Source organism: uncultured Algibacter sp. (genome assembly GCF_947490405.1).
In the GTDB taxonomy this organism is placed as follows: domain Bacteria; phylum Bacteroidota; class Bacteroidia; order Flavobacteriales; family Flavobacteriaceae; genus Algibacter_B.
Genome location: NZ_CANLGU010000009.1, coordinates 1 through 57671 on the forward strand (window position 1 = coordinate 1; position 57671 = coordinate 57671).

Below are 57671 nucleotides of genomic sequence, written 5' to 3' on the forward strand. Positions count from 1 at the left end.
TGCGGATTTTCCTCTGGTTCGTTCCATTTTTGTTAAGTTAGTTGCTTAACCACGCAACTATCCTTACACGAACCGTTAGCCATAATTAAGAATGACCAGAACTTACATAATATTTTTTCTTCTATTAATCGGATGTAAGTCTGATAAAAAAGAGGACTATTATTCTGAAGAGAAAAACGAAATTGAACGTATCGAATTTAATCTTCCGAATTTTGAAAAATGGACTGAATCCTACTCAGATGAATCAGTAAAATTATATTTTGATGATTTATCAGTTTCTGATAAAATGAAAACTGTTGGAGTTTTTTTAAATAATTACACGTTTGCAAAAAAGGATAGTCTAGATGTTCTCGATTTTGAAGATTATGCAGTATTCATGATTAACAAAAATGAGCAAAAATGGAAATTGACTGGAAACGATTTAGAAAGATTATTTAGAGTTCAAAAAAAGAAAACTGGAACTATTAATGTTGACAGATTGGAAGCTCTAAAAAAAGTGTATTCTGACACAACTTTTTTACATTCTGAAAAGCCGATAGTTATTGAGGAATACAGACCCAATGAAAACATATTATCTGCTTTAAAATTAATAAAGCCTTACTATGATGACCACGAAATTATAGTGGTGTATGTATACAATTTGATTCTTATAAATAACCATCTTGTTTATGGTGGATATTATTTAGACTTAAATGGAAATGAATCACTTGAAAAGGCAAAAGAAATGAATGACATAATAATGACTGAATTTCTTGAATCGAATAAATAACTATGGCTAACAATGTATAAAAATAATTGCGGTTTAGTACTTAATCAAAGGTCGTTGCGTGTTTGCTACGTCTGAATTTCCTTCGGAAATTCCTCGCACACAAACCCCCAACTATTTTTATACGAGACCGTTACCCATAATTTAAAAAAATCGAACAAATATGAAAAAGACACTTTTGATTGTAGTAATTTTTATAATCAATTTCCAACTACATAGTCAAGAATATATAACTGCTGACAATTTTAAATTTAAATTTATTAAAGCTAAAAAAGCTGTTGGTGGAAATTATGTCTATACTATAAAGACAACAAAGGATGTAAAGAAAGTACAAGTTAGGTATAAAATGAAATCTGTATCTGGAGAAAAAGACGATTTTGATCCAAATAAGTTTTATTTAGTTTCTGATGAATACAAAAAGAGAATTAGACCATTAGATGTTAGGCATAATTATGCTGCAGGATGGATATATATTGGATTTGGACATTTAGTTAATTTCCAACCTAAAGATAAGAAATTAAAAGAATGGCTTTCATACAAACCTGAAGTAAAGAATACATTTAATGATTATAAAATTGAAGGTTATCAAGATGTTTGTCCTAACATTAATTTTGGAACTAAAAGAAAACCGAAAATGGCATCACCTTATTTAGACCATAAGGAATTGAAATCTTGTAAAGTCGACCTGTACTTTTCTTTACCGAAAGAATTAAAAAAATTCCGAATTTATTATGGAACTGAATTAATTTCTGACAATAAAATAAAATAAAACTATGGGCAACACCGTATATAATTTATTGCTACTTCTAGCGTACTTACGAAAGTTCTCACGGACTTTCTATTCGGTTTGTATTTGCTAAATTAGGTGCTTAAAACACGCAACAAACCATATACAAAAACGTTACCCAACATTTGAGAAAAAAGATATGAAAAGAATAATTCTGACTTTAACTTTAACACTTCCTCTTTTTATCTTTTCGCAGGAATTTAAGAAATCAGATTTGATTGGGAATTGGAAATTTAAATCAGCAGAAAAAAACACTAAAATTAGTAATGACTCATTAAGCAAACTACTAACAAAAGAATACGGAATTGAAGTAATAATAACTGATGAAGAAGTTATTCGAACTGATTTAAAAATAGCAATCGATTTATATAAATACGATGAGTTTGAATCAGACTTATGGACTATTTCAAATAACGAAATTATTGTTAATTCACCAGTTCGTTCTGACAAATTAGAATATTTTAAAAAAAAACACGGTTGGAGTAATAGAAAAACTTGAAAACGGAAAATATTATTTTATCGGACAACAAATTCGAGTGAAAATTTTATCATTAAAAGAAAATGAATTAGTAATAGAAGATTTTCCTTATGATTTAACATATACTAAAAGATAAAAAACGTTGGGTAACAATGTATATAAAAAATTGCTATTTTGTGCTTTACCAATGTGAGTTGCTTTGTTTGCTAGCTTCTGATTTTCCTTCGGAAAATCCTCGCACACAAACACGCAACATTTCATATACGTAACCGTTGTGCCTCATTTAAGAAACACCATCAAATGAAAGAAAAATCACTGAAAATATTGATACTTTTTCTGTTGACAATCTCATTTACGAGCTGTCACTCACAGAAGAAAATTAAAAACCTTGTAGGATTTGAAGTTTCAACCGATTCTATAAATACTTTTCTTAAATCGAGAATGGACTCGTTAAATATCCCTGGACTTTCAATTGCTATTATAAATGAAAGCGAAGTAGTTTATCGCCAAACATTTGGATTTGCAAATCTAGAAGAACAATTACCAGTAACTGACAAAACGATTTTTGAAGGTGCTTCAATGTCCAAATCAGTATTTGCTCTTTTCGTAATGAAATTCGTTGAAGAAGGAAAATTAGATTTAGACAAACCATTATACGAATATTTACCATATCAAGATATAGCATATGATAAAAGATATAAAAAAATAACAGCAAGAATGGTTTTAAGTCATAGAACTGGTTTTCCTAATTGGAGAGAAAACGAACAAGATAAAAAATTAAAGATAAAATTTGAGCCTGATACAGATTATGAGTATTCAGGAGAAGGATATCAATATTTGGCAATGGTTTTAAAACAAATAGAGGGTACAGATTGGAATGGTTTAGAATCGATTTTTCAAGAAAAGATTGCAAATCCATTAAAAATGGAACATACAGTTTTCATCCCGACACCCTACACGAATGAACATAAAGCAGAACCTTATAACAATCAACGTGAATGGATTGATTTGAAAAACAACTATTGGTTTAAAAAAGATAAAGGTGTATTTGTTTCATCTTCATCTATTCATTCTGAACCATTAGACTTTTCAAAATGGATGATTGCGGTAATGAACAAAAAACTGTTATCTAAAGAAAGTTACAATGAATTATTTAAACATCATTCAACAATATCAACATCTTCGACTGGTATGAATGTCTATTACACTTTAGGATTTATAACTGCCGATAAACCATATAATACGACATACTTTCACGGAGGAAGTAATGACGGTTTTACCTGCTATTATTTGATGGATATTACAAAAAAATGGGGTTACGTACTTTTTACAAATTCAGAAAATGGAGAAAAGCTTGGAAACGACGTATGGAATTATTTAGAAAAGGAAAATTGAAAAACCAAACGAAAAAAACGAGGCACAACAACGTATAAAATTAATTGCTAGTTCTAGCCTGTTTACGAAATTCCTTACAGACTTTCTATCAGTGATTTATTTGCTAACTTTAGTGTTTAAAACACACAACTAATCTTATACAAAACCGTTGGCAAACATTTGAGAAACGAGAAAAAAAATGAACATTAATGCTACCATTTGAATTTATAGTTGAAGGACCACCAGTTTCTCTTCAAACGAAAAACAGAGCACGATTACAAGCTTGGAAAGCAAAAGTAAACGCTGCTGCAACTAATGCGTTGACAAATGGAGCTGTTGCAATAACTGATGAAGTTACTTTTAAGGTAACCTATTATTACGAAGGAGATAGTCCAGATGCGGATAATATAATTAAACCTATGCAAGATGCTTTAGTAGGTGTCGTTTACGTAGATGATGACCAAGTAGTAGAAACTTCAGCGAGAAAAAGAAATATAAATGGTGCATATAAAATTAAAGGTGCTTCACCAGTAATTATTGAGGGCTTCTTAAATGGAGTTGATTTTTTACATATCAAAGTAGAGGAATTTCAACACAATCAAGAACTTGACTAATGGAAAGAACAAATAACATACAAAGGGAACAAAGAAGAATCAAGGAACTTGCTCGTGAATATGAAGAAAAGGGATTTCAAGTATTTATCGAACCAGAAAAAGATTTACTACCTGAATTTTTAAAAGATTATCGACCTGACCTTATCCTTAAAAAAGGAGAAATGAATGTGGTGGTTGAAGTTAAAACAAGTGAGACAATTAAAAATTCTGAATACCTAAAAGAATTATCTGCAAGAATTAATTCTCTTGAGAATTGGAAGTTTGAGTTAGTAATTACTAACCCAAGAGTAAAAGACAATTTAAGAAATAACAGATATCAAGAATACAGTCTTATAGAACTTGAGAATAGACTAAATAAAGTTTCAAACTCAATCGATAAAAACTTTTTAGAGCCTCATTTTTTATATGCTTGGTCTTTATTTGAGGCTTCATCAAGAGCAATTTTGAAAGCTGACCAACCAAAGTCTGAAAGAAAACTTAATCCAACAGCTAATATTAAACAATTATACAGTTACGGAATAATTGGACGAATTGACTACGAATGGCTGAATAAAATTTCACACATTAGAAATCATATTGTTCACGGTCATCCTATTCAAAAGAGTGAGATAAAAGAAAAGGATTTGAATAAATTAATCAGAATGACAGAAGACTTCTTAAAGGAAATAAAAACGTTTGCCAACAACGTGTATAAAACATAGCTAGTGAAGGCTTTCCGAATGGTTAGTATTTATTTACAAAGACCGCCAAATTTTTAATTTGGCTTTTAAAATTGACAAGTTAAAAACAAAATATAAAAATTCGGCTCTGTGTTAATCCGAAAAGTTAGTGTCTTTTTGCATGCTACGTTTCATACATAAGTCCGTTAGGCAACATTAGATGAAAACCATTCACCAAAAACAAAACTGGATAGGATTTTTTACATATCTGGAAGGGTATGATACTATTGAACAATATAAAAAAGTTGAGTTCGCAATGGAAATCACTCTCACGGAAAACTCATTTGTTGGAATATCTACTGACTCTGAATCAAAAAATGCGTTTGAAAGACCTGCATCAGTAAAAGGCTTTATTGAAGATGGAAAAATGAGTTTTGTAATGAAATATCCTTGCTATTATTTTAAAGACCAAAACGGAAAAATCATTTTAGATCATTCAGCTGAACATCCTGATATACATTATCTTGGATTTCTAGATGACGAAAAAGATAAAGTAAGCGGGAATTGGGAAATGACTGTGTATGAGGAAAAATATTCCGACGGTTATCTTGAAGAAATTATAAACGGAGAATTCGAAATGCAGAAAACGAATTAGAAACGTTGCCTAACACCGTGTATAATTAATTGCTTTGGCAAGTGCTTATTTGGAAAATTCCTTCGGAATTTTCTCTGGCAAGTTTTTGTTTACTAAATTAATTGCTTAACCACGCAACTAACCATACACGAACACGTTGTGTACAATTATGAAAAACTTCCTGCTTATCATTTTAATTTCGATTTCTACTTCGAGTTTTTCGCAAGTCAAAATTGACACATCTGAAATTAAATCAATAAGATATGAATGGAAACTTAATAAAGAAAAAAACGACTCGACTCTGAATCAAATACTGACTGAATATAAGAGCGGAATTTACAAAGAGGAATTTCCAAGCTTTAAAAAGGAACATCACGAATACCCTTTTATAAATATTTTTGAATCAAAAACTAATTACTTAAACCGAAAAGTAAAACAAACTTTAAAAGTTCATTATTATTCTGCTTTAGGTGGAGAAAGTAAATTTTATTACGATAAATACGGAAATTTAGACAGTATTTACCAAAACTATTATAAGGATTCTTTGAAAGAATGGAAATATAATATAAAGAAAGAATATCGAAGAAAAGGAAAACTAAAGTATTTGATTAATAAATTCGATGAGAAAGAAGTCTATCACTATAACTTTTTCGGTAATTTAAAAAAGATTGAACTTTACAAAGATTCTGTCCTTTATGAAATAAGCAACTACAAAAAAGGGTTGCTTATTAGTAAGGTTTACCCAACCAGAAAAAAATATAGAAAAAAGTTCACTTATGAATACGACAAAAAAGGACGGATTATAAAAAGAGATGATAATGATTACGATTTATATCTTTACGAATACAACAAATTTGGATTAAGTAAAATAGAAAAGATATTTAAAAGTAAAAATATGGTAGTTGAATACACATTGTTCATTTACGATAAAAACGGAATACTTAAAAGAAAAAAAGAATTCGCTCGAAATGATAAATTGAGAGAGGAATTTGTTTATGAATATAAATAACTGTACACAACACCGTATAAAATTAATTGCTTGATACGAGCCTGCTTACGAAAATCCTCGCGGATTTTCTATTCGGTTTGTATTTGCTAAATTCGTTGCTAAACCACGCAACTAATCTTATACAAATCCGTTACCAACAAGCAAAACCAACTCTCGTGGAGACAAGAATATATTCCGAAAATTTTCTAATTGGAACAACTGAATTAATCGTTGGAGATTTGTCTATGGGAAATTTATTCGGAGAATTTAGACCAACAGAATTATATTTTGAAAAAGTTCAAAAAAAAGTTTGGGAATTTTGGAAAAATAACAAACCGAATTATGATAAATGGAATTCTTTGAGATTCAATGCACAATTGGAAAATGGTGTTTTTCTGTTTCCAGAAGGTGGTTATACTTTTAGTGACATAAAAGAATTAACTAATGAACCTATAAGAATTGATTTAACTGGAATAGACTCTAAAATTATAGAAGATTATTTTCTGACTAAACCGCAAAAATCATTTGTTGAAAAACCTTGGAATGAAATTGGAATAGAACAGAAAATAGCATTTGAAAATGAGTTAAATAAAGAATTAGGAAACTATGAAAAATCCTTATTGAAATTTTTTGAAAGAAAACCCAAGAAGCACTTATTGTCTAAAATGGAGTTTTCAGCATTATGTCACGATCAAAGAAATGATGACGTTCTATTTGAAATAAGACAAGAGAATGGAAATGAAAAATTTGTAATCTCTCACCTTACTTGGTCTGGAAAAAAAGAACAGGAAGGATATCCAAAAACTGAATTTTTTAAAGATTTTAACGAATTTAAAATAATGAGAATGAACCCAGATAAAATTGATTACGAATATTGAAATGAAAGATAGCCAGTTGGTAACACCGTATATAATTTATTGCTGGCTTCTTGCCTACTTACGAAAGTCCTCGCGGACTTTCTTTACCTGTAATTATTTACTAAATTAGTTGCTTAAAACACGCAACAAATCATATACATAAACGTTGGCAATAATTTGAGAAAACCGAAATCTTAATGAACTTTTACGAATTAATTTATCTGAATATTTATTTATCACTTTCAAGAACGAACAAATCTATTCCTGAATGGTCAACTTTGTTTTGTCTTTCTATTATATTTTTTTTCAATTTGCTTTCTACATTGCGCTTGTTGAATATTGACATAAAAGGGATTGAAAAAAATCTATTTTATGTTATTCTTGGTGGAATTTTTGGAATTCACTACTTATATTTTCAAATGGGAAATCGGATTATAAAAAAAATAACGGACTTAAAACCAAAACTAAATCTGATAAGCAGAATTTTGACAATATTTTATCTTTTCGGAACTATTTCTTTATTTTGCTATTTAGGGAACGTTGGACTTAATAATTCTCTGATTTTGATAATTGGATTAGGCGCAATGGTTATTTTCAGCCAAGTTTTTGGAAAAAAAAACAAACAATTTGAATAAAAAAACTATTGCCAACACCGTATATAAAAAATTGCTGGTGTTGTGCTAAAACAAAGGTCGTTGCACGTTTGCTACGTCTGATTTTCCTTCGGAAAATCCTCGCACGCAAACCCGCAACTTTCCATATACATAAACGTTAGCGATAATTAAAAGAACAATAGATAAAATTAAACCAAATGGATGATAATATTAATGATGAAATAGGAAATGACATTCCTTCGTCTGAATCCGATAGTCAATCTGAGGATACAGTTAGAAGTTCATCTGAACAAGCCTATTCTATTTTTGATAGTGGAATAAAGCGAGCTCAGAATTTATTGGAAATCGACATAGATTCCTCTGGTAATTCTTTAGGAATATCGGAAAATAAATTGCTTGATTCTTATCGTGCTGTTGTTGTTCTTTCCATTTCCGCGTTAGATTCATATATAAAGACTTTTCTAATTGTAGAGATAAAGAAAAATCTTAATGAAAGAAGTTTATCAAGTGACCTTAAGAAATACATAAAAGAAGAACTTTTTAGTAAGGAAGAACTGCATCAAGTAGTATTGGAAAACAACTTTTATGACAAAGTCGTACAAAAATTTGATGCTGATTTTGAAAAACGCTCATTTCAAGGTCAAAAATCAATTGATAAGTTTATGAAGTTAGCAGGAATGAATCAAATATTTAAACAAATATCTATTAGTGCAGATAAAAGTATAGATAACATTTTAAGTTCAATCGAAAACTTCACTCAAAGAAGACACTTAATAGTACATTGTGGAGACCACGATTTAACGCAAACGGAACTAACCGAAATAGACATTGATAAAGATTCTGCATCAAAATGCGTTGAATTGGTAAAACTTATTGCAAGTGAAATCCATAAAATAAGCCAAGAGAAATGAATCAGTTAATAATAGTATTTGAATTCAAGAATCCTACTCTCGAAAAAAAGAATGCTCTGAAAAACGAGATTCGAGCATATAAGAAATTTGCTTTTCTGATGGATAATGCCTGCATAATTTGGACGGAGGACACACCAGCTAACGTTAGAGATAATCTAAAAAAGAACTTGCTAACAGGGGATAAAATTTATGTTGGAACAACAAGCGCACCATCTGCTTGGTTAACGTCATTTAGTCAAGGTGTAACTGATTATTTAAAGAAAAATCTAAAATAATAACTATCGCTAACAATGACTATAAGTAATTGCTTGTTCTCGCCTACTTCTGAAAATCCGTGAGGATTTTCAGTTTGGTGTGTACTTGCAAAGTCAATCGCTAAACCGCGCAACTACTCATAGCCCAACCGTTGGCAACGATATGACAAAACGCAGAAATAACAGTAAACGAAGTCGATTTTCGATTTTATTTCCAATATTAACAATAATCGGAATTGGAGTTATAACTGCTATTGTGTCAAATTATGAACCGAATTGGAGTTATAATTGGAATGGAATAAGAAAAGAAATAAAAGATTCTTTACAAATTGCGGAATTACGTGGAATTACTAGTGGAATTGGTGGAATGGGGGCTTCCACAAAGAACGAAGTTGACAGAAGAAGATGGATTATGAAAACCGCAACCGAATCGGAGCTCCTTAAACTGACTGAATACCCAAACGGAATCGTAAAAGGAATTGCTTATGAGGGACTTTTAAGAAAAAAAGGCTTTTCCAACAAAACAGAATTGACTTTAAAAGCTATTCGTGACACGACTTACCAAATAGATTATCAATCAGGTTGTTTAGGTTGGAATATGGGCATTGGTGAATATCTTGTGCAAAACGTTTTGTTAATTGATGACGAAATTCCACCACCTGAAAGATTACCAGATTTTGGTTTAACCGAAATGGATAAAGAAAAGATTCTGACTGAATTTAGAAAATTACAAGTTAAAAAAGAATAAAATACTGTTGCCAACAATGTATAAAAATAATTGCTTGTTTAGTTCTTAACCAAGGGTAGTTGCAAGTTTACTACGTCTGATTTTCCTTCGGAAAATCCTCGCACACAAACACGCAGCTTTTCTCATACATAAACGTTGGCAATAATTTTGACCCGTCCTGAAATAAAGCTGGTTCTATTTTCGTTTTTTTTTGAATTTTAATAAAGATAATTCAGAAAAACTATTTTTTCGAAAATTGCAAATTTTAAGGAATTCTAACTCAAAATAGGAATGAATTATAATATCAATAATAAAAGCTAAAAGCCAACAATAGTCATCATTTATTATTGCTGAAATACCATATTTTTTTTACTATTTTTTATTTACACCTCTCTTTTAAGCGAATAAGCCACAACAGTAAGCGCATTAGGGATTGTAGAGGAAAGCCCACAGCCCGACGTAGGAGGTGCGAGGACTTGTAACGGAAAGCCCGACCCCTTGTGGGTAATGCCCAAATAATTGAAGTGTTTGTGACTTTTCTATAATTTAAGCGTCTAATAATTAAGAGATTGAAAATATTTTAATCTTTTTTGTAACAAAATGTAACATTTGTGCGTATAACTATTGAACGACCTATTTATTCATAATTAAATTCAGGACACATTAGATGAGACAACTTAAAATTACGAAGCAGGTTACTAATAGAGAAACTGCATCGTTAGATAAATATCTACAGGAAATTGGTAAGGTTGATTTAATTACAGCCGACGAAGAAGTTGAATTAGCACAACGTATTAAGGCTGGCGATCAGATAGCTTTAGAAAAGTTAACGAAGGCTAATTTACGTTTCGTTGTATCTGTTGCAAAACAATACCAAAACCAAGGACTTACTTTACCTGATTTAATTAACGAGGGTAATTTAGGTTTAATTAAAGCAGCACAACGTTTTGATGAAACGCGTGGTTTTAAATTTATATCTTATGCGGTTTGGTGGATTCGTCAATCGATTCTTCAAGCTTTAGCTGAACAATCACGTATTGTACGTTTACCATTAAACAAAATTGGTTCTATTAATAAGATTAATAAAACATTTGCTTTTTTAGAGCAAAGTCATGAACGCCCACCTTCTGCTGAAGAGATAGCAAAAGAGTTGGATATGACTATTAATGATGTTAAGGAATCCATGAAGAATTCTGGACGCCACGTAAGTATGGATGCCCCTTTAGTTGAAGGTGAAGACTCTAACTTATACGACGTTTTAAATTCTGGTGAATCGCCAAATCCTGATAAGGAATTGCTACACGAGAGTTTACGTACAGAAATTGAACGTGCTTTGGAAACTTTAACACCTCGTGAGGCTGATGTAATTCGCTTATACTTTGGTTTAGGAAACCAACACCCAATGACACTTGAAGAAATTGGTGAAACATTTGATTTAACTAGAGAGCGTGTAAGACAAATTAAAGAAAAAGCTATTCGTAGATTAAAACATACGTCTAGAAGTAAAATATTAAAAACATATTTAGGTTAGTAATTTTTTGATAATAATTACGACTAAATTAAGGTAACAACAGTTACAAAACATAACTGTTCGTTTTTTGATTGATGAAAGAACCCGCGGCTGATTACCGCGGGTTTATTTTTTGCTATTTTTAAAATTCTTTTCCTTTAGCTAAAGACTTTAGTATCTTTACCGAAATTATTTTTATATGTCTTCAAAACTAATTGCTCCTTCTATTTTAGCTGCTGATTTTGCTAATTTACAGCGTGATATTGAAATGGTTAACAATAGCGACGCGGATTGGTTTCATATTGATGTTATGGATGGTGTTTTTGTGCCTAACATATCATTTGGAATGCCTGTGCTAAAGGCTATTAGCAAGCATGCAAAAAAAACGATTGATGTCCATTTAATGATTGTTGATCCTGACAGATATATAAAAACTTTTGCTGAATTGGGCAGCGATATATTAACGGTACATTACGAAGCATGTACTCATTTGCATAGAACTTTACAGGCTATAAAATCTCAAAAGATGAAAGCTGGTGTGGCATTAAATCCGCACACCAATGTGAGTGTATTAGAAGATATTATTAATGATATAGATTTAGTGTGCTTGATGAGTGTAAACCCTGGTTTTGGCGGACAAAGCTTTATTGAAAACACATATAACAAAGTAAAACAATTAAAAGACTTAATTATTAGTAAAGGTGCATCAACAAAAATTGAAATTGATGGTGGAGTAACCAATAAAAATGCAAAACAATTGGTTGATGCTGGTGCAGATGTTTTAGTAGCTGGTAGTTATGTATTTAAAAGTGATAACCAAATAGAAACTATAAAGGATTTAAGAGGTATAGCTAATTCTTAAGCTTTTATGCATTATTTTCTACAGTCTATTTAATATCTGGTTATTACTGAATTATTAAAATTGCTCCAATAAATACTTTATTAAATCAGTAGTAGTTACAATACCAGTTAATTTATTATTATCAACAACGGGGAGTGCATGAAACTCTCTTGTCGCCAAAATTTCTGCCACTTCTTTTATTGAATTTGAAGAAGATACAGTTACAATATTTCTTTTCATAACATGCTCAATAGTAAACATATTGTATACCATAACATCTGCATTACTATCATTATCATTGGTAACATCTGCAAAACTTAACCGAAGTAAATCAGTATAACTTAACATACCAAGAATAATATTATCATTAACCACGGGAATATGCCGTATTTTATATTGTTTGAATAATAGTTCTGCAGCTTCTAACTTGTCTGTTTTCTTTAATGTTATGACATCCTCAGTCATTATCATTGAAATTGGTGCTTTTTGTATCATGACATTTAATGTTTAGTTTTTTAAAACTACTAAACCAATGTCTAAAATTGTATGACAAATGTCATAACCAGATAACTAATAACCCGAAAAATTAAAATTAAGCATTTGCTTAACCTTTACGTAAACCTCTGGAAATTGACCTCTAAATAGCTTTGGTGTTTCTATAAATGTCTCAATCACCACTGCCAATAACTCAAAATCATTGGTAAAGGCATAACTTCTTATATACTCTGAAGACATTAAATTATCTCTAATTTCTTTATTTAAAGAAATCATTTCTCTCAATTCATTAAACGTATCAATAAAAATCACAGAACTAATATCTTCTTGATATAAACTATTAAAATGGATGGCATGAGAGAATTCATGAATACCTAAATTTAGTTTATCATCTTCTATTTTGTAACCTTCCAAGAAATTATCCCAAGATAGCACCAAAGTCTTAAGGTTTACATTAAATTCACCTTTGTGATACTCCTTATTTAATTCCGAATAATATTGCTGGGGATAAATTAGAATTGTTTTAACAACATTTATTATAAAGTCTCTAAAACCGAATGTAAGCATTATTGCTGTAGCCGAAACTAAAACTTTTACTTCTTCTGTAACTTCAAACTCTTCTTTTCCAATAAAGTGTTTAGCTTTTATGAATGAAGCGACACGGTGCCTAAAATACTTTTGATGTTTAGTATTGAGCCTTTTATAAAAAGTAAACTGATTTTTTAAGATATTTTCTTGCTCTTGACTAAGCTTATTTATTAATGGATAGAAATGAACAAAAGCTGGTTTCTTACTGTAAAATGTATAAATCATTTCCAAGCCATCAACAACACTAGTAACTACTCTTCTGATAAAAATAAGAATTAGAACAATAACTAAACCAATAAGAACAGTTAGTATTACAGTTCCAATGTATGAATAATCAGGTTGATTTATGAAGGGCATCTTATTTTTTTAATTATCCAAAAGTAATGTATTATAATTTTTGAATAATTAAAATGAAATCAAGTTTAATAAAACTAAGTAATTTTTATCTTTTAATATGACCTGAACCTGAACCATTTACTAAACTTGTAACCTCGTCCTCTGAGACCATATTCGCATCCCCTTCAACTGTATGTTTTAATGCACAAGCAGCAGCAGCATAATTTAATGCTTCTTTATCTTCTTTATAATTAATCAATCCATATATTAACCCTCCAGCATATGCATCTCCTGTACCAACACGATCAATAATATGTGTAACATCATAAAACGGTGTGGTAAGAAACTCTTTTCCGTTCCACATTTTTCCTTTTATACGGTTATGCGAGGCACTTAAAACCTCTCTATCTTTATCAACTACTTTTTGGATTATTGGGAATTTTTTCTGTAGAGCTATTGAGCTTGTTTGAAAATCTGAGTTTGATTTTCCTATTCCAAAAATATCATACATATCATACGTACTAGCTATAACAACATTAGTACCAGCTACTAACTCAGGAATTATCTGCTGTTTTGACAAACCGTATTTCCATAAACTTTTTCGAGAATGTATATCACCAGACACCGTAATCCCCATAGAGTTTGCCACTTCTATAGCCTTTAAACAAGACTCTGCAGCTCCTTTAGACACTGCGGGAGTTATACCCGTCCAATGAAACCAATCAGCTTCATTTAAAATATCTTCCCACTTAAGCATCTCAGGTTTTAGTTTTGAAAACGCTGAATCCTCTCTTTCATAAACTACTTCACTGGATCTATGAACAGCTCCTTTTTCCAAGAAGTATAAACCCATTCTAGAATCTCCGTACAGAATATGATTAGTATCAACCCAATGCTGCCTTAAGTATTGGGTAGCCGAACGTCCTACAAGGTTATCTGGTAATCGAGTTACATGACTAGCATCAATTCCCATATAAGCCAAAGCAATTGCAACATTTGCTTCTCCACCTCCATAATCAATATCCAAAGATTTAGCCTGTGAAAATTTTGCATAACCAGGAGGCGAAAGCCTCATCATAACTTCACCAAAAGTGACAACTCTTTTTGTTTTCCTTCCCATTTTAGTTTTATTTAGTTCTTACATTTCTTACTATATGCAAACATATGAGCTAAAATACTTTATTATTGGAAATCAATCATATATAGAAAATCAAGAATAATGAGAAATTAAATCTTAATAATAAGCTCTTAAAACACAAAAGTGTCTTATTTGCTTATATCCCTAAACCTTGACCTCCGCCCACTTGTATAGTTTCAGCTGTTAAAAAAGCAGCATCTTCACTAACCAAAAACGAAATAACAGATGCTACTTCTTGCGGTTGTCCCAATCTTCCTAATAAAATATTATTCTTCCATGAAGCAAAAACTTCAGGTTTAGTCGATTTTATTTGGGCGTGAAAAGGAGTGTCTATAGTACCAGGAGAAACAGCATTAACTCTAATACCATACTCAGCTAGGTCTTTTGCTAATGCTCTAGTTATTGCATGAACAGCAGCTTTAGAAGTTCCGTAGATACCTGCTCCAGGACCTCCAGCATTCCAACCTGCTATTGATGTGTAATTAATTATTGATGCGTTATCACTTTTTTTAAGAAAAGGTATTGCCGCTCTTGACGCAAAAAAAGTAGAATCTAAATTTAGTGCCATTACAAATCTATAAAACTCAGTAGTCATATCTTCAAATCTTGATCTTCCACCTAAACCACCAGCATTGTTTATAAGCACATCTATTTTGCCATATTTATCTCCAATTGCAGCAATATTTGTACTTACAGCCTCTTCATTAGTAACATCAAATCCGTAATACTCTGAATTAATTCCTTCAGCTTTAAGTTCTTCAACTCTTTTAACACCAGCTTCATCATCAATACCATTTAGTACAACAGTATACCCGTCTTTTCCTAATCTTTTTGCTACCTGAAAACCAATACCACCTGTTGCACCAGTTATTACAGCTATTTTTTCATTTGAATTACTCATATTTTTTAATTTTTATTACTTGTTCTTTTGTTAATTATTTTTTCAACTCCTTTTAATGCCTCTACTTTTGGAATTAGCACCCATACACTAACTATTGTAATAATAGCCAATGCGGCACCAATAATAAATGCTGGAGTATAGTTACCCCCAGAGGTTAACCAGGGTACCAACGCAGTTAGCCCAAATGCACCTAATTTAGCTGCCATTCCTGCAAATCCAGAGAGAGTTCCAACTGTTTTACCTCCAAATAAGTCACTTGGTAACGTTTGTACATTTCCAATTGCCGTTTGAAAACCAAATAAGATAACTGCCATCAATATTACTGCTGTTTCTGGTCCTCCAGGATTTGCCATAGCTATTAATGTTGGTAGCATAATTAAACATCCAAGAGTAATAACAAACTTGCGCGTTTTATTTACTGTCCAACCTGCTTTTATGCGATTCTGAGCTAAGAGCCCTCCAAACCAAGCCCCAATCATTGCTCCTACATAAGGCACCCATGCATAAAACCCAATTGATTTAACATCCATTCCATAAACTTCATTTAAGTAAATTGGAATCCAAAAAATGAATAACCACCAAATAGGATCTAGAGCTGCAGATGCAATAATAACGCCCCAACTTTCCTTATGCTTTAACATTTTATCAGTACTAGGATTGTACCCTTCATCAAAATCTCCATCTTGATCTATATCTTGATTTTTTTGTCCAGTTAAGATATATTCACGCTCTTCATCTGTAATCCATGGATGCTTTGAAGGAGGTGATTTTACTAAAATCCACCATGGAATAAGCCATAACAAACCTACAACGCCAACCAATATAAAAATGTATTGCCAATTAAAATAAACTGACAACAATCCTATTGTAGGGAAAGCTACAATTCCTCCAATTGCGGCACCAGAATTGAAGAGACCTTGAGCAAATGCACGCTCTTTAGTTGGAAACCATTCTGCATTTCCTTTTGCCGCTCCTGGCCAGTTCCCAGCTTCTGAAATACCTAATATAGAACGAAAAACACTTAGACTAACAACACCTTTAGCAAAAGCGTGTATTGCTGTTGCTATTGACCAAAAACCAATGGACAGTGTAAACCCTATTCTTGTACCTAGCTTATCAAAAATTTTACCAAAAATGGCTTGTCCAAATGCATAAGAGAATATAAATATTGTAGAAATAATAGCATATATTTCTTTGCGCTCATCTGATGTTTTATCTGGATATAAATCCTTGGCAATATCTGGCCATAAAACAGGTAAGGCTTGCCTATCAATGTAATTGATTACAGTGGCTAAGGCAATTAAACCTATTACCCACCATCTTAGTCCTTTTATTTTCATAATTATTGAATTTTCAAAAATCTAGACACAACATAAAACAGTTGTTCCAATAAGCATATTGTTAGAACTCTAGTATGTTATACAATTTATATTTTTGAAGAAATCTTTATTTGAAGAATTTCTTCCCTCCTATTATATTTTTTAAACTGAAAAACAAAAGCGTGCAATTTTATTTTTCAGAACTATTTATGCTGATTTGCTCTTATAACAATATTGGTATAAAACATTAAAATGGTCTTTCATCTTTTGTTTTGCCAAATCTGGCCTTTGAGCTTTTATAGCTTGATAAATTTCGGTATGTTCTCTTATACCCAAAGCTGCTTGATTTTTATCGCAAACATGATATTTTTCAAAATCTATAATTATTTGTGGTGTTATAGTCAACATAAAAGTATTCATTGTACTATTTCCACTTGCTTTTGCTATAGCTAAATGAAATAATAAATCTTCTTGTACAGCATCTTGTCCTGATAAAACTTTTTCTTCGTAAGCATCTAGTGCTTCCTTTATCAATTTTAAGTCCTTTTCTGTTCGTCTTAAAGATGCTAGTTTAACCGTTTTAAGTTCTAATAATATCCTTGTCTCTACTAAGGATTTAAAATCCGGGGATTCTAACCTTAAAATATCATCAATCATTCCATTCATAGCTATTACACCAATATTAGCTACAAAGGTTCCGCTTTGCGGAATAGATTTTAACAAACCATAAAATTCTAGTTTTTGAATAGCCTCCCTGACATTACCACGAGTAACTCCAAACTTTTCAGACAGCATTCTCTCAGAAGGCAACTTATCTCCTGGCTCTAAATTTTTATAATTAATAAGTTCTTTAATCTTAGCAATAATCTCGTTTTGTACTTTTTTACTATCACTTATTATTGGTGTTTCTAATTTCATATAATTACTTTTCTTACAACTGGTTAACCAAATATTAGCGCTAAAATTAAACAAAAACGATTAAACTTCTAATTCTTTACACCTAATTTCTGATAATATTATATTTTATTAATAAAAACGCTAAAACGATTAATAGGTATTACACCTAATAACATTCTTTGATACGATACGATTTTAATGACTTACTTCTAATTCATAAAATCTTACTTTTGAGTATGCACCTTTATCTCTAGATTGGAAATAATTTCCAGCTTTGAAATAATTTTCAAAAACACCCCATTTACGAATATGAATATTTTCATAGACCTTATACTCATTACCATTTAACACCACTACCATTTTTCCATCAGAAATTTTTACTTCTAAAATAAATTTTCTAAATCCAACTTCTTGCTCAAAATTAAACCCTTCATCATCTCCCCACGCATCTTCATGTAACATTTCTTCATAAGTGGCATTTAAATTCTTTAACACCTTGGTTTTAACTCTAATTTTACCTTTATCCCAGTATATTTTTAGTATTGGAGGTGCATTATTATCATCTTCCCCAATAATATCTCTCTGCTCATTTGTTAATCTACCATGTATTTGCATAATAATAGTACGATGGTATTTCCCATCAGAATCTGTGGATGATTCAGCCATAGAAATTTTACCTTTCATATAAGCACCATCAGCAAAAGTCCAGTTTTTATTATTATTTCCTGGCTCCATTTGCTCTCTTAACTCAGACCTTGTATATTTTGTATTCTTAGTTTTAGATGCAGTTGGCATTGCATGAAACACAATGGCTCCTCTAGTAGAATCAATATACATGTATGGCTTTGCCTTTTCATTAGTTGCAAATTCAAAAATCTCTGGTGGATTAATCTCATAAGGTTTACCCTTTTCGTTTGTTACTGGTAACGTTACTTTCCAGTGGCTTAAATCTATATCTGGAAGCCTTATTTTCTTTTTTTTCTTCTTTTTTTTCTTCTTTTCAACTTTTTCAGTCTCAGAATTCTTAATCTGACCCGATTGTGCAATAGTAATGTTACCACTTAATACAAGCAGAATTAAAAGAGAATTAAGTAAAGTTATTTTTAAATACTTCATTTTTATTATTTTATTGATTCTTTGGTTTTATAATTATAAAACCAAAGAATCAATATTCAACAATTATACCAGTGTAATAGTTAATAAGTGCTAATTAAAACCCTGGTGTAATTATATCAATGTTATCAATAAACACTTCGTTACTGCTATCAACAGCTTTTAAAGCTCTAACATAGATTACTGCAATATTTGCCGAAGCCTCAAATGTAAATGTAGTTGTGGTAAAAGTGTCGTTGGAACTTGACGATTTACTACCATTAAAATCATTATCTATCAAAGCATAACCATCTGTATTCGTTGCACGTTCAGCTTCAGTATTTATAGCATCTTCAGTAGTAATTTCATTATTTAAAATAAAAACTTCCGTATTAATTCCTTCTACTTCAGAACGTGTATCAATTGTAAAGGTGTATTCTACACCTGGCTCAACATTAACTAATTGATATAATCGACGACAGCTATTACTTAACTTCACACCTCTACCCCCTCCTGCGTTAGGTCCAAATTTATTACCATCACTGGTAGACCCTGGTTGTTCGTTGGTGCAGAATGTAGCATCTATATAGGCGTTTAAATCGGTATTTCGCCAAAGTGCTCTGTATGGACTATCTATAGTTCCTAAATTATCATCAACCACAGTGCTATTTGGTGTCATATCCCATGCATCAGCATTATCACCTGTATTAGATGTATGATCGTTACATGTACTGTTTTGCACTATAACCTTAAAGGTAGGCTCTATTCCTCCTACAGGAACAGGTTTAGTAATACTTCTAGATACACCAGCTTCATTTGTTGTTGTTAATGTAACATTATAAGTTCCAGCTACTGCATATGTATGTGAAGGACTAGTTTCGGTTGATGTATTACCATCTCCAAAATCCCAACTATGAGATACTGCTAAAATTGAAGCATCTGTAAACTGTACATCTAGTGAAGACACATCAAATGTAAAATCTGGAACGGTTGATAATACCAAACCTTCAATATTTTTAGTAACTGAAACTCCAACTCCCAAATAGTTTGTTGCTATAAGTGTTACTGTAAAAGTTTCTGCAGTTATATATGAGTGTATCGGACTAAAATTTGAATCGGTTCCTGCGTCTTCAGCATCCCACTCTACTGTGTTACCATCTCCAAAATCCCAAACTAAAGTTTTAGCTCCTGTTGTAAGGTTTTCGAATGTTACCTGAGAATCTATTGCACCAAAGTTGAAGTCAACAAAAATAGGTGATACATTTTCAATAGCTTCAGCTGTTAAACCATCAGAGCTTGTAGTAGTCAGCTTTACTGCATACAAACCTCCTGTAGCGTAAGTATAATCTGGATTGGCTTCGGTTGAGGTATTTCCATCACCAAAATCCCAAAAGTATGAAGTTGCGTCTGTGGAATAACTTCTAAATACAATTGTTAAATTATCACTTGCACTAGTACTTGTTGTAAATAGAGTATTGGGCTGTATATTATTTACATTTCCTGTTGGCGGAACAAACTCTTCGGAACCACTATCATAACATGATATTAGCCCCAGAAACATAGGCAGTATCAAAAAAACACCTATGTTGTATTTCTTAATTATTTTACAAATCATAATATTTTGTTTTTAAAAATCTTATTTATTGTTTTACTAAAATCTCGAAAGAATCTAATCTACTTTCATCCCCTGAATTAGTTACAAAAATGATTACAGACTCGTTTTCACCCGCTTCAAAAGAAAGTGCATGTTGTCTCCATATATTATCAACCCTATCTATATTATTATCTGTTCTAGAAGCAATAATATTGTCTTCTAGCAAAGATTCAGTATAATTTGATGTTGATGGTTTCAAAATTGAAACTTTAAGTTCTGCAAATTGGGTAACTTCAAAAGCTGAATGATATGTTAGAACATATTCTGCTCCAGGTGTTACTTCTATTTCTTGGTAAGCTACTCTAGCTCCACCTGCAGGAAACTTAGCGGCTTGTCTTCCATCTGGCAAATTAGGAGGATCTACTGGATTAGTATCTGTATTAATTTGTATTACTGTAGTACCTCCACCTAATGGGCTCCATGCACTATTACTTGGTACCCGCCATGAATCCCTACCATCTCCTGTTCCGTCAGGTAAACTATTATCCTCAAAACTTGGCTCTCCAATTTCAGGAACTGGAATAGTCGGTACTGCTTCAACTATAGTAAGATTTTCATCTATAATATTACTCCAACCATTGTTATCAGTTACTGTCAAAGCAATTTTGTATGTACCCGGACCAGGGAAAGCAACAATTACATTTTGATCATTAATTGTACCTACTGGTAAATTAGAAATTTGACTTTCCAAATCTGCTATACTTTCTATAGTATCATTTGTTAAGGCTCCTTTTACAGATTCTAAAGCACTTTCTAAAGCATTAATCTCAGCTAAAATTGCATCTATCTTTACTTGATCAGTTTCACAAGGTAACTTTAGTTCAAGCTCTTCGATGTCCTCTTCTATAGTTATAACGTCTACATTTAAAGCCTGTATAGAAGCCATCAATCGTGTTCTTTCACTATTTATATAATCTACTTCAACTGGTATTTCCTGTTCTTGTTCAGTATTTGGGTTCACAACTTCTGTAACTTCCCATTCATACTGTGTTCCGTTCACAGATAAGTTAGTTCCCGCTTCGAAATAAATTTCATAATCAGCAAATATTAAAACTTCGTCACAGGTGAATTGCGATACAGTAATTTCTTCAAAATTAAATGAAGGTGTTGGACCTGTAAGATCCATTAAATCTCCTTCACCAGGCAAATCGTCATTTAAACATGAACTTAAGAATACAAATGTTCCTAAGATCATACATTTTAAATTAAACAAATATTTTCTCATCGTTACAATTTTTAATTTAGTATCCATTATTTTGTCTATAAACACCTGGTAAGTTATCTAATTCTCTTTGTGGAATAGGAAGATAGATTTTATCGCTCGTGTACAAGAATCCATTTCTATCAGAGTGCGCACCTAAGAAATTATCTGCCTCATTAAATCTTATTAAATCATATAGACGTTGATTTTCAAACGTAAACTCCATCCTGCGTTCCTCCAATAATTGTTGCTTTGTTAAATTAACAACTTCTTCTAGTCCTGCTCTTAACCTTACCTGATTGAATGCTTCAATTGCTCTAGTGTCGGTAGTGGAATCTCCTCCAGCTAATATAGCTTCGGCGTATAATAATAATACATCTGCATACCTTAAAACAATCCAATCATTCCCATTAGCTTCACCAGAAGATGGATATTTTGAATTGAATGTGTCATTTAAAAGATCATCTGCGATAACTGTAATACTCCGAAAGGTCCCATCAAACCTAACAGGTTGGAGTTCTGGAGTCATTAAAGATAAAAGATCTAAGGTTGCAACATTTACACCATTGGACGGACCGCTAGCTGTCATTGCATTACTAAACCCTTCAGCATCAGTTTCGACTTGATCATCTAAACCACTTTGACTACTTACAACGTTATCTGTATTAATTGCTTCATAAGAAATAGAGAAAATAATCTCTTCATGAAGTTCTAAACCTTCGTTATTTGTAAACGACCCATCTAATCTTAAATTATCAGATGAAAACTCTCCAATGAACTCATTACCAAAAACCTTAGCATAAGTAATGGCCTGATTTGCTCTATATTCTTCTGTGGTAAGAATATTTATAGTAGGATCTGTTGGATCTGCATCGAATAAAAAATTCTCTGATTCATCTCTATCGATGGTTAACAAATCGTATCCGAATGCCCCATTATTTTCTACCACTGAGGCTAATAACAATTCAGCTTCAGCATAATTAGGGTTAGGTTGACTTAGAAAAGTTTTAGCTAATAAACATATAGCTGCGCCTTCTGAAGGTCGATACCTATTTTGAGGAGCTCCGTTTAAAAAAGCTATTGATGTTCTAAAGTCTTCAATAATTCTCTCATAAACCTGTGATGGTGGTAATTGAGGAAAGTTCTCGGCTTCATCTGAATTAATATCTAGTACTTCATCTAGATATGGTACATTTTGATAAGCTCTTACCAAATTAAAGTGACACAATGCTCTGAAGAAGTATGCTTCACCGATAGTATATTGAAATTCTTCTGGTGCTAAAAAACGATTTTCTATAATTGTATTTGCTCTAAAAATAGTTGCATAGTTGTTAGACCAATATGTTGCTGCATCACCATTGTTAGCATCCATATTATAAGCATCAACATCAGGATAAACACCGTTTTGAGCATTAGCTCTACTATTATCAGACCTTAACTCAATCAACAAAAATTCATTTGCTGGAATTTTCTGATAGCTATCTATAACTCCAATTGCTAATAACTCAAATCCATCAGCAGTTTGTAATAATTCCTCAAGAGAAAATGCATTTGGGTTATCTAAATCTAACTCTTCTTCACAACTAGTAAGAAAAGCAACCATAATTAGGCATACTTTTATGTATTTAAATGTCTTTTTCATAGTTAATTAAAATTGAAAGTTAATACCAGCTGATATAGTTCTTACCACAGGCCCGTCTCCTCTTTGGTAACCTGCTGTTAAAGGTGTATTTGCATTACTTGATGTTTGTCCTGCAGCTTCTGGGTTAAATCCTTGGTATCCTTTTGCTGTCCAATACAACAAATTATTTCCTGTTAAATATATTCTCAATCTATCAAAATTTAGTTTGTTAGTTAATCTCTCTGGAATAGTATAGCCTATAGTAATGTTTCTTAATGTTACAAAAGAAGCATCTTGTATGTGCGCACTAGTAAATCTTCTTGCAACAACCTTATCTCGTTCTACTTCAGGTAGTGCTGTAGCTTGGACAGCTCCTTCACTTGCAAAAAGTAATTGATCTAAATCTGCCACCCTAACTTCTCCACCATGAGACCCTTGGAACTGAAAAGTGAAATCTAAGTTTTTATATGAGATATCGGAATTGAATCCCCAAGTGAAATCTGGATAAGGACTACCTATTTCCGTTCTATCATCTGCATCTATAATACCATCTCCATTTAAATCTTTTACATATACTTCAGCAAAATCATTATTAAATCTATTGAATGGGTTTTCGATAAAATCTATATCAATTTCCCTATCAAAAACATAACCATAGAATGATGTAATAGGCAAACCTATTCCAGCAATAAACTCTGTAGGTCTACTTTCTTGATCTATTCTAGATATTATTTGTTCATTTCCTCCTAAATCTAATACTTCATTTCTATTTAAGCCAAATTGACCAGAGGCTCTCCAGCTAAAATTCTCATTGGTCCAAATTCTAGAACTTAAAGCAAGTTCAACACCTTGGTTCCTTACTTTTCCTATATTTTGCAAAAATGTATCAACACCATAAGTTGCAGAAACTGGAGCAGAAAGTATTAAATCTTCACTAGTCCTTGTATAGTAATCGGCAGTCAAGCTAAATAGATTTCTTCCGAAAGTTATATCCAGACCAGGGTTAAACTCAACTAATTTCTCCCAACCTAAATTTGAATTTGATAACGCAGTATTTTTAACACCCGATTCTCCATTAGCACTTATTACAGCATAGGTTTCTTCAAATCTATATAAGGAATCAAATATGTTATTTGAAATTTGATTAGAACCTGAAATACCATAACTAGCTCTTAACTTAAGAAAGGTAATAACATCACTTGAGGCTAAGAACTCTTCACTTGACACATTCCACCCAACAGATGCAGCTGGAAAAAATCCAAATCTGGTATTAGAGCCAAACCTAGTACTACCATCTGTACGTGCTGAAATTTGCACCAAGTACTTTTCATCATAGTTATAGTCTAACCTACCAAAATAAGAAACTAATTTATCCGATCCGTTTTGTGTAAATGTTGTACCGCCGTCTGCTAGTGCAATGTTGTTGTTAAAATCATTAGAATAAACACCAAAAGCTTCTGATTCTTGTCTAGAAAAGTCTCTATTAGTGAATTCAAAACCTAGAATAGTATTAAAGTTATGGTTGCCAAAACCTCTCTTGTATCTTAAAACAGATTCAAAAACATACTGATTTACCTCATCTCTTCTTTCTAAACGAAACGCCTCATCGCCGAAGTTTACAATGTTTTCATTTCCAAAAACAAAATCCGCGTTATTATTCTTAGTATGTCTAAAAACACCCGAAACAGTCTGCTTAAAGTTAAGACCTTTGGCTAATTTAAAATCTATATAGGCAGAAGCATTTAAACTAAACCTTCGTTTTATTCTTGATCTTTCAAAATAAGGTACCAGTGGACCAACATTTCTAGTTAGACCTAATGTTAACTGCCCTGGCAAACCTTGTTGGGTATTAACTACTGGAAGCCCAGTGGCTGGATCTATTAAAAGGCTTCGAGGATTATCTTGATCTTGAAAAAATACTCTATCAAAAAGTCTGGAAAACCCATAACTACCAACTTCAAGATTTTCGTATTGAGTTCCTGCAGTACTTAGTTCTCCTCCTGCATCTCTGTATGCATTAAAAATATCTAGATGCTCTTGATTTAAGCGAAGTGGTATAGCACCGTATTGTCTTAACGCATCAGTAAATCTAGCAGGTAACCTGTCTTGATCATTATAACTAGCACGCAGGTTAACTCCTGCTTTTATCTTTTCGTTTTTAGACTTAGTATCTATCTTTAAATTAGCATTATATTTTTTAAAATTATCAGCTAAAGCAATCCCTTCATCCTCAAGATATGCCACAGATGCAGAATATTTTGTGAGCTTAGATCCCCCTCTTGCCCCAAATGAATGACTTGTTATGTTACCACCAGGTAAAATTTCTTTCTGTAAGTCTAATTCACCTCCACTTAAAGATGATAAGTAATCCCAAGCTTCTAATTCAGCATATGCTTGATTGTACCTAAGATTAACTCTATCAAAATTTACAGGATCTACAATACCATCAACAGCACTTTGTAAACCGTCCAAACGAGACCTCTCTTCAGCAACTGAAAATGTAAAATTCTCATTGTCGGTTGCAAATTTATAACCTGTAAATGTATTATAAGAAAACCTTGTTTTTCCCTCTACCCCCTGTTTGAGCGTAACCAAAATAACGCCATTTGCTCCACGAGACCCATAAATAGCCACTGAAGAAGCATCTTTTAAAACACTTATCGATTCAATATTATTGTTATCAATAGAAGATAAAATATCTGCATCAGTTCCTAACACAACCCCATCAACGACAATTAATGGTGAAGAGGAACCTGTTATTGAACCAGGACCTCTAAGTGTTATTTTTGGATCGCCCCCTGCTTCAGACGCTACAGTTTGTATTCTTAAACCCGCAACTCTACCTTGAAGTGCATCTTCAACACGAGCAACCGCAATGTCTTGAATCTCTTTAGAGTCAATCTTTGTTAGTGCACTTGTTACATTCTTTTGTTTTTGCTCTCCGTATGCTACAACTACGATTTCATCTAGTTCGCTTAAATCTTGCAAAAGCATCACATTAATAGATGTTTGATCTCCAACAATTACTGTTTGAGACTTAAACCCAATATAGGAGAATTGCAAAACATCTCCTTTGTTAACTTTAATTTCATAACTACCGTCAAAATTAGTAATTACTCCCTTCGTTGTATTTAGCACAACCACATTAACACCAGGAATAGGAAGGTTATCATCTGCTGAAACAACAGAACCTTTTATGGTAATCCCGCTTTGAGCAAACAAAACAATATTAGAAAATAATATTACGATTAGAGTTAGCTTAAATTTTAAATTCATAATCCGTTTTTTTATATAAAATCAATACGTATTTTTTTATTCACATTAATTGAGTTAGTGAATCAAATTATATAAACTCCAAATCCAACATTTTTTTTTGTAATTTTGTTAAATACGATGGTATTTATATTACTATAAATACAGTTGTATTTTACTTCCCTCCTAAAAGAAGTAAATGAATTTTAAAAGGATAGGCGTGCACCTGTCCTTTTTTTATAAAATCCTTTTAGATATTTTAAATTGCTGTGAAGTGTTATACATTTTAGTTTAAATTGTTTAATTTTTGGTTAACATAAAATTGGTTAACCAGATTGGTTATCCAAATATATATTATTTTTTTGTTATAACCAATTAAATTTGAGTTTTAATACTGATATCTAATAAAACCACAAGAAGCCAGAGTTAGATTGCTTACTCTATTACTTTTTATCCCCAAAATAAGAGACTCCACCACCACTGAGGAAATCCTCCCTTACCGGACTAAATGTATCAATCAGCATACCTTCTTCCAAGCAAACTGCACTATGTAATAAATTAGGTTCTATGTAAACACCATCTCCAGCCTCAACTATTTGCTTTTCGCCATCAATCTCAAATTCAAATTTACCAGAAACACAATACGTAGCTTGGGTATGAAAATGTTGATGTGGAGATCCTAACGCGCCCTTATCAAATTTCACTTTTACCATCATGATTTGATTATCATAACCTAAAAATTTTCTTGATACACCTCCACCAAGTTCTTCCCATTCCATGTTCTTTGTGATGACATACTTTTCACTAAATCGTTTCATAATATTTTAATTTGTTTTATTTTAATGTAAAAGCACCTTTCCAGATTAGCGCTTTATTATTTATAGTTAATTTATGCTCTATTTCTTTATCTGCATTCATATTTGAAATAGCAAATACTTTTGTTTTGCCTTTGGTAGTTTCAAATTGAACAACTGTATAGGCATCAGTATCAAAAACCACTTTTATAGATTTTATATTACTGTAGGCATTAAGTGCAGATTCTGAGATTGGACTATACGTACCATGTGATTCAATAATTGATGCAAATACCGTATTTTGGGTATCTTTTCTTCTAATAATTAAAGATGGTTCTGCCCTTAAATTATACTCAGGGTCATTAGCTCCAATTCTAGCCAAAATAACTTCATCATTAGCTGTTGCTGTTGCTGAATAAGAGTAAAACGTATTATTTGCTAACCAGGTAAGTTTAATATTATCTTGGTTTGGACTACCTTTTGCTTCTTCATATAAATGCTGATAGCCATGTTTTGTTCCTAAAACTTTAGGAGAATCGTACTTACTATAATTGAAATTGGTTTGCACAATCTGACCTAGATAATACAATGGCAAATCGTACTGATTAGGTGCATTAGATTTTACCCTCATTATATCTAACACGAAAGGATTACTATAATCCTTATCTTCTATCAAAACCATTGTGCGATGTAATTCTGTTCCCGGGTAAGCATTAGACTCTTTGGCACTAACCACTTGAACAGAGTTATTGGAGTCATCAAAAATGTACTTTTCTGAGTGATGTTTGGATCCTATATCATACTTACCTTTAAACTGTGATGCTTCGTTTTGAACAATTGTGTTGTGAGAAATGGTTTGTTTAGACCACGTTTTATTTTCTTCAAGGTAATTTCCCCCTCCTTTTTGCTCCACATTTACATAGCGTGCCATTCCATAATCCTGCACCACTTCATTTCCTTTTTCAAATAATGAAAATGATAATTTATCAAAATGCCCGTGACTTAAACCATGCGCTGTGTATTTGTAAACTAATTCTAAATTTTCATTTCTTAGCACGCCAACAGCCCCCTGATTACCATCTGCACCATCAGTTAATTCAATTGATTTTTTACTAAACGGTTTATCTTTTCCATTTTTTATTCCGAGTGCAACAGCTAATCCAGCATCATCTAAAGTTACATTGTTTTGACTTTTAGCAATACTTAACAACTCAGGATTATTACCTCCAAAATGATACGCAATATCTACAGCAGATACTAAAGATTTAGTTTGTAAAGACATCCCTTTTTGAGCATCATTAAGCACAAAAAAATCTCCATCTGCATCAGATAAATTAATTAATGCATTAACACTTTTTAGTAAAACACTGTCTTTATGATATAAAACATTTAGCTCTGGTTTTTTATTTTGAAGTGCTTGAGCAAAAATTAAAAATGGATATGATGCATACCTTTGATAATAAGGACCTTCAGTAAAATACCCATCAGGTGAAAAGGGCTCGTCTAAATTTGCTAAAAAACCCATTTTACCATCTCTATTTATATAACCACCATCATCATCTTTTAATTCAGGGTCAATTTTCCCTTCTTTATAACCATACATTGCTCTTTGTAATAAGCTATCATCATCAATAGCTAAAGCAATCATACCAACCGCTGCATTTCCCCAAGTGCTATGATTATGTACGCGATTAAAAAACTTTGGATTTTCTTTTGAAATAAAATCTGCAAAGGGTCTAAATAAATCTGTTTCTAATCTGTTGCGCTCTTCTTCTGATAAAAAATCATAAATACAATCATAAGCTTGACTTGTGTATACCAACCAGTTTGAATCATTTAAACATTGCCAAAACAGTTTACCTCTAGCGTATGAACGTGGTTTTGGATGAACAGAAAAGGTTGGATACAAAGCAGCATATTCCAACAACATATCCCTTACATATTTTGCATAGGTTTCATCTTCTAAAATTTGATAAAGCACACCCGCTTTTTGCATTTTTATATAATTCCTTTTATGACGCTCGTGTGTGTATCCTCCTGAATAGTCCTTTGGAATAGGCACTTCAATGCCATTTTTTATTTCAGCATCAACGTCTGCTTTAGTTTCAGACAACGATATATCAAAAATGGGTATACTTCCTAAATTAGCTCTAATTTGTTTAACACCTTGCTCTGTTAAAATTAAACTTGGATGCCCCGATTGAGCAGCTAAATTATTCTTATTGTTGCTATTGTCTTTACATGAAAAGAATATTAAAAAAATAATACATAAGATAGACATATTCCTTTTCATAATGTGTTTTGTTTTACTCAATTTTATAATGATAAGCATTTTTAATTTGAAACAACAATTATTCTTGAACCCGCAGTAATACCATCAGAAAAACTAATAATGTATGTACCACTACCAATAGATGATATATCTAAACTTAAATTTTGTGTTGCACCCAAAACTTGTTTTTCAAGTAATTTTCTTCCTTCTAAACTATACACTTTAATAGTGTTGATAGCATTAGTTAAGTTCTTAATATACAGTAAATTTTTTGCAGGAACTGGGTATAATTTTATACCGTTAACTAAATCGTTATTATTTATTGATAAATTACTTTGAGTACCAAAAAATTCTATTTCACTAATAGCAGACCAAACATTTGTTCTAGTATCACCAGCATTATTAAACCTACCGTAACCGACCAATTTCACATAACGCGCATTTACCATAATTTCATATTGATTAAAATCAGTAGTACCAGTGGCCGTAAGCAACAAATCTCCTGTTGTTGGTAAAGCCATTGTAAAATCTGAAACATTTGTTCCAGTTGTAGACACCCAAACTTGATACCCAAAAGAATCAGATTTGTTTGTAGTGTTGAATTGTATTAATTCAAGCTCGTATTCACTGCCTAAATCATAAATAATATATTCACCATCACCTTTATAATCTCCAGCAACCACAGCTCCGTCATCTGCAGCCCAATCGGTATCCAAATCTTTATCTAAAGTGTTTGAGGCATAATTAAATTTTGTAGTGCCATTTACTTCTTCTTTTGAAAATGAATGAATACTGACTTGATCTCCCGCTAAACCTGTATTAATAAGATCGTACAAATCAGTTAAATTAGCACCTTCTTGTGTTACCGTTAATGTTCTCGCTATATCATTACCTCCAGGATCTTGAGTAAACGTAACAGAACCCGATCTACTACTTGTATCTGTATTTTCTGTTACACTAACTGAAACTGTTGCATTACCAGTACCTGAATTTGTATCAATCGATATCCAAGTATCATTTGATATTGCAGTCCAGCTTACATTTGCATTAACATCTACATCATTACTAGAGGCTTCTGAAGCAAGCGCTGGTAATGTGCCAACCGTTAAATTGTCGACTACTACTATGGTACAATCACCATCAGCAATTGCAACTCCTATATTATCTAAAAAACAAGCCCCTATGCCATAACCAACCATATTATCAGTTTTTGGTATGAATGACCCCATATTTGCCCCTTTACCTGTAGATCCAGTCCCTGAAAATGTAAAGATTTCACCATCTGCCGTTGCTGTAATTCCTGTTTCTTCAGAAAAACCTGTAGTTGTTGCTCCTAAAGAAGTTCCTGTATAAACATTGCCCGAATAGGTTAGTCCAGTACCCATATTAGCAAAAGCACTGGCACTATCCCCAGAAATAACGTTAGTTACATTAGGGTCTGAAGTAGTAAAATAAATCAAGTTATCCGAAACTACTCCCAATGGGTCTGTTGATCCTTTATCTTCATTATAATACAAAGGTGCGTTTGTATTCACAATTGTGTTGTTGGAAAGACTTGTATTTTCTACTTTTTGATATCCATTTGTAAGACCCGAAGCGCTGCAATCAACCGCAGCATTATCACCGCCTCCGATAAATGTAATACCATTGTTCCATTTGGCTTGACTAACAACAGTAATACAATCTTGAATATAATTATTTGTAATACTATGGTTGCTATCCGAAATCCTAATACCTCCTGTACCATCTACATCTTCTCCCAAAAAATAATTTCCATTAACAATAGCATCAGAACCATGACGTAATACTAAAGAACCTCTACACCTCCTAAAAGTATTATTTGTGTAGATATTATTTTTACTTTTATTCGTAATAATTTCGTTTTCACCATCCGCCTCTACAAAATAATTGTTTGTAACTGTAACATTAGCGTTTACGTTTTGGGTATTGCTAGAACCAATACGTATGGTTTCACTATCTCCTGCATTGGATAATGCAGTATCTATTTTTTCATATTTATAGAAATAATTATTGCTAATGGTATGGCCAACTGTAGCACAACGACCAGCATCAGCATTATACGAAAGTTCAACCAATACCGTAGCACCAGCATTTGTTTTATTCATAAACGAACAGTTGGTAACCGTGTTATACGTTCCATATAATACAATCCACCTATGCTTTACGCTTGTGCCAGCCTCTTGATCACTTGGATCAACAGTTAAACCATTAATAGCACAATTTTGAATGATACTATAATTGGCGTAATCTGTACCATCTCTAAACTGAATAAAATTACTAGCACCATAACCGCCCTGCCAATAAAAACCATCAACAACCACGTAGTCTCCTCCGATATCCATCCTTAAACCACCAGTAAAAACAACACCACCTGGTGTTTCTGCTCTAAATATAATAGGATTTGTTGACGTACCATTACCAACAAAATTTATTCGCGCATCCGTATTATAGGTGCCATTTGCTAGTATGATAACATCTCCTGGTATGTAGGTTTGATTTTCTAAATCCTCGGGGTCTGTAATATTATATGTGGTTTGAGAAAACATAGTTAACGAGCAAAACAAAAACAGCAACATAAAACTATGTTTTTGTAACACAATCAAAATAGTATTTGAAATTTTTGAATATTGCAAAATAGTTTTCTTCATTTTAAAGATTATTTAATTTGAATCATTTAACCATTAATCTTTCAACACCAACAGTAAAAGAATCTTTACGAAATACAATAAAGTATAGACCTGGGTTGAGCTTGGAAATGTTAATATTCTTAGAAAGTGGTTTTAATTGATTTACAAGACGACCTAAACTATCATATATATCCAATTGATTAAAAGTGTTAGCTGTTGCTTCTAGTATTGAAACTTGATTTGAAGCCGGGTTAGGCACAATCCTAATCGATTTTTTTTTTAAGTTAGAATCATTCACCGATAAAGCATCTACCTCTTCTATACTAAAACCAGAAAACAACGCTTGTTCGTCTCTTAAATCTGCAGCATTAAGTAAACTTCTATAAATACCCCATTTTGGTCTTACAAATTCTGCTCCTGATCTCCAATTGACAATAGCATTATTAGAATAACTAAATAATTCGCTACCATCGCTAACCTTATTTATTTCAATGGCATATGTGCCAGCTGTTCCGTAGGTAATAGTTTCTATTACCTCAAGCCAAATTCCTGTAAATGGTAACAAGTCTGTTTTTTTTAATGTGATTTGACTATTGGTTTCTGCATAGCGAAGTTCCAACTGATCAGGAGCTCCTTTTCTTGTGGTTAAGGTATACATAGGCATACTTGCCAAATCCCCACCTACAGATTTTAATTGATGTATGTGCGTAAAATTTGGAGACGACTGAAAACCTACATCCAATTTAAATTTCCATTTATAAACAACAATTTCTCCCTCAATACCCTTTAGGTTATCTGGAGATTTATCATAGGCTTTTATTTCGTTACGCTGTCTGTCAAAATTTATACAGCGATCATTATCTGGCGTAACATGAATTTGAAATCGAAACACATTTGTATTTAATTCAGCATTAAAAACCTCATCAATGTGTCTCCCAAAAGCTGAATGATTACAATCTGGGGATTCAATAACGTTATGTCCTGGTGCTAATACAGAATTAATTAACTCATATGTATTTCCTGACCCATCGGCATCCAACAAGACTTGAGCATTTACAATCTGAAAATAGAATAACAGTGTAAAACTAAATATGATCGAGAATTTCATTTTAAAATTGGTTAACCAGTTTGGTTTACCAAATATACATATATTTGTAAGTTATGCAAAATAAAACGTGTTAAATTCAGACTGAAATGTAATAAGCTAAAGGAAGCTTTATAATGGAGGCGTGCTTAACCCAACAGATGCTTCTTTAAACCAGACTTCAGCATAACTTCCGTTCTCATACTGTTTGGCTATATCACCTTTATAAGTTTCAGATTTAGTAGATTTTTCGTTAGCTTGATTATATGCTCCTTGTTTAAAAAATTGTTTCTCTCCAGCATAAGCATTTTCCTGTTCAACACCATTTCGTCCTCTTAAAGTATATATTTCTGTAACTTGTTGAGGTCTGTAAGATCTTTTTGAAAAATCTGATTTTAATAAATTTTTAGTGAATTTAACCGATTCATGACCTCCTCTTGTAAAAGTGAGATACATAATTCCTTTATAAACATTTACTTTATAAGTAAACACTTCACCTAAAGCTATGCCATCTTCTGGTTCTTTGGGATAGGTATCTGAATCTGCTCCAACTACTGAAAAATCATAACCCCAAACTGATGTAGAAAAGTCCCATCTACCCGAATTATTGCCTTTAGTATTTATTTCGTAATTCCAAAATACAGAGCCTTTAGTATGTCCAGGGAATTTTTTAAAATATATTTTTAATGGCTCATTTTTGTGTCCTTCATCACTGTGTATTTGTCCAACCACTACCGAAAATGAAGAAGAGACTGTAGCATCTCCTGTAGTTGATACATGCTCCACTTTTAAAGTCCCTGTTAGTTTACCTCCTATTTCTGGTATCCAACGTTTCTTTTCTCCTAATTCTGTTCTTGTATTACTTGAATTTGGTGACGTAATACCAGCATTTGGAGTTTTATATACAACCCAATTCGTTTCACCATCATTTTCAACATAAAAAAAACCTTTCTTTTTATATTTCAAAAGCGCATCTGTTTTACTACCATCACCTAAAAGGATTTTCCATTTATCCATAAAAGGAATAACATCACTTGGAAATATTATAACATCGTCTGTTTTAGTTGTTGTTTCTATAGTAGTTTTAGAACTGTTTTTACAAGAAAACACTACAAAAAGCACAACAAATACGAATAACCACTTTTCCATTTTAGTTATGGAATTTTTAATACATTAATGTTAATTTCAAATTTTCTTCTACACGTATTTTACCTGAATTCGTAATTGTATTGTCAGCATGCGAATTATTTTTAGCACCCCACAATAAAGCTACAAGCTTTACTGAATTATTTTTAAAGGTATTATCTGAAATATCTACATTTATAATACCTCTTGTATTTATTAAAATACCGTTTTTTTCTTTGCCTCCACAATTGCTGAAAACACTATTAGATAGAATTAGATTTCCACCAATAGTAGACTCATCATAACCACCTCTGTAATAATCAATAACATTTTGTTTTACATTATTAAACTGGCAATTATCAACGGTTAAATATTCTGTATTATAATCACCTCTATCATTAGTTTCTTCAGATAATTCTAAACCATTTTCACAGTTTGAAATAGACGTATTTTTAAAAGTTATTCTTTCAGCAAATGACTGCTTATAAACTTTTAATACGTAGTTAAAATCACTTATATCACAATTTGTAACCGATAACCCAAAGTGTGTATACATATCATCTTTTAATGAAGCAAATGCATGTTGTGTTCCCGTGCCTTTTAAAATTACAGCATCTAAACTCAAAAACCCTTTTGGATGCAATTGAAATAAAGGTGTATTGGGTTCACCTGAATAATACAAAACAGTTTTTGATGCATCTAAAGCTTTAATGCTTAAATGCTTTTTAATATTAATGGACTGTTTTATCAAGTGCTTTCCAGTTTTTAAAACAATTATATCTCCATTTTCTGCTTCATCTATTTTAGATTGAAGATTATCACTAGCAGCAACTTCAATAGTTTTAGGTGCTTTAGCTTCAACTGTATCGGAAAACCAACTTGGTCCGTATTGAGATTTATCTAAAATTGAAGGATTATTAGCATCGGTGTTTACGACTGCTCCTATACTATTATTTGAGCTTCTTGAATTACCAAATAGATCTTTAGAAATTTTTTCAAACTCAAACCCTTTATAAGGTTGAACATTGATACTTAAAGCAGGCAAGGAGATATGTTCTGATACTTTTTTTAACTCAAAATCTAGTTGCTCTATCCCTTCAAACGTCTTAAATGCAACGTCTTGATTATTAATTATGTTATTCTTGAATGCAACCCCATCAGCTTTATCATGTTCTACAACGGGAGATTTATCTCCTGTTTCATTGTAAAGCACATTGTTTGCTATTATAGATCGAACGGGTCTTGCTGAACGAATTTCGGAAGCTGGCAATACATCCTTTTGAGCCAGATTTTGTCCAACTCCAAATTGCCAAGGTGAATTACAATTAATATAAGTATTATAAGCAACCACTAAATCTGTTACTTGATTATACCTGTTTAGAGGTGATTTTGGGATGCCATTCATGACAGCCAAAGGACTTCTAAAACTCTTACCTTTTAAATTATAAAAATAGTTATTAGTTACCCAATGCCCCGTATTAATAATTCTGATGCCTCCAATATTTTCATTTACGCCATCACCAATAAAATAGTTACCATCAATGGTACAGTAATTCCCATGTCTAGTAACCAAAGAGCCTTCACTTTTATAAAATACATTGTTTCTAAATTCGTTAAAATTGGTCTTACTAGATATAATTTCTACTTCACCGTTACACTCCTCAAATAAATTATTAGCAACCATAGTATAACTTGGAGACATAGATGAGTAACTATCGCCTATTTGAATAGTTTCACCACTTGCACCACCTTTTGGTGGCCTAGGTCCAAAATGGTTGTTAACAATTTGGTGGTAGTTATTAATGTGTTCATTTCCTTTTAAATCAACACGAATAGTTGGTCCGCGATTAGTTTTCCCAGCGATATAGCAGTTACTTAAGGTGTTGTGTCTTCCCCAAAATTGCACCCATCTATCTGCATCATCGCGTGTCATTTTATTAAAATCTTCAATAACGCTATTAGTTAAAGTACAATGATTAGCTATTGTTTCTTTATCTGTTCTAAATACCACAACTGCCTCATCCGGAGAATAACCATTTCTAAAATGAAGTCCATCTACTACTAAATATTTACCTCCAAATTTTAAGCTAGACACACCTTCAATAAAAACTTCACCAGCTGTTTCAGCTTTAATGGTAATAGGTTTACTCTCGCTACCTTCTGCTTCAAACTTTATTTCAACATCTTTCCATGTACCATTTGCCAGAACAATTACATCTCCTGGTTTAACTTTATTAATAGACTCTTCTAATTCAGAAACAGTAGTAACCAAAACACCTAAATCAGTAGAAACCCTATTACATGAAAAACTCAAAAAACTTAGAAAAGCGATAAACAAAAACCTTCTCATAAATGATGATATTAAAAATGTAAGATAAAAAAAAGTCTTTATTTTAAGGAATAAAGACTTTCCAACTCTAAAAATCAAACTAAATTACTCAACTATTATTTTCTTATTAACAGCACCTTCAAGAGTATCAATCTTTAACAAATACAACCCTGAATTTAAGCTAGAAATATTTAATGCGTTATTCTCTAATCCGTTTTGAGAAAAAACTTGTTTTCCTAACAAATCATAAATTTTGATAGAAGACACCTCAATAGTATTTGAATCTATATACAATAGATCTTTTGCTGGGTTAGGATAAATATTGAAGTTTGACACTAAATTACCTTCTACAGAAAGCGTCTGAAAACTCACATTAATTTCGCCATATGTTAACCCCCCAAAATCGCTTAAATTCATACTTGTTAATTCTGTACTAGGCACATTTCTAGTTCCTGTACTACTAAACCTCCAATCAGGATATGATACAGAATTTACACGTCCAGCCATCCAATCGTCATTATTAACAGCATCTACAGTACAAGCAAAACCAGTAGAAGTACCTTGTCTTGCTACATAATTAGGATACTGATTAAGTGTAACTATTGTAGGAGATAGGGAACTATCAAAACGAAGTAAAGGGTCTGTAGAAAGAAGTTGTTCAACAAAAATTATTTTACCATAACCAAATTCACCTACTTCTCCATTACCAGTAGTAATGTCATCATCATCTAATATACTGACAGAATCGTATATCGTCCAAGTTAAGGCAGCTCCATCAAGAACCCCATCTTCATTAGTATCTACAATCTCATCCTTTGGATCTGTAGCAGATTGCACTATCATATATGTAGCACTTTGATCATTAAAAGTTCCATCATATCCGATATCTGGGGTAATTGATGAAATATTGTAGTTATTTAAAGTTTCGTTATTTCCATCTGAAGGACTTTCATCTGTCCAATCTATGGTATCAGCAACTAATTGTATAGTTACTACATTAGCATCTGAAGTAGCTAAATCAGTAGCAAAAGGATTAATAAATTTTGTACCACTTATATCTGCACCAAGTAAATCAACTGCACCAGTTCCTGTATTCATAGTAATATCAGCAACAATAGCTAAAATCCCATTACTACCAAATTGCAAGCCGCTTAAGTTTATAGATTCTCTAACTTTACCAATGTTTGATGAAACATCACTATCATCACCATCTCCATCTACTACAATAAAATATACATTAGCTGGAATAGTGGCATTTGCTGGCCCTCTAAATTCAAAGTATTCAATACCTGCATCTGTATCCGTTTGATAAGGCTCCATGGAGGAATTATCAGAATCATTAAAAAAGGCAGTACTACTATTAGGAGGGCTTGGAACTATTTCACTAATAAAATAGGAGGTATGATCATAAGTTTGGGAGTACCCCAAAGTATATACACATAGTAATAATAAAAGTAGTTTTGTTTTCATAATATCTAGTTTAGAAAAGTTAAAAATCAGTCTACCATACTTTTTGGAAAACCAAATTGGTTAACCAGATTGGTTTTCCAAATATATTGCTTTTTTTTTAGGAAACAAATTTTTTAACACAAATACAAAGGGATTAATTGACAACTATGTTAGAAAAATTAGTTTACAACAAAACATTAACTTCTTTAAAGGTATGATTCAAAAAAAAAATCAGGAGATAGATAAATTAAAATAAACACAAAACAATAGTGCAAATTAATTTAATACTAAAGAGCTTTTAATCTATGTTATAGGGAGAAATAAAAAACTCTGTATACAAATATATTGATACAGAGATGTTTTCTATTTATTCGTGACCCCGACAGGATTCAAACCTGTAACCCTCAGAGCCGAAATCTGATGCGCTATTCAGTTGCGCCACGGGGCCGTTTTCTGCGTAAAGCAGATATATTATTTTATGATAACTTTGCTTTTACAATATTAGAAATAGTTTTTCCATCGGCTTGTCCAGCTAGTTCTTTACTTACCATACCCATAACTTTTCCCATATCTTTCATACCTTCTGCTCCTGTTTGCTCTATTACGGCTACAACAACTTTCTCAATCTCTTCTTCACTTAATGCTTCTGGTAAAAATTGACTAATAACTTCTGCTTCGTCAATTTCTGGTAAGGCTAAATCTTTTCTATCTTGATTTAAATAGATTGCAGCACTATCCTTTCTTTGTTTTACTAATTTTTGAAGTATTTTGAGTTCTTGCTCTTCTGTTAAATCTTCTTTTGCTCCACTTTCAGTTTGCGCTAATAAAATGGCTGATTTCACAGCTCTCAATGCGGTTAAAGCGGTTTGATCTTTAGATTTCATAGCTTCTTTCAAAGCTATCATTATGTCTTGTTGTAAACTCATAATTTCAAATATTTACTGAATGCGAATATAGAAAATAGATTTCTGCATTTACAGGAATAACAATAAAAAAACCCGAAAAAAGGAGGGAATCTTTTCGGGTTTTTAAATAACACACTAAGTTTAATTCTAATAATTAATCTACATTATCATGCAAAAACGAATTATTATTTCTTAATTGTATATCATCATTATCATCTAATCCAATACTTGTTCTTGATAAATCATTACTTTCAGAAGAGTGCTTAGTTTCATCTAAATCAACTCCTTGGCGTTTATAAGCTGGCACCTTTTCTATATCATCAATTTTAGCATTATTGAATTTATAATTAAAGTCTTTCATCTTACGTCTGCGTTCTTCTGCTCGCTCTTTCAATAATTCTGAAATCGGGCTATTCATCGGATCAATTTCCTCAACTTCATCATCAATAACGAGTTCATTTAATACCTTCTTTTCAAAAACAACTTCTTCATCAACTTCTTCTAATACCTCTTTTGTTGTCTGTTGTGTTTGATTAATCGAAGATTCTACTTCAACATAATCATCTAAAGCATAACGTATATCTCCTTCTTCATTAGTTTCATTAACTGTAATCAATTCAACATAATCATTTACTTCAATATCATTCACATCATCAGTTGAATCATCAGTTAAGTCATAAGAAATAATATCTTCCATAGGCTCTTCCATTTCCTCGTTTGAAGAAGATAGTGGTAAGTCAAAAGTCAATGTTATTTGTTGCTCTTCTTCAATATTATCTGATATCACTTCAACATCCTGAACATCTTCAATATCTGTTGCCATTCTAGTAACTGGCTTAATAATGAAATCTTCATCCTCTTCGAGAGTATTAATGTTAGCACTTACTTGATCATAAACCACATCCATATTCTTAATAATTTCCGAAGTAGGAATTAAGTCAATATTTTCAGGTACGTGCTGTATGTCTTCCTTTTTCACAAAAGAAACTTCCTCTTCTTCTATCTCTAAAGTATGACGCACTAATGGTGTTTCTTTCTTTTCTTCAAGCTCAATAATTGGCTCAATGATTACTGGCTCTTTTTCTTTAGAATCTAGCTCCTGCTCTTCTCCTAAAGCATGAACTACCTTTTTGGTTTCAGTATTAGAAATTTCGTCTTGTTGCTCAATATCGAAACCAGTAGCTATGATAGTAACAGCTATAGATTCCTCCAAAGCTTCATCTTCACCAACACCCATGATAATATTAGCCCCATGGCCTGCTTCATTTTGAATATGATCATTGATTTCTCCAATTTCATCAATTGTAATTTCTTGAGATCCAGAAACTATAAGTAATAATACGTTTTTAGCTCCTGTAATTTTATTATCGTTTAATAATGGAGAGTCAAGTGCCTTACGAATAGCATCTTGAGCACGATTTTGACCTGATGCTAATGCTGACCCCATAATAGCTGTACCACTATTACTTAAAACGGTTTTAGCATCACGTAAATCGATGTTTTGAGTGTAGTGATGTGTAATAACTTCTGCTATTCCACGAGCAGCTGTGGACAACACTTCATCTGCTTTAGAAAACCCAGCTTTAAAACCAAGGTTTCCATATACTTCGCGAAGTTTATTATTGTTTATAACAATTAACGAATCAACCACATCTCTTAATTTCTCAATCCCTTTTTGAGATTGCTCGATACGCATTCTACCTTCAAATTGAAATGGCATAGTAACGATACCTACTGTTAGGATATCTAAGTCCTTTGCCATTTTAGCAATTATAGGAGCAGCACCAGTTCCTGTTCCCCCTCCCATTCCAGCAGTAATAAATACCATTTTAGTATTGGTATCTAGCATTTGAGAAATATCATCAAAACTTTCTACAGCAGATTGTTCGCCTATATCTGGATTTGCTCCAGCACCTAATCCTTCAGTTAAGTTAACGCCTAATTGGATTTTATTAGGAACACCACTGTTTTGTAGGGCTTGCGCATCTGTATTACAAATGTAAAAATCTACGCCTTTGATACCTTGCTGAAACATGTGGTTAATGGCATTACTACCACCGCCACCTACACCAATGACTTTAATAACATTTGACTGATTTTTAGGTAAGTCAAATGAAATACTTGTTTCGAATTCTTTTTTGCTGCTCATAAAATTCTGTTTTTCTGGGGTTTTGTACTTAATATTTTGATTCAATGGATTTAATTACTCAGCGTTATCTAAAAAATCTTTAACGCGCTCTGTTAACTTATCAAGAAATGAGCGTCTTTCCTTGATAGGCTTTTCTTTAATCTCTTCTTCAACTAGCGGTATTTCTTCTTCATTTACAACTTGCTCTTGTTGCTCAATCTTCTTTCTTTCTTGACGTTTTAAACCATCTAAAACCAAACCAACTGCTGTGGCAAATAAAGGGCTTGTAATATCATCATCACTATCACCAGCAAGGTGTTCATTAGGATAACCAATTCTGGTATCCATTCCTGTAATATATTCTACTAATTGTTTTAAATGTTTAAGCTGACTGCCACCACCTGTTAAAACAATACCTGCAATTAATTTTTTCTTTTGCTCTTCGTGCCCGTAATTTTTAATCTCGACATAAACCTGTTCTACAATTTCAACAACACGAGCATGTATAATTTTAGACAAGTTTTTTAATGTAATTTCTTTGGGCTCTCTACCTCTTAAACCAGGAATGGAAACAATCTCGTTATCTTTATTTTCCCCTGGCCACGCAGAACCAAATTTTATTTTTAATAATTCTGCTTGTTTCTCAATAATTGAGCATCCTTCTTTTATATCTTCAGTAATCACATTTCCTCCAAAAGGAATAACGGCTGTATGACGAATTATACCATCTCTAAAAATAGCTAAATCAGTCGTTCCACCTCCTATATCAATCAAAGCAACACCTGCTTCTTTTTCTTCTTGACTTAATACAGCATTTGCTGATGCTAAAGGCTCTAGCGTAATCCCTTCAAGATTTAATCCTGAACTTTGAACACAACGACCTATATTCCTGATAGAGGATACTTGACCAACTACGACATGAAAATTTGCTTCAAGGCGACCGCCATACATTCCTATAGGCTCTTTTATTTCAGCTTGACCATCAACTTTATACTCCTGGGGTAAGACATGAATAATTTCTTCACCTGGAAGCATAACCAACTTATGAACTTGATTGATTAGCCTATCAATATCATCATCATCAATAACCGTTTCGGAATTTGAACGGGTTATGTAATCACTATGTTGTAAACTACGAATATGCTGTCCTGCTATACCAACAGTGACTTCATCAATTTTCATTTCCGCAGCGGCTTCAGCTTCTTGAACTGCTTGTTGAATAGACTGGATAGTTTGTGTAATGTTATTAACCACACCACGATGCACACCTAAACTTTTAGATTTACCAATGCCTAAAATTTCAACCTTGCCGTATTCATTTTTACGACCAATCATAGCTACTATCTTGGTAGTTCCTATGTCTAACCCTACTGATAAATTATGCTCCATAGCTTATATTTTGGTACATATTACTTGGTTCTCAAACTGTAAATTCACTTTACTATAATTATTAAGTGTCTTATCCTTTTGATTCTTTTTATAAAATGCTTTTAGATTATTTATTTTTTTATCCAAAAATTTATCATCTCCTAATTGCACTAAAAAACCACACTTTCTAAGTCTTAAATAAAGACTTTTATTAATATCTTGATGAATCTCAAAAACATGCTTTTCCAAAAAATCATCAGTTTTAATTTTACGTGCTATTTTATAGACGCTTTTTAAATTATTTTTTTCAACAAAACCAGTAACCAGTGGCACTCTAGCGGAATAACTTTTTGATAATGGCATGAATGAACCGTCATCATCAATGTAATAAGACGCATTTGTACTTACTCTTGCAATAGGCGTTTTCTGTTCAATATCAGCATTAAGTGTACCATTTACAGCAACATACACTTCTGCAGTTTTTATCATAGGATTAGATTTGAGGGCATTTTCTAATTCATTCAAATCTAAAGTTTCTTTAGGCACGTTTTTAAAGCCGTCATAATTTTGTATTAACAATTTACTAACAGTTTCATTGGTAATAAAAAGGTTGTTTTCCCCAATAAATTTCACTTGAGGTTGGGATAAATTTCTATTAGCATTTCTCTGAGACGAGAACGCAAATAAAAACACCACCAATGCTAATAAAACAACTAATTTTATGTAACCCCAATTAACTCGCAATACTGAATTCTTTTTTTATATATTTCACTTCTTCCCCAATATCCCCAGCACCTATAGTTAATATGACTTTAGCACTGCTTTGACGGATTTTATTTATTATCTCGTTTTTTCTAACCAACTGCTTATTTTTATTATCTATTTTATTCATTAACCATGATGATGTAACACCTTCAATTGGCAACTCTCTTGCTGGGTAAATATCCAACAACATCAACTCATCAAACTGAGATAAGCTTTCTGCAAAAGCATCAGCAAAATCTTTAGTTCGACTATACAAATGCGGTTGAAAAATAGCAAGCACATCTTTATCAGGATACATTTCTCGTACCGCCTGATATACAGCATTTATCTCTTCTGGATGATGCGCATAATCATCAATAAACACAAACTCTTCTGTTTTTATGTGATACGTAAATCGTCTTTTAACCCCCTTATAAGATGCTAAAGCTTTGGCGAGCTGTTGGTGCGGGCAACCATATTCCACAGCCATCGCCAAGGCTATTAATGCATTCGACAAATTGTGTCTACCAGGTAGGTTAAATTGTATATTTTTAAGCACAGTTTTTGGCATTTTTACATCAAAAACATATGCTCCGTTTTCTATTTTTATATTTTGAATGGTATAATCTGAATCGTCTTCAATCCCATAAGTAATTCCTTTTAAGGGTAATCCATTTTTAACAAATAGCTTCCCATTAGGTTTAATTCTTTTTGAAAACTCTTCAAATGTTTTTTTTAATTCTGAAGCATCTCCATAAATATCCAAATGATCTGCATCCATTGACGTAATACAAGCCAAATCTGGAGATAATGTCAAGAATGAACGGTCAAATTCATCAGCTTCAACTACAGAAACCTCAGCGCCATTAAGAATTAAATTAGAATTATAATTTTCACTAATACCTCCTAAGAAAGCAGTTACAGGCTCATTACAAACCTTCATAATATGCCCTAAAATACTTGTTGTTGTCGTTTTTCCATGAGTTCCAGCTACAGCTAAACAAAATGTGTGTTCTGTTATTAAACCTAAAACCTCAGAACGTTTTAAAACACTAAAACCATTATCTTTAAAATAACTTAACTCGTTATGATTTTTTGGTATGGCAGGTGTGTAAATTACTAACGTGTCTTCAGGGTTCTTAAAATCTAAATTTATATTTTGAATAGCATCGTTAAAATGAACTTCAACACCTAACTCTGTTAAGCTATCTGTAACTTCTGTTTGTGTCTTATCATAGCCAGCAACATGTTTTTTATTAGCATAAAAATAGCGTGCTAGAGCACTCATGCCTATACCACCAATACCAATAAAATAGATATTATTTACGTCTTCTAAATTCATTTATTATTCTTCAAAAGTTTTTCAACCTCGTCTACGATATCTTTTGTTGCATTTACTAATGCTAGTTTTTTAATATTATCTCCTAATTGTTTTTGTTTTTCTACAGAACCTACAAGCTGAGAAAATTTATTTTCAAAATCCGCTTCTAAATCCTCCTCTTTAATCATTATTGCAGCATCTTCATTTACAATAGACATAGCGTTTTTGGTTTGATGATCTTCAGCAACATTTGGAGACGGAATAAATAGTACTGGCTTACCAACAATACACAATTCTGAAACCGAACCAGCTCCTGCTCTAGAAATCACAATATCTGCTGCTGCGTATGCAAAATCCATGTTGTTTAGAAACTCATAAACCTGAACATCTTTTGTATTCTTGTATATCTTATATCGTTGATAATACAACTTTCCACATTGCCAGATAATTTGAATGTTTTGTGTATCAAAAAAATCTAATTCTTTTTCTATTAGCTCATTAATCCTTCTAGAACCTAAACTACCACCTATAACAAGTAGTGTATATTTACCGTGTTTTAAATCAAAAAAATCTTTTGCCTCAACAGTTTTTGTTTTAATATCCAATAAACTTTGCCGTACAGGATTCCCTGTTTTAATAATTTTATCTTCTGGAAAAAACCGCTCTAAACCATCATAAGCAACACATATTTTTTTTGCTTTTTTTGATAACAATTTATTTGTAATTCCAGGATAAGAATTCTGTTCTTGAATTAATGTTGGAATATTATTTGAAGCAGCAACTTGCAATAATGGACCACTCGCAAAACCACCTGTACCTATAGCCACATCGGGCTTAAAGGATTTTACGATTTTACGAGCTTTCCAAATGCTACTAATCACTTTAAAAGGAAAACTTAAATTTTTCAAGGTTAACTTACGCTGAATACCAGAAATCCACAAACCTTTAATATCGTACCCCGCCTGAGGAACTTTTTCCATTTCCATTCTATCTTTAGCACCAACAAATAAAAAATCGGCATCAGGAAAACGAGATTTTAATTCGTTTGCAATAGCTATAGCAGGATAAATATGACCTCCTGTTCCACCTCCAGATAATATGATTTTATATTTTTGATTCATTTAAATTGTTTCTGAAAGAATTTCTAATGGGTTTTCTTCGTTTATTTCTTTCTCTTTTATTTCTTCTCGCTTAGCACTTACACTAAGTATAATACCAATAGCTAAACAGGTCATCCAAATTGACGTACCTCCACTACTTATTAATGGCAATGTTTGACCAGTAACCGGAAACAACTCAACAGCTACAGCCATGTTAATTAGAGCTTGAAATACAATAGGAAGGCCAACGCCTAATACTAACAACTTTCCAAATATCGTATCTGACTTTTGAGCTACTATAACAACACGGAATAGCAACCACAAATACAAAGTCATAATCACAAAACCTCCTACCAACCCATACTCTTCTATAATAATAGCAAAAATGAAATCTGATGACGATTGAGGTAAAAAATTCTTTTGCATACTTTTCCCCGGGCCAACACCTTTAATCCCTCCTGTTGCAATTGCAATTTTTGCTTTTTCTATTTGATAATCTGCCTCTGTATCTTCTGGATTTGCAAAGCTTTCAATCCTTCCCATCCAAGTATCAACCCTATTAGGCATAGCATCTGGAAAAGCTTTAGCAACCAAAATAAACAAGGTTAATACCAAAATACCTGAACCTACAATTACCGCCAAATAACGCAAAGGATAACCCCCTAAAAACACAAGCATTACTACCATTAAGAACATAATCGCTGCTGTAGAAAAATTTGCTGGCAGTATAAGGATTAAGACTAAAAAAACAGGAATCCAAAGCGGCAAAATAGTGGCTTTAAATGTTATAATTTCATCCTTAATCTTCGACATGTATCTTGCTACATATACCATAAGCACGACAGCTGCTAACGTGGATGTTTGAAAAGACATACCCACAAATGGAATTTGAATCCATCGACTAGCGTTAGCCCCATCTATAGTTTTACCTTGAAGCATTGTTAAGCCTAACAAAACCAGCACAACGGGAATCATTATCAAAGACAAGCCTTTAAAATATCTGTAAGGGATTTTATGTACGCCATACATAATAGCAAAACCCAGCAATAAATGCACAAAATGTTTAACAAAAAAAGTGAACGTACTACTACCTGCGCCCTTGTAAGCTAAATTACTAGCAGCACTGTAAACAGGCAAAAACGACAGTATTGCCAATAAAGCAACTATTGCCCAAATTAACCGATCTCCTTTTATGTTTTTAAATACTGCTTGCACCTATATTTTTTTACAGATTCCTTACTGCATCTTTAAATTGACGTCCACGATCTTCATAATTTTCAAACAAATCGAAACTCGCACATGCTGGAGACAACAAAACAGCATCTCCTGCATCAGCTACTTTATATGCAATCTTTACGGCTTCGCTCATAAACTGTGTTTCAACAATAACATCAACCATATTTCCAAAAGTGTTCATCAATTTTTCATTATCAACACCCAAACAAATAATAGCCTTTACCTTTTCATTTATAAACGGAAATAACTCTTCATAATTATTACCCTTATCAACACCTCCAACAATCCAAACTGTTGGAGTATCCATACTTTCTAGAGCATAATACGTAGCATTTACATTCGTTGCTTTTGAATCGTTTACGTATTGCACTTTATTTATTTTCAGCACTTGCTCTAAACGATGTTCTACACCTTGAAAGTTCTCTAAACTCTCTCTAATGGTTTGCTTTCTTATTTTAAGTAAATGCGCCACAGTAGAAGCAGCCATGGCATTTTTTATATTGTGCTTTCCTTCTAGGGTTAAGTTTGATGTTGGCATAGTTATTTTGCTGTTATTTATTGTTAGTTTAATATTTTCTTTATCTAAATACGCGCCATTTTCAATAGCCTTTTTTAATGAAAATGGCAATAATGTGGATTGAACTGGATTGTTTTTTAAATGGTCAACTATTACTTCATCATCAGCGTCATATATCAAATAGTCAGCTTTAGTTTGATTCATAGCTATTCTGAATTTAGAATGGATATAGTTCTCAAATTTGTAATCATATCTATCTAAATGATCGGGAGTAATATTCAACAGCACCGCTATATTCGGCTTGAAATCAATAACATCGTCTAATTGAAAACTACTAATTTCAAGAACATAGTTTTTAAAATCTGATTCTAAAATCTGTTTAGCAAAACTATCCCCAATATTTCCTGCCAACCCTACATTTAATTCTTGTTTTAAAATGTGATGCGCTAACGTTGCCGTAGTTGTTTTCCCATTACTTCCTGTAATACCAATAATCGTGGCATCAGTAAATTTTGAAGCAAATTCAATTTCTGAAACAACTAAAATCCCTTGTTTTCTGATTTGTTTTATCAAATCAATCTTGTCAGGAATCCCAGGACTTTTCATGATGATATCTGCATTTAAAATCTTAGATATTGTATGCATTTCATCTTCCCATTCAATCTCATTATGTATAAGAACTTGTTTGTACTTTTCTTTTATTTTTCCTTTATCGGAAACAAAAACTTGATACCCTTTTACCTTTCCCAAAAGTGCTGTTCCAACACCACTTTCTCCTCCACCAAGAATAACCAGCCTTTTCATCTATCTAATTTTCAACGTTACGATTGAAAGAATAGCGAGCAATATCCCAACAATCCAAAATCGTGTAACTATTTTACTTTCGTGATATCCAGATTTCTGATAGTGATGATGTAGTGGAGACATTTTAAATATTCGCCGTCCTTCTCCATATTTTTTTTTGGTATACTTAAACCAACTTACCTGCATAATGACAGATAAATTTTCTGCAACAAAAATTCCGCATAATACAGGAATCAACCATTCTTTACGAACCGCAATAGCTATAACAGCTATAATTCCGCCTATGGTTAAACTCCCCGTATCACCCATAAATACTTGAGCTGGAAAAGTGTTATACCATAAAAAACCTATAAGTGCTCCTACAAAAGCCGCTATATAAATTGTGATTTCCTCAACTCTTGGGATATACATGATATTTAGGTATTCTGAGAAAATAATATTACCAGATACCCAAGCAAAAATTCCTAACGTAAGCACTATAATTGCCGAAGTTCCAGCAGCCAAACCATCAATACCATCTGTTAAATTAGCTCCATTTGAAACTCCTGTAATGATGATTATAATTATCAGAATAAAAATTACCCATGCATATTTTTTTAAATCTGGACTTATCCAAGTAATTAAATCTGCATAATCAAACTCATTCCCTTTAACAAAAGGAATTGTAGTTTTTGTTGACTTCATTTCTTCTTGAAATAATTTTGAAGCCTCTATATCTGGATTTTCAGCTAACAAAACACGCTGTTGCTCAATAGGTAATTTTTCTTTCATCGTTACATCCTGATGAAAAAACAAGGTTGCACCTACTATGATTCCTAAACCAATTTGCCCTAAAACTTTAAATCTGCCTTTTAATCCCTCTTTGTCGTTTTTAAACTTCTTTAAATAGTCATCAATAAAACCAATAACTCCCATCCAAATGGTTGTTACAATTAAAAGTAAGATGTAAATATTTTCTAGTTTAGCCAATAACAATACCGGAATTAGAGTAGCTAGTATGATTATAATTCCACCCATAGTTGGTGTACCCGCTTTTTCTTTTTGCCCTTCTAAGCCTAAATCTCTAATGGTTTCACCCATTTGTTTTTTTTGTAGAAAACGAATAATTCGTTTACCATAAATAGTAGAAATTAACAACGACAAAATCATAGCTAAAGCTGCTCTAAAGGTTAAAAACCCAAAAAGTGTGGCCCCTGGAAGCTGAAACTGTTTTTCCAAATACTCGAATAGGTAGTACAACATTTAATTCTCTACTTTTATTAACCCCTCGACTGCCCTTGGGGAGACATTTTGTTTATTATTTTTGTAATTGTTTTAAAAATTCCTTTACTATTTTAAGGTCATCAAAATCAAATCGCTCTCCCTTTATTTCTTGATAGGTTTCATGTCCTTTTCCAGCAATCAAAATAATATCATTAGGTTGCGCCATTTGACACGCCGCCTTAATCGCTTGCTTTCTATCTTGTATGGTTAATGCTTTTTTGAAATTTTGTGGCTCAACCCCAGCCTCAATGTCATTTAAAATATCCTCTGGATTTTCACTTCTAGGGTTATCATTCGTAAAAATCACCTTATTACTTAAAGTTGTTGCTATATGCCCCATTTTAGGTCGCTTGGTTTTATCCCTATCTCCACCACAACCAACTACAGTAATAAGTACTTCATTTTTAGTCCTAATATTATTTACAGTCTCTAATACATTTTTTAGTGCATCAGGCGTATGCGCATAATCAACAATAGCAGTGATTTTATCATCAGAAACCACATATTGAAAACGCCCACTAACACTCTCTAAATCACTTATCAATCGAAGAATTTCTACTTTTTCAAGACCTAATAATTCCGCAGTAGCATAAATTGCAAGAACATTATACGCGTTAAAGTTTCCAATAAGCTTAGTCCATACTTCACTATCGTTAACTTTTAACAACAAGCCTCCAAACTGATTCTCTAAAATCTGAGTTTTATAATCAGCATACTGCTTTAAAGCGTAGGTGTATTTTTTAGCGTTTGTGTTTTGTAACATCACCAAGCCATTTTTATCATCTACATTTGAAAGTGCAAATGCTTGACTTGAAAGCTCATCGAAGAATTTCTTTTTTACATCTCTATATTCAGCAAATGTTTTATGATAATCCAAATGATCATGAGACAAATTCGTGAAAATACCGCCCTCAAAATGCAAACCTTCCGTTCTATGTTGGTGAATTCCGTGAGAACTCACTTCCATAAAACAAAACTCTACACCTTCAGTATTCATTTTACTTAAATACTTGTTTATAGTTAAAGAATCTGGTGTAGTATGGGTTGCTTTATATTCAGTTTCATCCACCATAATTTTCACAGTAGATAACAACCCTACTTTGTAACCAGCTTTTTTAAATAGCTGATATAATAAACTTGTTACTGTAGTTTTTCCATTTGTACCAGTAACACCAACAAGTCTTAAGTTTTGTGATGGGTTATGATAAAAATTCGAAGCTATAATAGCCAGTGCTTTACTAGAATTATCAACTTCAACATAAGCAACACCATCTATTAGTTTTTTTGGTATGGTTTCACACACAATACTTGTTGCGCCTTTGTCAATAGCCAAATCAATGTAATCGTGCCCATCTGAAACCAAACCACGAATAGCAACAAACAAATTGCCTTTTTCAATTTTACGTGAATCAAAATTAACAGCATCAACCCCTATACTTGTGCTTCCAACTACAGCATTTAAAGTAACCTTGTACAATATGTCCTTGAGAGCTATCATGATGCTTTTAAAACTACTGTTTGATTATTCTTTAATTTGGTATTCTTGTTTATGGATTGGGCTTTCACTAAGCCATTACCTTCTAACCGCACCTTTACATTAACCTGCATATTTTCTAACAAAACCAAAGCATCCATAGCAGGCATCCCTACTACATTGGGCATAATTGTTTTATATTTTTGCGCTTTTTCATAGAAGCTTTCATAATCCTTTTCTACCGCACCCATTTTCACATCTAACGATTCAACCTCATCAACAATAGGTGTATCTGTAAAAATCTTTTGCGCCACCCTTTTAAACACAGGACCAGAGACATCAGCCCCATAATATCCTACACTTTTATCAGGCTCGTGAATAACTACAATACATGAGTATTTAGGATTATCTGCAGGAAAATAACCAGCAAATGATGAGATATAATTCAACTTTTCTTTATCGCGATAATCTTTTTGACAAGTACCTGTTTTACCTGCCATAGAAAAGTTTTTAGAATATAATCGATGGCCTGTACCATGTTCCTTTTCAACTACATTTTTAAGTAATGCTTGTAATTTTGAAATGGTTTCTTTTGAGCAGATTTGATTGTTTATCACTTCCTTTTCAAAAGGCTCAATGACTTTATCAAATTCTTTTACCTCTTTTAAAAATCTAGGCTTTACCATAACACCATCATTCGCAACGGCATTATAAAACGCAAGTGTTTGCAATGGCGTAAAAGACACTCCATAACCATAAGCCATCCACTGTAGAGCAATTCCACTCCAACGACCGTTCTTTACTCTTGGATCTGGAATAATTGGTTTTGGCTCACCTATAATTGGTAAGTGCAAATCGTTATTTAGGTTCATGTCGTACAACCTATCAACAAACTTTTCAGGCTGTTTTCTATAAGCCTGATCAATAGCCTTGACAATTCCTGTATTAGAAGACACCTCAAAAGCTTTTGAAACCGTTATTTTTCCGTAACCGCCATGTTTTGAATCTCGAACTTTTTTACCATAGAAACTCAAAATTCCTTTTTCAGTATCAACAACATCACTTGTATCAACCACTTTATCTTCAAAAGCAGCAGCTAACGCCATCAATTTAAATGTAGAGCCTGATTCATGACTTTCACCTACCGCATAATTCAATCGCTCATAATAATGTCCATTTTTATTCCTTCCTAAATTTGAAATAGCGCGAATCTCTCCAGTTTTGGTTTCCATAACCACCACACATCCATGGTCTGCTTTATACTTTTCTAACTGTGCTAAAAGCGCATGATGTGCAATGTCTTGAATATTAACATCTATGGTAGTATAAACATCATACCCATCTTGTGGTTCAATTTCATTAGCATCACTCAACGGTTTCCACTGGCCTTTTCCTATTTGTTGCTTTTTACGTTGCCCATCTACACCGCGTAAATATTTTACCCCAAAAGCACCATCAATCCCAGGTCTTGTAACATTTCCTTTATCATCAATACGCTCATAACCTATTGTTCTTTGCGCAATACCACCCATTGGATGTTCACGTTTAGTAGTTTGCTCAACAATTAAACCACCTTTAAATGCCCCTAACTCTAATAATGGAAAATTTCTTAATCGGATATAATCTGAATATCCAATGTTTCTAGCCAATAAAAAATACCTGTTTCTGTTTGCTCGTGCCCGTCTTAAGTCTTTTTCTAATGCGTTTGAAGATTTACCAGAATATTTTGAAAGCGAATCACAAAGTGGCTTGATATACTTCTCAAAAGTTTTAGCTTTTGGCGTTAACGCATCAAAACGAATATCATACTTAGGAATTGAGGTAGCTAGTAAATTCCCATTTACAGAATACACATTACCTCTATTTGCAGGAATCACAACATTTTTAACAACACGCTCTGTAGCTTTTGCTCTATACACATCACCTTGAAGAAATTGAACACTTAAAAGCTTAAATACCACAGCAAGCCCGAAGATGAACATACATCCAGCTATAAAGTACAAACGGTTTAATATGTTTCTTTCGTTTACTGCCAAGGTTGTTTTATCAATTTTTAGCTTTTACTTTTATTTTTTTTGGTGGAATTACCGAAGACGCTAATCCTTTTTCTTTCATTACTATTACAACATGAGATTCCATTTTGAGCCTCATGAGTTTGGAGCGACCATCAACAAAAGCAGATCGCATTTCTTTTACTTCATTTTTTAATCTTGCAATTTCATAGACCTTTTTATCAGCACTATGCGAACTTGCAATCATTATTATAGCTAACACGGAAACGAATAAAATAAATCGCCAATTCTTAAATGAATCATCACTTACTAAAAATGTTCCTTTTAATATGTTATAGATATTTTTCTTCATTCTGATAATTTTGTAGTTTCGATTTCTCTCAACTCCTAAAAATTATATTTTTTCAGCTATTCTAAGTTTTGCACTTCTTGCCCTATTATTTGTTTTTATTTCTTCTGCCGTTGGAACAATCAGTCCGTTCACTTTTTTTAGTGGCACTTCAAAATTTCCGAACATATCCCTTTCTGGCTCCCCTTCAAACATCCCATTTCTTATAAAACGTTTCACCAACCTATCTTCAAGCGAGTGGTAGGATATAAAACTAAGCCGCCCTCCAACTTTCAACACTTCTGGAGTTTGCAATAAAAACTCTTTTAAAACCTCAATTTCTTGGTTTACCTCAATTCTAATCGCTTGATAAATTTGAGCTAACACTTTATTTTCATGTCTTGGTGGCAAAAACTTCCTTAAGACCCCTTTTAATTGTTCACTTGTAATAATTGATTCATTCCTTCGAAACTCTACAATTAATCTTGCCATAGCTGGAGCTGCACGCAATTCACCGTATTGCAAAAAAACCTGTTTTAACCTTTCTTCTTCATATTCATTAACTACGTGAAAAGCAGACAGTTCATTTTCTTGATTCATCCGCATATCTAAATCCGCTTCAAAACGTGTAGAAAAACCACGTTCAGCTACATCAAATTGATGAGATGACACACCAAAATCAGCCAAAATCCCATCCACTTGCTTCACACCATGGAATCTCAAAAACCGCTTTACATACCTAAAATTCTCATGAATCAGTGTAAACCTATCATCATCTATTGTATTTTTAAGAGCGTCTGAATCTTGATCGAAAGCAAAAAGCTTCCCCTTGTCACCAAGGCGTTTTAATATTTCTCTACTATGCCCGCCACCACCAAAGGTTACATCTACATAAATACCGTCTGAATTAATATTTAACCCATCAACCGTTTCTTTGAGAAGCACTGGGTTATGATATTCCATAATCGTCATCGTCTTGCCCCATTACCTCTTCTGCTAAATCAGCAAAATCAACAGTTGCGTCATCAATAGCTTGTTCGTATAAATCCTTATCCCAAATCTCAATAATATTGATTGCAGAAGCCACCACTATATTTTTTGAAATATTCGCAAAAACCGTCAAATCCTTTGGTATCAAAACTCTACCATTCACATCTACCTCAACCATTTTTGCTCCAGCTGTAAATCGCCTAATAAAATCGTTATTCTTCTTTTTAAACTTATTAAGCCCATTCATCTTTTGCATAAGCATCTTCCATTCTCCCATAGGATAAAGCTCTAAACATTGCTGAAACACTGAACGACGAATAACAAAACCATCTTGCAAAATCGCAGAAAGTTGCTTTTTGATTGCAGCTGGCATCATCAATCTGCCTTTTGCATCAACTTTACAATCGTATGTTCCTGTGATTAAATCCAAAGTGATTTACTGACTTTTAAACGTTTAAGTTTCAAATATATTGAAAAATATCCCACTTTCTACCACTAAATACCACTTTGTTAATAAATTTTAAATCTAGGTTGTTTTTTATCGAACATTAAAGCTTACAACCCCCTACAAATAAACACGAAAGACAAGTTTGCCCTTTAAACTTTCAAATATCAAAACTGTTGATATTTCAGTTTTGATATTTTAAAAATTAGCACCCCAATAAACATGTGCTTTTACCTGAAAAGAATTATTAATAGGGGAAATATGAATGAAATAACTATATTTGTTTTTAACGAATGAATGACTAACTGATTAATGACGCATCGTTTAAAAAAAGAAAAAAACTACAGCTATATTGAAGCAGGAGAAGGCACACCTATAATTGTGCTACACGGATTAATGGGCGGATTAAGTAATTTTGACGCTGTTACCGATTTCTTTAGCCGTAAAGACTATAAAGTAATTATACCTGAACTCCCTATTTACGGCATGTCTTTAATCAAAACAAACGTAAAGCATTTTGCTAAATACTTACACGAGTTTATAAAATTTAAAGGCTTTGAAGAAGTTATTTTACTCGGTAATTCTTTGGGCGGACATATTGGGCTATATCACACTAAACTTTACCCAGAAAGTGTAAAAGCATTAATCATCACTGGAAGTTCTGGATTATATGAAAATGCAATGGGTGGCGGATACACAAAGCGTAGTGATTATGAAGTAATTAAAAAGAAAGCACAAGATGTTTTTTATGACCCAGAAGTTGCCACTAAAGAAATAGTAGATGAAGTCTACGAAACTGTTAACGACCGCAACAAACTTATAAAAACACTTGCCATTGCAAAAAGTGCAATTAGGCACAATATGTCTAAAGATTTACCTAATATAAAAACTCCAACATGTATCATTTGGGGTAGGAATGATAATGTTACACCTCCTGAAGTTGCTGAAGAATTCAGTGAATTACTACCTGATTCTGAACTTTATTGGATTGACAAATGTGGACATGCCGCCATGATGGAACATCCTCAAGAATTTAATAAAATTCTTGATACATGGTTAAAAAAAAGAGGCTTTTAAAATTTATTAAAAAATAAAAAATCTAATCTAAAAGCACTTAATTCCTTTAATGAGATTCCCTCCTTAGAGGTAATAACAAAAAAACACTTGTATGAAAATAAAGTCTGCTGAATTTGTTATGAGCAACTCTGATGTTACTAAGTGTCCAAAAAGCAGATTGCCAGAATATGCTTTTATAGGAAGAAGTAATGTTGGCAAGTCTTCTCTAATCAATATGCTTACAAGCCGAAAAAGTTTAGCTAAAACCTCTGGCAGACCCGGTAAAACACAACTCATTAATCATTTTTTAATTAACAAAAATTGGCATTTGGTAGATTTACCTGGCTATGGTTATGCACGTGTTTCAAAAAGTTCAAAAAAAGTATTTCAAAAATTTATTACGCAATATTTCGCCCTAAGAGAACAATTAGTTACCGCTTTTGTTTTGGTAGATATAAGGCACAAGCCCCAACCCATAGATCTAGAATTTATGCAATGGCTTGGAGAAAATGGCATTCCATTTTCTATTATTTTCACTAAAGCTGATAAATTAAAACCCAAGGCAATAGAAAATCATGTTAAAGATTACCAAACCATCCTTTTAGAAACTTGGGAGGATATGCCAAATTACTTTATAACATCATCTTCAAAAAATATAGGAAAAGACAAGGTTTTAGGATATGTTGATGAATTAAATCTAAACATGGAAACTTGATTTAAATAATTATAATTTCAGCCAAATTAATTACTTTCAACAAAACCTTTTTGGAAATTCATGAAACAAGCAAAAATAGTTTCTCAAGAACTTATGTCAAAAACGCTTTTTGATATTTTTGTGAAATATAAGTTTACTAATGAAAAAGCAAACCTACTATCTGAAGTTTTTACAGAAAATTCATTATGCGGGGTTACTTCTCACGGCATAAATAGAGTCCCTGTTCTACTTGATTTTATTAATAAAGATTTAGTTGATATAAACGCTGAAGTTGAAAAAGCAGAAACTTTTGGAAATATTGAAAGATGGGATGGCAATAATGGAGTTGGAATTATTAACGCAGTTAAATGTACTAATCGAGCTATTGAATTAGCTAAAGACCACGGCATGGGCATTGTAGCCCTTAGAAATACGAATCATTGGATGCGTGGAGGTTATTATGGGTGGCAAGCTGCGAAAAAAGACTGTATAAGCATACTTTTTACCAATACAAAACCCAATATGCCAGCTTGGGGCGGAAAAGAATTGAGACTTGGCAACAATCCCTTTATCATTTCTATACCTAGAAAAAAAGGGCATATTGTTTTAGATATGGCAATCTCTCAATTTTCATTTGGAAAAATAAACGATTATAAATTAAATAATAAAATGCTTCCCTACGAAGGCGGATGGGACAACAACAATAATTTAACTAAAGACCCAGATGCTATATTAAAGAGTGAACGTAGCTTACCTATTGGACTTTGGAAAGGCTCTGCACTCTCAATGGTTTTGGATATGCTAGCTACAATTTTATCAGCAGGCAAATCAACCTATAAATTAGGGTTAGACGAATATGAAACGGGGGTTTCTCAAGTTTATATGTGTATACATCAAAAGACTTTTAACGATTCTAATCTTCAAGAAAACCTGTTAAATGAAATTATAAATTTCACGCACAACATCACTCCAACCGAAACTGGACAAAAAACGTTTTACCCGGGAGAACGCACTTTGCAGGTTAGACAAAATAATTTAGAAAAAGGGATACCTGTAGACTTTCGAATTTGGAATACC

General features: G+C 32.6%; 50 protein-coding genes and 1 tRNA gene (1 of these 51 running past the window's edge). 18 read left to right on the forward strand and 33 right to left on the reverse strand.

The genetic code is table 11. The features are described from left to right. The first annotated feature begins 91 nt into the window (after positions 1 to 91). The 15 genes from Q0772_RS15525 to rpe all read left to right on the forward strand — a co-directional run bounded on the left by Q0772_RS15525 (position 92) and on the right by rpe (position 12035). A complete protein-coding gene (locus Q0772_RS15525) occupies positions 92 to 769 on the forward strand; it encodes a hypothetical protein (RefSeq protein WP_298346684.1) in 678 nt (225 codons plus the stop codon). Positions 770 to 929: 160 nt separating this feature from the next. Then, positions 930 to 1535, forward strand: coding sequence for a hypothetical protein (locus tag Q0772_RS15530; RefSeq protein ID WP_298346686.1), 606 nt, complete (start codon positions 930 to 932; stop codon positions 1533 to 1535). Between the two features lie 157 nt (positions 1536 to 1692). Beyond that, complete coding sequence (locus tag Q0772_RS15535) at positions 1693 to 2052, forward strand: hypothetical protein (RefSeq protein WP_298346688.1); 360 nt, start codon at positions 1693 to 1695, stop codon at positions 2050 to 2052. A 279-nt stretch (positions 2053 to 2331) separates the two neighbouring features. Then, a complete protein-coding gene (locus tag Q0772_RS15540) occupies positions 2332 to 3426 on the forward strand; it encodes a serine hydrolase domain-containing protein (protein WP_298346690.1) in 1095 nt (364 codons plus the stop codon). Between the two features lie 188 nt (positions 3427 to 3614). Continuing rightward, positions 3615 to 4019 carry a RusA family crossover junction endodeoxyribonuclease gene (locus Q0772_RS15545; protein WP_298346691.1) on the forward strand — a complete coding sequence of 135 codons (405 nt, stop codon included), beginning with the start codon at positions 3615 to 3617 and terminating at the stop codon, positions 4017 to 4019. Beyond that, a complete protein-coding gene (locus Q0772_RS15550; RefSeq protein WP_298346693.1) occupies positions 4019 to 4720 on the forward strand; it encodes a hypothetical protein in 702 nt (233 codons plus the stop codon). The genes Q0772_RS15545 and Q0772_RS15550 overlap by 1 nt, the downstream gene beginning before the upstream one ends. Positions 4721 to 4898: 178 nt before the next feature. Further along, positions 4899 to 5333 (forward strand): hypothetical protein, encoded by a 435-nt coding sequence (locus tag Q0772_RS15555; RefSeq protein WP_298346695.1) that lies wholly within the window; start codon positions 4899 to 4901, stop codon positions 5331 to 5333. Positions 5334 to 5481: 148 nt separating this feature from the next. Continuing rightward, entirely contained in the window at positions 5482 to 6321 is an 840-nt protein-coding gene (locus Q0772_RS15560) for a hypothetical protein (RefSeq protein WP_298346697.1), read from the forward strand. A gap of 155 nt (positions 6322 to 6476) precedes the next feature. After that, positions 6477 to 7178 carry a hypothetical protein gene (locus Q0772_RS15565; protein WP_298346698.1) on the forward strand — a complete coding sequence of 234 codons (702 nt, stop codon included), beginning with the start codon at positions 6477 to 6479 and terminating at the stop codon, positions 7176 to 7178. Positions 7179 to 7354: 176 nt separating this feature from the next. Then, the gene (locus tag Q0772_RS15570) at positions 7355 to 7792 is read left to right on the forward strand and encodes a hypothetical protein (RefSeq protein ID WP_298346699.1); all 438 of its coding nucleotides are present in this window, start codon (positions 7355 to 7357) and stop codon (positions 7790 to 7792) included. Between the two features lie 176 nt (positions 7793 to 7968). Next, the gene (locus Q0772_RS15575) at positions 7969 to 8682 is read left to right on the forward strand and encodes a HEPN domain-containing protein (protein WP_298346701.1); all 714 of its coding nucleotides are present in this window, start codon (positions 7969 to 7971) and stop codon (positions 8680 to 8682) included. After that, positions 8679 to 8957: a hypothetical protein gene (locus Q0772_RS15580; RefSeq protein WP_298346703.1), complete on the forward strand. Its 279-nt coding sequence runs from the start codon at positions 8679 to 8681 to the stop codon at positions 8955 to 8957. The genes Q0772_RS15575 and Q0772_RS15580 overlap by 4 nt, the downstream gene beginning before the upstream one ends. Before the next feature lie 142 nt (positions 8958 to 9099). Continuing rightward, a complete protein-coding gene (locus tag Q0772_RS15585; RefSeq protein ID WP_298346705.1) occupies positions 9100 to 9684 on the forward strand; it encodes a hypothetical protein in 585 nt (194 codons plus the stop codon). 646 nt (positions 9685 to 10330) lie between these two features. After that, on the forward strand, positions 10331 to 11194 hold the full coding sequence (locus Q0772_RS15590; protein ID WP_019387909.1) for a sigma-70 family RNA polymerase sigma factor: 864 nt from the start codon (positions 10331 to 10333) through the stop codon (positions 11192 to 11194). 178 nt (positions 11195 to 11372) lie between these two features. Further along, positions 11373 to 12035, forward strand: a complete 663-nt coding sequence (rpe, locus tag Q0772_RS15595; RefSeq protein ID WP_298346708.1) for a ribulose-phosphate 3-epimerase — start codon at positions 11373 to 11375, stop codon at positions 12033 to 12035. Positions 12036 to 12089: 54 nt separating this feature from the next. On the opposite strand, the gene Q0772_RS15600 is transcribed toward rpe, so the two are convergent. The 33 genes from Q0772_RS15600 to mraZ all read right to left on the reverse strand — a co-directional run bounded on the left by Q0772_RS15600 (position 12090) and on the right by mraZ (position 54829). Further along, a complete protein-coding gene (locus tag Q0772_RS15600; protein WP_298346710.1) occupies positions 12090 to 12509 on the reverse strand; it encodes a CBS domain-containing protein in 420 nt (139 codons plus the stop codon). Positions 12510 to 12584: 75 nt separating this feature from the next. Continuing rightward, the gene (locus tag Q0772_RS15605; protein WP_298346712.1) at positions 12585 to 13454 is read right to left on the reverse strand and encodes a zinc-dependent peptidase; all 870 of its coding nucleotides are present in this window, start codon (positions 13452 to 13454) and stop codon (positions 12585 to 12587) included. Between the two features lie 85 nt (positions 13455 to 13539). Then, positions 13540 to 14553, reverse strand: a complete 1014-nt coding sequence (locus Q0772_RS15610) for a sugar kinase (RefSeq protein ID WP_298346714.1) — start codon at positions 14551 to 14553, stop codon at positions 13540 to 13542. Between the two features lie 154 nt (positions 14554 to 14707). Then, positions 14708 to 15472 (reverse strand): SDR family NAD(P)-dependent oxidoreductase, encoded by a 765-nt coding sequence (locus Q0772_RS15615; protein WP_298346717.1) that lies wholly within the window; start codon positions 15470 to 15472, stop codon positions 14708 to 14710. Positions 15473 to 15477: 5 nt separating this feature from the next. Next, on the reverse strand, positions 15478 to 16812 hold the full coding sequence (locus Q0772_RS15620; RefSeq protein WP_298346719.1) for an MFS transporter: 1335 nt from the start codon (positions 16810 to 16812) through the stop codon (positions 15478 to 15480). A 186-nt stretch (positions 16813 to 16998) separates the two neighbouring features. Further along, positions 16999 to 17709, reverse strand: coding sequence for a FadR/GntR family transcriptional regulator (locus Q0772_RS15625; RefSeq protein WP_298346721.1), 711 nt, complete (start codon positions 17707 to 17709; stop codon positions 16999 to 17001). A 174-nt stretch (positions 17710 to 17883) separates the two neighbouring features. After that, the gene (locus Q0772_RS15630; protein ID WP_298346722.1) at positions 17884 to 18804 is read right to left on the reverse strand and encodes a polysaccharide lyase family 7 protein; all 921 of its coding nucleotides are present in this window, start codon (positions 18802 to 18804) and stop codon (positions 17884 to 17886) included. 94 nt (positions 18805 to 18898) lie between these two features. Continuing rightward, entirely contained in the window at positions 18899 to 20395 is a 1497-nt protein-coding gene (locus tag Q0772_RS15635) for a PKD domain-containing protein (RefSeq protein WP_298346724.1), read from the reverse strand. 25 nt (positions 20396 to 20420) lie between these two features. Then, positions 20421 to 21629 carry a hypothetical protein gene (locus Q0772_RS15640; protein ID WP_298346726.1) on the reverse strand — a complete coding sequence of 403 codons (1209 nt, stop codon included), beginning with the start codon at positions 21627 to 21629 and terminating at the stop codon, positions 20421 to 20423. Positions 21630 to 21675: 46 nt separating this feature from the next. After that, the gene (locus tag Q0772_RS15645; RefSeq protein WP_298346728.1) at positions 21676 to 23277 is read right to left on the reverse strand and encodes a RagB/SusD family nutrient uptake outer membrane protein; all 1602 of its coding nucleotides are present in this window, start codon (positions 23275 to 23277) and stop codon (positions 21676 to 21678) included. A gap of 6 nt (positions 23278 to 23283) precedes the next feature. After that, a complete protein-coding gene (locus Q0772_RS15650) occupies positions 23284 to 26532 on the reverse strand; it encodes a SusC/RagA family TonB-linked outer membrane protein (protein WP_298346731.1) in 3249 nt (1082 codons plus the stop codon). 419 nt (positions 26533 to 26951) lie between these two features. Further along, on the reverse strand, positions 26952 to 27326 hold the full coding sequence (locus Q0772_RS15655) for a cupin domain-containing protein (RefSeq protein ID WP_298346733.1): 375 nt from the start codon (positions 27324 to 27326) through the stop codon (positions 26952 to 26954). Between the two features lie 16 nt (positions 27327 to 27342). Beyond that, a complete protein-coding gene (locus Q0772_RS15660) occupies positions 27343 to 29595 on the reverse strand; it encodes an alginate lyase family protein (protein WP_298346735.1) in 2253 nt (750 codons plus the stop codon). A gap of 41 nt (positions 29596 to 29636) precedes the next feature. Continuing rightward, positions 29637 to 32243 carry a chondroitinase-B domain-containing protein gene (locus tag Q0772_RS15665; RefSeq protein WP_298346737.1) on the reverse strand — a complete coding sequence of 869 codons (2607 nt, stop codon included), beginning with the start codon at positions 32241 to 32243 and terminating at the stop codon, positions 29637 to 29639. Positions 32244 to 32265: 22 nt separating this feature from the next. Further along, entirely contained in the window at positions 32266 to 33330 is a 1065-nt protein-coding gene (locus tag Q0772_RS15670; protein WP_298346739.1) for a T9SS type A sorting domain-containing protein, read from the reverse strand. A 108-nt stretch (positions 33331 to 33438) separates the two neighbouring features. Further along, positions 33439 to 34455, reverse strand: a complete 1017-nt coding sequence (locus tag Q0772_RS15675) for a polysaccharide lyase family 7 protein (protein ID WP_298346742.1) — start codon at positions 34453 to 34455, stop codon at positions 33439 to 33441. Positions 34456 to 34471: 16 nt separating this feature from the next. After that, entirely contained in the window at positions 34472 to 36781 is a 2310-nt protein-coding gene (locus Q0772_RS15680) for a chondroitinase-B domain-containing protein (protein WP_298346744.1), read from the reverse strand. Between the two features lie 84 nt (positions 36782 to 36865). After that, on the reverse strand, positions 36866 to 38230 hold the full coding sequence (locus Q0772_RS15685) for a T9SS type A sorting domain-containing protein (RefSeq protein ID WP_298346746.1): 1365 nt from the start codon (positions 38228 to 38230) through the stop codon (positions 36866 to 36868). A gap of 353 nt (positions 38231 to 38583) precedes the next feature. Next, positions 38584 to 38657 (reverse strand) — tRNA-Arg (locus Q0772_RS15690). Positions 38658 to 38685: 28 nt separating this feature from the next. Further along, entirely contained in the window at positions 38686 to 39135 is a 450-nt protein-coding gene (locus Q0772_RS15695; RefSeq protein WP_298346748.1) for a GatB/YqeY domain-containing protein, read from the reverse strand. A gap of 133 nt (positions 39136 to 39268) precedes the next feature. Continuing rightward, positions 39269 to 41263, reverse strand: coding sequence for a cell division protein FtsZ (gene ftsZ / locus Q0772_RS15700; protein ID WP_298346750.1), 1995 nt, complete (start codon positions 41261 to 41263; stop codon positions 39269 to 39271). A gap of 54 nt (positions 41264 to 41317) precedes the next feature. Further along, positions 41318 to 42631, reverse strand: a complete 1314-nt coding sequence (ftsA, locus tag Q0772_RS15705) for a cell division protein FtsA (protein ID WP_298346752.1) — start codon at positions 42629 to 42631, stop codon at positions 41318 to 41320. A 3-nt stretch (positions 42632 to 42634) separates the two neighbouring features. Beyond that, complete coding sequence (locus Q0772_RS15710; RefSeq protein WP_298346754.1) at positions 42635 to 43354, reverse strand: cell division protein FtsQ/DivIB; 720 nt, start codon at positions 43352 to 43354, stop codon at positions 42635 to 42637. After that, positions 43344 to 44696: a UDP-N-acetylmuramate--L-alanine ligase gene (gene murC / locus Q0772_RS15715; protein WP_298346757.1), complete on the reverse strand. Its 1353-nt coding sequence runs from the start codon at positions 44694 to 44696 to the stop codon at positions 43344 to 43346. Before murC ends, Q0772_RS15710 begins: the two co-directional genes overlap by 11 nt. Continuing rightward, on the reverse strand, positions 44693 to 45796 hold the full coding sequence (gene murG / locus Q0772_RS15720) for an undecaprenyldiphospho-muramoylpentapeptide beta-N-acetylglucosaminyltransferase (RefSeq protein WP_298346759.1): 1104 nt from the start codon (positions 45794 to 45796) through the stop codon (positions 44693 to 44695). Before murG ends, murC begins: the two co-directional genes overlap by 4 nt. Continuing rightward, the gene (locus Q0772_RS15725; protein ID WP_298346762.1) at positions 45797 to 46990 is read right to left on the reverse strand and encodes an FtsW/RodA/SpoVE family cell cycle protein; all 1194 of its coding nucleotides are present in this window, start codon (positions 46988 to 46990) and stop codon (positions 45797 to 45799) included. A 10-nt stretch (positions 46991 to 47000) separates the two neighbouring features. Next, entirely contained in the window at positions 47001 to 48332 is a 1332-nt protein-coding gene (gene murD / locus Q0772_RS15730; protein ID WP_298346764.1) for a UDP-N-acetylmuramoyl-L-alanine--D-glutamate ligase, read from the reverse strand. Next, positions 48333 to 49574: a phospho-N-acetylmuramoyl-pentapeptide-transferase gene (gene mraY, locus Q0772_RS15735; RefSeq protein WP_298346766.1), complete on the reverse strand. Its 1242-nt coding sequence runs from the start codon at positions 49572 to 49574 to the stop codon at positions 48333 to 48335. Between the two features lie 55 nt (positions 49575 to 49629). Beyond that, positions 49630 to 51093, reverse strand: a complete 1464-nt coding sequence (locus Q0772_RS15740) for a UDP-N-acetylmuramoyl-L-alanyl-D-glutamate--2,6-diaminopimelate ligase (RefSeq protein WP_298346768.1) — start codon at positions 51091 to 51093, stop codon at positions 49630 to 49632. Then, on the reverse strand, positions 51090 to 53051 hold the full coding sequence (locus Q0772_RS15745) for a penicillin-binding protein (RefSeq protein ID WP_298346823.1): 1962 nt from the start codon (positions 53049 to 53051) through the stop codon (positions 51090 to 51092). The genes Q0772_RS15740 and Q0772_RS15745 overlap by 4 nt, the downstream gene beginning before the upstream one ends. Before the next feature lie 64 nt (positions 53052 to 53115). After that, on the reverse strand, positions 53116 to 53433 hold the full coding sequence (locus Q0772_RS15750; protein WP_298346770.1) for an FtsL-like putative cell division protein: 318 nt from the start codon (positions 53431 to 53433) through the stop codon (positions 53116 to 53118). 42 nt (positions 53434 to 53475) lie between these two features. After that, a complete protein-coding gene (gene rsmH, locus Q0772_RS15755; RefSeq protein ID WP_298346772.1) occupies positions 53476 to 54372 on the reverse strand; it encodes a 16S rRNA (cytosine(1402)-N(4))-methyltransferase RsmH in 897 nt (298 codons plus the stop codon). Continuing rightward, positions 54359 to 54829: a division/cell wall cluster transcriptional repressor MraZ gene (gene mraZ / locus Q0772_RS15760; protein WP_298346774.1), complete on the reverse strand. Its 471-nt coding sequence runs from the start codon at positions 54827 to 54829 to the stop codon at positions 54359 to 54361. Before mraZ ends, rsmH begins: the two co-directional genes overlap by 14 nt. A 327-nt stretch (positions 54830 to 55156) precedes the next feature. Here mraZ and Q0772_RS15765 point away from each other — a divergent pair, with 327 nt between their 5' ends. The 3 genes from Q0772_RS15765 to yiaK form a co-directional block, all read left to right on the forward strand. Beyond that, positions 55157 to 55921 carry an alpha/beta hydrolase gene (locus tag Q0772_RS15765; protein ID WP_298346776.1) on the forward strand — a complete coding sequence of 255 codons (765 nt, stop codon included), beginning with the start codon at positions 55157 to 55159 and terminating at the stop codon, positions 55919 to 55921. 91 nt (positions 55922 to 56012) lie between these two features. Continuing rightward, the gene (gene yihA / locus Q0772_RS15770) at positions 56013 to 56615 is read left to right on the forward strand and encodes a ribosome biogenesis GTP-binding protein YihA/YsxC (RefSeq protein WP_298346778.1); all 603 of its coding nucleotides are present in this window, start codon (positions 56013 to 56015) and stop codon (positions 56613 to 56615) included. A gap of 60 nt (positions 56616 to 56675) precedes the next feature. Beyond that, positions 56676 to 57671 carry the 5' portion of a 3-dehydro-L-gulonate 2-dehydrogenase gene (yiaK, locus tag Q0772_RS15775; protein WP_298346780.1) on the forward strand. 21 nt of this gene lie beyond the right edge of the window, so the window shows 996 of its 1017 coding nt (coding positions 1-996); it begins with the start codon at positions 56676 to 56678; its stop codon lies off the right edge, out of view.

Bases quoted from the DNA above. Each gene is read 5' to 3' on its own strand.
- yihA (WP_298346778.1), top strand. From the start codon at position 56,013: ATGAAAATAAAGTCTGCTGAATTTGTTATGAGCAACTCTGATGTTACT.
- Q0772_RS15575 (WP_298346701.1), top strand. From the start codon at position 7,969: ATGGATGATAATATTAATGATGAAATAGGAAATGACATTCCTTCGTCT.
- murD (WP_298346764.1), bottom strand. From the start codon at position 48,332: ATGAAAAGGCTGGTTATTCTTGGTGGAGGAGAAAGTGGTGTTGGAACA.
- murG (WP_298346759.1), bottom strand. From the start codon at position 45,796: ATGAATCAAAAATATAAAATCATATTATCTGGAGGTGGAACAGGAGGT.
- Q0772_RS15645 (WP_298346728.1), bottom strand. From the start codon at position 23,277: ATGAAAAAGACATTTAAATACATAAAAGTATGCCTAATTATGGTTGCT.
- Q0772_RS15625 (WP_298346721.1), bottom strand. From the start codon at position 17,709: ATGAAATTAGAAACACCAATAATAAGTGATAGTAAAAAAGTACAAAAC.
- Q0772_RS15685 (WP_298346746.1), bottom strand. From the start codon at position 38,230: ATGAAAACAAAACTACTTTTATTATTACTATGTGTATATACTTTGGGG.
- murC (WP_298346757.1), bottom strand. From the start codon at position 44,696: ATGAATTTAGAAGACGTAAATAATATCTATTTTATTGGTATTGGTGGT.
- Q0772_RS15635 (WP_298346724.1), bottom strand. From the start codon at position 20,395: ATGATTTGTAAAATAATTAAGAAATACAACATAGGTGTTTTTTTGATA.
- Q0772_RS15555 (WP_298346695.1), top strand. From the start codon at position 4,899: ATGAAAACCATTCACCAAAAACAAAACTGGATAGGATTTTTTACATAT.
- Q0772_RS15655 (WP_298346733.1), bottom strand. From the start codon at position 27,326: ATGAAACGATTTAGTGAAAAGTATGTCATCACAAAGAACATGGAATGG.
- ftsZ (WP_298346750.1), bottom strand. From the start codon at position 41,263: ATGAGCAGCAAAAAAGAATTCGAAACAAGTATTTCATTTGACTTACCT.
- Q0772_RS15665 (WP_298346737.1), bottom strand. From the start codon at position 32,243: ATGAAGAAAACTATTTTGCAATATTCAAAAATTTCAAATACTATTTTG.
- Q0772_RS15605 (WP_298346712.1), bottom strand. From the start codon at position 13,454: ATGCCCTTCATAAATCAACCTGATTATTCATACATTGGAACTGTAATA.
- Q0772_RS15615 (WP_298346717.1), bottom strand. From the start codon at position 15,472: ATGAGTAATTCAAATGAAAAAATAGCTGTAATAACTGGTGCAACAGGT.
- Q0772_RS15650 (WP_298346731.1), bottom strand. From the start codon at position 26,532: ATGAATTTAAAATTTAAGCTAACTCTAATCGTAATATTATTTTCTAAT.
- ftsA (WP_298346752.1), bottom strand. From the start codon at position 42,631: ATGGAGCATAATTTATCAGTAGGGTTAGACATAGGAACTACCAAGATA.
- Q0772_RS15765 (WP_298346776.1), top strand. From the start codon at position 55,157: ATGACGCATCGTTTAAAAAAAGAAAAAAACTACAGCTATATTGAAGCA.
- Q0772_RS15675 (WP_298346742.1), bottom strand. From the start codon at position 34,455: ATGGAAAAGTGGTTATTCGTATTTGTTGTGCTTTTTGTAGTGTTTTCT.
- Q0772_RS15695 (WP_298346748.1), bottom strand. From the start codon at position 39,135: ATGAGTTTACAACAAGACATAATGATAGCTTTGAAAGAAGCTATGAAA.
- Q0772_RS15585 (WP_298346705.1), top strand. From the start codon at position 9,100: ATGACAAAACGCAGAAATAACAGTAAACGAAGTCGATTTTCGATTTTA.
- Q0772_RS15535 (WP_298346688.1), top strand. From the start codon at position 1,693: ATGAAAAGAATAATTCTGACTTTAACTTTAACACTTCCTCTTTTTATC.
- mraY (WP_298346766.1), bottom strand. From the start codon at position 49,574: ATGTTGTACTACCTATTCGAGTATTTGGAAAAACAGTTTCAGCTTCCA.
- Q0772_RS15580 (WP_298346703.1), top strand. From the start codon at position 8,679: ATGAATCAGTTAATAATAGTATTTGAATTCAAGAATCCTACTCTCGAA.
- Q0772_RS15540 (WP_298346690.1), top strand. From the start codon at position 2,332: ATGAAAGAAAAATCACTGAAAATATTGATACTTTTTCTGTTGACAATC.
- Q0772_RS15600 (WP_298346710.1), bottom strand. From the start codon at position 12,509: ATGATACAAAAAGCACCAATTTCAATGATAATGACTGAGGATGTCATA.
- Q0772_RS15570 (WP_298346699.1), top strand. From the start codon at position 7,355: ATGAACTTTTACGAATTAATTTATCTGAATATTTATTTATCACTTTCA.
- Q0772_RS15670 (WP_298346739.1), bottom strand. From the start codon at position 33,330: ATGAAATTCTCGATCATATTTAGTTTTACACTGTTATTCTATTTTCAG.
- Q0772_RS15750 (WP_298346770.1), bottom strand. From the start codon at position 53,433: ATGAAGAAAAATATCTATAACATATTAAAAGGAACATTTTTAGTAAGT.
- Q0772_RS15745 (WP_298346823.1), bottom strand. From the start codon at position 53,051: ATGTTCATCTTCGGGCTTGCTGTGGTATTTAAGCTTTTAAGTGTTCAA.
- Q0772_RS15660 (WP_298346735.1), bottom strand. From the start codon at position 29,595: ATGAAAAGGAATATGTCTATCTTATGTATTATTTTTTTAATATTCTTT.
- Q0772_RS15550 (WP_298346693.1), top strand. From the start codon at position 4,019: ATGGAAAGAACAAATAACATACAAAGGGAACAAAGAAGAATCAAGGAA.
- Q0772_RS15610 (WP_298346714.1), bottom strand. From the start codon at position 14,553: ATGGGAAGGAAAACAAAAAGAGTTGTCACTTTTGGTGAAGTTATGATG.
- Q0772_RS15740 (WP_298346768.1), bottom strand. From the start codon at position 51,093: ATGATAGCTCTCAAGGACATATTGTACAAGGTTACTTTAAATGCTGTA.
- Q0772_RS15640 (WP_298346726.1), bottom strand. From the start codon at position 21,629: ATGATCTTAGGAACATTTGTATTCTTAAGTTCATGTTTAAATGACGAT.
- Q0772_RS15525 (WP_298346684.1), top strand. From the start codon at position 92: ATGACCAGAACTTACATAATATTTTTTCTTCTATTAATCGGATGTAAG.
- Q0772_RS15530 (WP_298346686.1), top strand. From the start codon at position 930: ATGAAAAAGACACTTTTGATTGTAGTAATTTTTATAATCAATTTCCAA.
- rpe (WP_298346708.1), top strand. From the start codon at position 11,373: ATGTCTTCAAAACTAATTGCTCCTTCTATTTTAGCTGCTGATTTTGCT.
- Q0772_RS15620 (WP_298346719.1), bottom strand. From the start codon at position 16,812: ATGAAAATAAAAGGACTAAGATGGTGGGTAATAGGTTTAATTGCCTTA.
- Q0772_RS15680 (WP_298346744.1), bottom strand. From the start codon at position 36,781: ATGAGAAGGTTTTTGTTTATCGCTTTTCTAAGTTTTTTGAGTTTTTCA.
- rsmH (WP_298346772.1), bottom strand. From the start codon at position 54,372: ATGGAATATCATAACCCAGTGCTTCTCAAAGAAACGGTTGATGGGTTA.
- Q0772_RS15560 (WP_298346697.1), top strand. From the start codon at position 5,482: ATGAAAAACTTCCTGCTTATCATTTTAATTTCGATTTCTACTTCGAGT.
- Q0772_RS15545 (WP_298346691.1), top strand. From the start codon at position 3,615: ATGCTACCATTTGAATTTATAGTTGAAGGACCACCAGTTTCTCTTCAA.
- Q0772_RS15590 (WP_019387909.1), top strand. From the start codon at position 10,331: ATGAGACAACTTAAAATTACGAAGCAGGTTACTAATAGAGAAACTGCA.
- Q0772_RS15630 (WP_298346722.1), bottom strand. From the start codon at position 18,804: ATGAAGTATTTAAAAATAACTTTACTTAATTCTCTTTTAATTCTGCTT.